At 62.1% G+C, this 56,594-nt stretch carries 52 protein-coding genes and 2 tRNA genes (1 of these 54 running past the window's edge); 38 read left to right on the plus strand and 16 right to left on the minus strand.

Features of this window, described 5'->3' with window-relative positions; translation table 11 throughout:
• The first annotated feature begins 146 nt into the window (after positions 1-146).
• The 13 genes from glyA (at position 147) to BN1132_RS16360 (ending at position 14,093) form a co-directional block, all read left to right on the plus strand.
• Positions 147-1,400 carry a serine hydroxymethyltransferase gene (glyA, locus tag BN1132_RS16300; RefSeq protein ID WP_042078846.1) on the plus strand — a complete coding sequence of 418 codons (1,254 nt, stop codon included), beginning with the start codon at positions 147-149 and terminating at the stop codon, positions 1,398-1,400.
• Between the two features lie 152 nt (positions 1,401-1,552).
• On the plus strand, positions 1,553-2,002 hold the full coding sequence (nrdR, locus tag BN1132_RS16305; RefSeq protein ID WP_005338880.1) for a transcriptional regulator NrdR: 450 nt from the start codon (positions 1,553-1,555) through the stop codon (positions 2,000-2,002).
• Between the two features lie 90 nt (positions 2,003-2,092).
• Positions 2,093-3,205, plus strand: a complete 1,113-nt coding sequence (gene ribD, locus BN1132_RS16310) for a bifunctional diaminohydroxyphosphoribosylaminopyrimidine deaminase/5-amino-6-(5-phosphoribosylamino)uracil reductase RibD (protein ID WP_042078848.1) — start codon at positions 2,093-2,095, stop codon at positions 3,203-3,205.
• Positions 3,206-3,260: 55 nt separating this feature from the next.
• Positions 3,261-3,914 carry a riboflavin synthase gene (locus tag BN1132_RS16315; protein WP_042078994.1) on the plus strand — a complete coding sequence of 218 codons (654 nt, stop codon included), beginning with the start codon at positions 3,261-3,263 and terminating at the stop codon, positions 3,912-3,914.
• Positions 3,915-4,052: 138 nt separating this feature from the next.
• Positions 4,053-5,162 carry a bifunctional 3,4-dihydroxy-2-butanone-4-phosphate synthase/GTP cyclohydrolase II gene (ribBA, locus tag BN1132_RS16320; RefSeq protein ID WP_042078849.1) on the plus strand — a complete coding sequence of 370 codons (1,110 nt, stop codon included), beginning with the start codon at positions 4,053-4,055 and terminating at the stop codon, positions 5,160-5,162.
• A 251-nt stretch (positions 5,163-5,413) separates the two neighbouring features.
• Complete coding sequence (ribH, locus tag BN1132_RS16325) at positions 5,414-5,884, plus strand: 6,7-dimethyl-8-ribityllumazine synthase (protein WP_042078850.1); 471 nt, start codon at positions 5,414-5,416, stop codon at positions 5,882-5,884.
• Positions 5,885-5,898: 14 nt separating this feature from the next.
• A complete protein-coding gene (nusB, locus tag BN1132_RS16330; RefSeq protein WP_010675390.1) occupies positions 5,899-6,312 on the plus strand; it encodes a transcription antitermination factor NusB in 414 nt (137 codons plus the stop codon).
• Positions 6,313-6,369: 57 nt separating this feature from the next.
• The gene (gene thiL / locus BN1132_RS16335; protein WP_042078851.1) at positions 6,370-7,329 is read left to right on the plus strand and encodes a thiamine-phosphate kinase; all 960 of its coding nucleotides are present in this window, start codon (positions 6,370-6,372) and stop codon (positions 7,327-7,329) included.
• A complete protein-coding gene (locus BN1132_RS16340; protein WP_042078852.1) occupies positions 7,326-7,805 on the plus strand; it encodes a phosphatidylglycerophosphatase A family protein in 480 nt (159 codons plus the stop codon). Before thiL ends, BN1132_RS16340 begins: the two co-directional genes overlap by 4 nt.
• A 774-nt stretch (positions 7,806-8,579) precedes the next feature.
• Positions 8,580-10,304: a dipeptide ABC transporter ATP-binding protein gene (locus tag BN1132_RS16345; RefSeq protein WP_042078853.1), complete on the plus strand. Its 1,725-nt coding sequence runs from the start codon at positions 8,580-8,582 to the stop codon at positions 10,302-10,304.
• A gap of 70 nt (positions 10,305-10,374) precedes the next feature.
• Complete coding sequence (locus BN1132_RS16350; RefSeq protein ID WP_042078854.1) at positions 10,375-11,931, plus strand: ABC transporter substrate-binding protein; 1,557 nt, start codon at positions 10,375-10,377, stop codon at positions 11,929-11,931.
• Positions 11,932-12,172: 241 nt separating this feature from the next.
• Positions 12,173-13,147 carry an ABC transporter permease gene (locus tag BN1132_RS16355; RefSeq protein ID WP_042078855.1) on the plus strand — a complete coding sequence of 325 codons (975 nt, stop codon included), beginning with the start codon at positions 12,173-12,175 and terminating at the stop codon, positions 13,145-13,147.
• 4 nt (positions 13,148-13,151) lie between these two features.
• Positions 13,152-14,093 (plus strand): ABC transporter permease, encoded by a 942-nt coding sequence (locus tag BN1132_RS16360; protein ID WP_042078856.1) that lies wholly within the window; start codon positions 13,152-13,154, stop codon positions 14,091-14,093.
• Positions 14,094-14,173: 80 nt separating this feature from the next.
• Here BN1132_RS16360 and dxs read toward each other — a convergent pair whose 3' ends face one another.
• Genes dxs through xseB form a run of 3 tightly spaced genes read right to left on the minus strand, consistent with a single transcriptional unit; the run spans position 14,174 to position 17,203 of the window.
• The gene (gene dxs / locus BN1132_RS16365) at positions 14,174-16,039 is read right to left on the minus strand and encodes a 1-deoxy-D-xylulose-5-phosphate synthase (RefSeq protein WP_042078858.1); all 1,866 of its coding nucleotides are present in this window, start codon (positions 16,037-16,039) and stop codon (positions 14,174-14,176) included.
• 21 nt (positions 16,040-16,060) lie between these two features.
• Positions 16,061-16,951: a (2E,6E)-farnesyl diphosphate synthase gene (ispA, locus tag BN1132_RS16370; RefSeq protein ID WP_042078860.1), complete on the minus strand. Its 891-nt coding sequence runs from the start codon at positions 16,949-16,951 to the stop codon at positions 16,061-16,063.
• Positions 16,952-17,203 (minus strand): exodeoxyribonuclease VII small subunit, encoded by a 252-nt coding sequence (gene xseB / locus BN1132_RS16375; RefSeq protein WP_025326041.1) that lies wholly within the window; start codon positions 17,201-17,203, stop codon positions 16,952-16,954. It abuts the gene before it with no gap.
• A gap of 234 nt (positions 17,204-17,437) precedes the next feature.
• On the opposite strand from xseB, the gene pomA reads away from it, so the two are divergent.
• From pomA to greA, 3 genes are all read left to right on the plus strand, one after another.
• Positions 17,438-18,196, plus strand: coding sequence for a flagellar motor protein PomA (pomA, locus tag BN1132_RS16380; RefSeq protein WP_042078861.1), 759 nt, complete (start codon positions 17,438-17,440; stop codon positions 18,194-18,196).
• Positions 18,197-18,204: 8 nt separating this feature from the next.
• Positions 18,205-19,098, plus strand: a complete 894-nt coding sequence (locus tag BN1132_RS16385; protein ID WP_042078862.1) for a flagellar motor protein MotB — start codon at positions 18,205-18,207, stop codon at positions 19,096-19,098.
• 146 nt (positions 19,099-19,244) lie between these two features.
• Positions 19,245-19,721: a transcription elongation factor GreA gene (gene greA, locus BN1132_RS16390; RefSeq protein ID WP_042078863.1), complete on the plus strand. Its 477-nt coding sequence runs from the start codon at positions 19,245-19,247 to the stop codon at positions 19,719-19,721.
• 46 nt (positions 19,722-19,767) lie between these two features.
• Here the strand turns inward: greA and BN1132_RS16395 are convergent, their stop codons facing one another.
• Together BN1132_RS16395 and yhbY are read right to left on the minus strand one after the other, a co-directional pair.
• Positions 19,768-20,361 (minus strand): hypothetical protein, encoded by a 594-nt coding sequence (locus BN1132_RS16395; RefSeq protein WP_042078864.1) that lies wholly within the window; start codon positions 20,359-20,361, stop codon positions 19,768-19,770.
• A gap of 105 nt (positions 20,362-20,466) precedes the next feature.
• A complete protein-coding gene (yhbY, locus tag BN1132_RS16400) occupies positions 20,467-20,763 on the minus strand; it encodes a ribosome assembly RNA-binding protein YhbY (protein ID WP_042078865.1) in 297 nt (98 codons plus the stop codon).
• A 97-nt stretch (positions 20,764-20,860) separates the two neighbouring features.
• Between yhbY and rlmE the strand changes: the two genes are divergently transcribed.
• The 16 genes from rlmE (at position 20,861) to BN1132_RS16480 (ending at position 37,666) form a co-directional block, all read left to right on the plus strand.
• Positions 20,861-21,490 (plus strand): 23S rRNA (uridine(2552)-2'-O)-methyltransferase RlmE, encoded by a 630-nt coding sequence (rlmE, locus tag BN1132_RS16405; RefSeq protein WP_042078867.1) that lies wholly within the window; start codon positions 20,861-20,863, stop codon positions 21,488-21,490.
• Positions 21,491-21,535: 45 nt separating this feature from the next.
• Positions 21,536-23,488, plus strand: coding sequence for an ATP-dependent zinc metalloprotease FtsH (ftsH, locus tag BN1132_RS16410; RefSeq protein WP_042078868.1), 1,953 nt, complete (start codon positions 21,536-21,538; stop codon positions 23,486-23,488).
• 83 nt (positions 23,489-23,571) lie between these two features.
• Entirely contained in the window at positions 23,572-24,417 is an 846-nt protein-coding gene (gene folP / locus BN1132_RS16415) for a dihydropteroate synthase (protein WP_042078995.1), read from the plus strand.
• Positions 24,418-24,435: 18 nt separating this feature from the next.
• Positions 24,436-25,770, plus strand: coding sequence for a phosphoglucosamine mutase (gene glmM / locus BN1132_RS16420; protein ID WP_042078869.1), 1,335 nt, complete (start codon positions 24,436-24,438; stop codon positions 25,768-25,770).
• A 131-nt stretch (positions 25,771-25,901) separates the two neighbouring features.
• Positions 25,902-26,666, plus strand: coding sequence for a triose-phosphate isomerase (tpiA, locus tag BN1132_RS16425; RefSeq protein ID WP_042078870.1), 765 nt, complete (start codon positions 25,902-25,904; stop codon positions 26,664-26,666).
• Complete coding sequence (secG, locus tag BN1132_RS16430; protein ID WP_010633113.1) at positions 26,667-26,993, plus strand: preprotein translocase subunit SecG; 327 nt, start codon at positions 26,667-26,669, stop codon at positions 26,991-26,993.
• A 7-nt stretch (positions 26,994-27,000) separates the two neighbouring features.
• Positions 27,001-27,085: transfer RNA gene (locus BN1132_RS16435), tRNA-Leu, on the plus strand.
• 91 nt (positions 27,086-27,176) lie between these two features.
• Positions 27,177-27,253: transfer RNA gene (locus tag BN1132_RS16440), tRNA-Met, on the plus strand.
• Between the two features lie 166 nt (positions 27,254-27,419).
• The gene (gene rimP / locus BN1132_RS16445; protein ID WP_042078871.1) at positions 27,420-27,878 is read left to right on the plus strand and encodes a ribosome maturation factor RimP; all 459 of its coding nucleotides are present in this window, start codon (positions 27,420-27,422) and stop codon (positions 27,876-27,878) included.
• Positions 27,879-27,892: 14 nt separating this feature from the next.
• Positions 27,893-29,395 (plus strand): transcription termination factor NusA, encoded by a 1,503-nt coding sequence (nusA, locus tag BN1132_RS16450; RefSeq protein ID WP_042078872.1) that lies wholly within the window; start codon positions 27,893-27,895, stop codon positions 29,393-29,395.
• A gap of 20 nt (positions 29,396-29,415) precedes the next feature.
• Positions 29,416-32,118: a translation initiation factor IF-2 gene (infB, locus tag BN1132_RS16455; RefSeq protein WP_042078873.1), complete on the plus strand. Its 2,703-nt coding sequence runs from the start codon at positions 29,416-29,418 to the stop codon at positions 32,116-32,118.
• Positions 32,119-32,173: 55 nt separating this feature from the next.
• On the plus strand, positions 32,174-32,608 hold the full coding sequence (gene rbfA, locus BN1132_RS16460) for a 30S ribosome-binding factor RbfA (RefSeq protein ID WP_042078874.1): 435 nt from the start codon (positions 32,174-32,176) through the stop codon (positions 32,606-32,608).
• Between the two features lies 1 nt (position 32,609).
• Positions 32,610-33,569 carry a tRNA pseudouridine(55) synthase TruB gene (truB, locus tag BN1132_RS16465; protein WP_042078875.1) on the plus strand — a complete coding sequence of 320 codons (960 nt, stop codon included), beginning with the start codon at positions 32,610-32,612 and terminating at the stop codon, positions 33,567-33,569.
• A 144-nt stretch (positions 33,570-33,713) separates the two neighbouring features.
• Positions 33,714-33,983, plus strand: a complete 270-nt coding sequence (gene rpsO / locus BN1132_RS16470) for a 30S ribosomal protein S15 (RefSeq protein ID WP_042078876.1) — start codon at positions 33,714-33,716, stop codon at positions 33,981-33,983.
• A 180-nt stretch (positions 33,984-34,163) separates the two neighbouring features.
• Entirely contained in the window at positions 34,164-36,308 is a 2,145-nt protein-coding gene (gene pnp, locus BN1132_RS16475) for a polyribonucleotide nucleotidyltransferase (RefSeq protein WP_042078877.1), read from the plus strand.
• 146 nt (positions 36,309-36,454) lie between these two features.
• Positions 36,455-37,666, plus strand: coding sequence for an MDR family MFS transporter (locus BN1132_RS16480; protein WP_042078879.1), 1,212 nt, complete (start codon positions 36,455-36,457; stop codon positions 37,664-37,666).
• A gap of 3 nt (positions 37,667-37,669) precedes the next feature.
• On the opposite strand, the gene BN1132_RS16485 is transcribed toward BN1132_RS16480, so the two are convergent.
• Positions 37,670-38,023 (minus strand): DsrE/DsrF/TusD sulfur relay family protein, encoded by a 354-nt coding sequence (locus tag BN1132_RS16485; RefSeq protein WP_042078881.1) that lies wholly within the window; start codon positions 38,021-38,023, stop codon positions 37,670-37,672.
• A gap of 160 nt (positions 38,024-38,183) precedes the next feature.
• Between BN1132_RS16485 and BN1132_RS16490 the strand changes: the two genes are divergently transcribed.
• Positions 38,184-38,576, plus strand: coding sequence for a DUF1090 domain-containing protein (locus BN1132_RS16490; RefSeq protein WP_042078882.1), 393 nt, complete (start codon positions 38,184-38,186; stop codon positions 38,574-38,576).
• A gap of 189 nt (positions 38,577-38,765) precedes the next feature.
• On the opposite strand, the gene BN1132_RS16495 is transcribed toward BN1132_RS16490, so the two are convergent.
• Both BN1132_RS16495 and trhP read right to left on the minus strand, forming a co-directional pair.
• Positions 38,766-39,014 carry a YfhL family 4Fe-4S dicluster ferredoxin gene (locus BN1132_RS16495; protein WP_042078883.1) on the minus strand — a complete coding sequence of 83 codons (249 nt, stop codon included), beginning with the start codon at positions 39,012-39,014 and terminating at the stop codon, positions 38,766-38,768.
• A gap of 1 nt (position 39,015) precedes the next feature.
• Positions 39,016-40,380 carry a prephenate-dependent tRNA uridine(34) hydroxylase TrhP gene (gene trhP, locus BN1132_RS16500; RefSeq protein ID WP_042078884.1) on the minus strand — a complete coding sequence of 455 codons (1,365 nt, stop codon included), beginning with the start codon at positions 40,378-40,380 and terminating at the stop codon, positions 39,016-39,018.
• Between the two features lie 444 nt (positions 40,381-40,824).
• Here trhP and BN1132_RS16510 point away from each other — a divergent pair, with 444 nt between their 5' ends.
• The gene (locus BN1132_RS16510) at positions 40,825-41,751 is read left to right on the plus strand and encodes a L,D-transpeptidase family protein (protein WP_042078886.1); all 927 of its coding nucleotides are present in this window, start codon (positions 40,825-40,827) and stop codon (positions 41,749-41,751) included.
• Between the two features lie 68 nt (positions 41,752-41,819).
• Here BN1132_RS16510 and BN1132_RS16515 read toward each other — a convergent pair whose 3' ends face one another.
• The 5 genes from BN1132_RS16515 to fldB form a co-directional block, all read right to left on the minus strand.
• The gene (locus BN1132_RS16515; protein ID WP_042078887.1) at positions 41,820-42,197 is read right to left on the minus strand and encodes a VOC family protein; all 378 of its coding nucleotides are present in this window, start codon (positions 42,195-42,197) and stop codon (positions 41,820-41,822) included.
• 149 nt (positions 42,198-42,346) lie between these two features.
• Positions 42,347-43,687, minus strand: coding sequence for a TldD/PmbA family protein (locus tag BN1132_RS16520; protein ID WP_042078888.1), 1,341 nt, complete (start codon positions 43,685-43,687; stop codon positions 42,347-42,349).
• The gene (locus BN1132_RS16525; protein ID WP_042078889.1) at positions 43,687-45,087 is read right to left on the minus strand and encodes a TldD/PmbA family protein; all 1,401 of its coding nucleotides are present in this window, start codon (positions 45,085-45,087) and stop codon (positions 43,687-43,689) included. Before BN1132_RS16525 ends, BN1132_RS16520 begins: the two co-directional genes overlap by 1 nt.
• A 185-nt stretch (positions 45,088-45,272) precedes the next feature.
• Positions 45,273-45,416 carry an NADPH-dependent FMN reductase family protein gene (locus tag BN1132_RS20080; RefSeq protein WP_408855545.1) on the minus strand — a complete coding sequence of 48 codons (144 nt, stop codon included), beginning with the start codon at positions 45,414-45,416 and terminating at the stop codon, positions 45,273-45,275.
• A gap of 21 nt (positions 45,417-45,437) precedes the next feature.
• On the minus strand, positions 45,438-45,956 hold the full coding sequence (gene fldB / locus BN1132_RS16530; protein WP_042078890.1) for a flavodoxin FldB: 519 nt from the start codon (positions 45,954-45,956) through the stop codon (positions 45,438-45,440).
• Positions 45,957-46,144: 188 nt separating this feature from the next.
• On the opposite strand from fldB, the gene xerD reads away from it, so the two are divergent.
• The gene (gene xerD / locus BN1132_RS16535) at positions 46,145-47,044 is read left to right on the plus strand and encodes a site-specific tyrosine recombinase XerD (protein ID WP_042078891.1); all 900 of its coding nucleotides are present in this window, start codon (positions 46,145-46,147) and stop codon (positions 47,042-47,044) included.
• Positions 47,045-47,130: 86 nt separating this feature from the next.
• Here xerD and BN1132_RS16540 read toward each other — a convergent pair whose 3' ends face one another.
• The 3 genes from BN1132_RS16540 to BN1132_RS16550 all read right to left on the minus strand — a co-directional run bounded on the left by BN1132_RS16540 (position 47,131) and on the right by BN1132_RS16550 (position 52,633).
• Positions 47,131-49,482, minus strand: coding sequence for a hypothetical protein (locus BN1132_RS16540; RefSeq protein ID WP_052447041.1), 2,352 nt, complete (start codon positions 49,480-49,482; stop codon positions 47,131-47,133).
• Between the two features lie 709 nt (positions 49,483-50,191).
• Entirely contained in the window at positions 50,192-50,602 is a 411-nt protein-coding gene (mscL, locus tag BN1132_RS16545) for a large-conductance mechanosensitive channel protein MscL (RefSeq protein ID WP_042078892.1), read from the minus strand.
• A 330-nt stretch (positions 50,603-50,932) separates the two neighbouring features.
• Positions 50,933-52,633 (minus strand): hypothetical protein, encoded by a 1,701-nt coding sequence (locus tag BN1132_RS16550; protein ID WP_042078997.1) that lies wholly within the window; start codon positions 52,631-52,633, stop codon positions 50,933-50,935.
• Between the two features lie 452 nt (positions 52,634-53,085).
• On the opposite strand from BN1132_RS16550, the gene BN1132_RS16555 reads away from it, so the two are divergent.
• The 3 genes from BN1132_RS16555 to BN1132_RS16565 form a co-directional block, all read left to right on the plus strand.
• Positions 53,086-54,420, plus strand: a complete 1,335-nt coding sequence (locus BN1132_RS16555) for a sigma-54 dependent transcriptional regulator (RefSeq protein ID WP_244462959.1) — start codon at positions 53,086-53,088, stop codon at positions 54,418-54,420.
• Between the two features lie 96 nt (positions 54,421-54,516).
• Positions 54,517-56,247 (plus strand): single-stranded-DNA-specific exonuclease RecJ, encoded by a 1,731-nt coding sequence (recJ, locus tag BN1132_RS16560; RefSeq protein ID WP_042078893.1) that lies wholly within the window; start codon positions 54,517-54,519, stop codon positions 56,245-56,247.
• A 151-nt stretch (positions 56,248-56,398) separates the two neighbouring features.
• Positions 56,399-56,594, plus strand: the 5' portion of a protein-coding gene (locus BN1132_RS16565; RefSeq protein ID WP_042078894.1) for a MerR family transcriptional regulator. 986 nt of this gene lie beyond the right edge of the window; 196 of the gene's 1,182 nt are visible here — the first part of the coding sequence; the start codon lies at positions 56,399-56,401; its stop codon lies off the right edge, out of view.

Genomic DNA, 56,594 nt, shown 5'->3' on the forward strand with positions numbered 1-56,594 from the left:
GGAGGGGCGGGTTTCGAGAATTGCGACGTATTTTACATTTTATAAACATTTTTTTGGGTGGTTGGACTGTCTCTTTGATCCAGCTCACGTTACAATGCGCGGGCCCACTTCACCTATCGCGCAAACGATTTTCAGGAGATAAACGGATGTTGAAACGTGACATGACCATCGCCGGCTATGATCCAGAGCTGTGGCAGGCCATCACAGACGAGACCCGTCGTCAGGAAGAGCACATCGAGCTGATTGCGTCCGAGAACTACACCAGCCCCCGCGTCATGGAAGCCCAGGGCTCCCAGCTGACCAACAAGTACGCCGAAGGCTACCCGGCCAAGCGCTACTACGGTGGTTGCGAGTATGTGGATGTGGTTGAAACCCTGGCCATCGAGCGCGCCAAGGAGCTGTTCGGTGCCACCTACGCCAACGTGCAGCCGCACTCCGGCTCCCAGGCCAACAGCGCCGTCTACATGGCCCTGCTGCAGCCGGGCGACACCGTGCTGGGCATGAACCTGGCCCATGGCGGTCACCTCACCCACGGCTCCCCCGTCAACTTCTCCGGCAAGCTGTACAACATCATCCCCTACGGCATCGACGAGTCCGGCAAGATCGACTACGACGAGATGGAGCGTCTGGCCGTTGAGCACAAGCCGAAGATGATGATCGGCGGCTTCTCCGCCTACTCCGGCATCGTCGACTGGGCCCGCATGCGCGAGATCGCCGACAAGATCGGCGCCTACCTGTTCGTCGACATGGCCCACGTGGCCGGTCTGATTGCCGCCGGCGTCTACCCGAACCCGGTGCCCCACGCCCACGTGGTCACCTCCACCACCCACAAGACCCTGGCCGGTCCGCGCGGTGGTCTGATCCTCTCCGCCGCCGACGACGAAGATCTGTACAAGAAGCTGAACTCCGCCGTCTTCCCGGGCGGTCAGGGCGGCCCGCTGATGCACGTCATCGCCGGCAAGGCCGTTGCCTTCAAGGAGGCGCTGGAGCCCGAGTTCAAGACCTACCAGGCCCAGGTCGTCAAGAACGCCAAGGCGATGGCGGCCACCTTCATGGAGCGCGGCTACAAGATCGTCTCCGGCGGTACCGACAACCACCTGATGCTGGTGGATCTGATCGGTCGCGAGCTGACCGGCAAAGACGCCGACGCAGCCCTCGGCAAGGCCAACATCACCGTCAACAAGAACTCCGTACCGAACGACCCGCGCTCTCCGTTCGTGACCTCCGGCGTGCGTATCGGCACCCCGGCCATCACCCGCCGCGGCTTCAAGGAGGCCGAGTCCATCCAGTTGGCCAACTGGATCTGCGACGTGCTGGACAGCCACGACAACGAAGAAGTGCTGGCGACCGTGCGCGAGAAGGTGCTGGACATCTGCCGCCGCTTCCCGGTCTATGCCTGATAACGGCCTATGCCCGGTTTGAGACCAATGCCACCCAATGGGTGGCATTGTTTTTTCTGGGCTTTTACCGGTTTTCCATGGCCGTGTTACACTGACCGACCTAGCGCCAGCCCCCGGGGCCCGCGCCCTTTTTCATCCACGCCGGAGGTCCGATGCATTGCCCTTTCTGTAGTGCCGTTGATACCAAGGTGATCGATTCCCGTCTGGTGGCCGAGGGCCATCAGGTGCGCCGCCGTCGCGAATGCCTGCTCTGCCACGAGCGTTTCACCACCTTCGAGATGGCCGAACTGGTGATGCCCCGCGTCATCAAGTCCAACGGCTCGCGCGAGCCCTTCAACGAAGACAAGCTGCGTGCCGGCATACTGCGGGCGCTGGAGAAGCGACCGGTGAGCATGGAGGCCATCGAGAAGGCGGTCAACCACATCAAGTCCCGCCTGCGCGCCACCGGCGAGCGCGAGGTCGCCTCCGAGCTGGTGGGCAACCTGGTGATGGACGAGCTCAAGAGCCTGGACAAGGTGGCCTATATCCGGTTCGCCTCCGTCTACCGCAGCTTCGAGGACATCCGTGAATTCGGCGAAGAGATCGCCAAGCTGGAGAAGTGAGTTTTCCGTCCACCCAGACTGCGTTCGGCGGCGCGGCAACCGATGAGCCCGACGCCGGGAGAGGGGGGATGTTTTGTCAGAGGAGCCCAGATGTTTAGTCAAGACGATTACCAATGGATGAGCCGGGCCCTCGAACTGGCCCGCCGCGGCCGTTACACCACGGCCCCCAACCCCTGCGTCGGCGCCGTGCTGGTGAAGGCCGGCGTGGTGGTGGGAGAGGGCTGGCACCAGCGGGCCGGCGAGCCCCATGCCGAGGTCTATGCCCTGCACGCGGCAGGGGAAGAGGCCCGCGGTGCCACCGCCTATGTGACCCTGGAGCCCTGCTCCCATCACGGCCGCACGCCCCCCTGCGCCGAGGCGCTCATCAAGGCCGGGGTGACCCGGGTGGTGGCCGCCATGGTGGATCCCAATCCCCAGGTGGGCGGGCGCGGCCTGCGCATGCTCTCCGAGGCGGGCATCAAGACCGATTTCGGCCTGCTGGCCGCGGAAGCCGAGTCCCTTAACCCCGGTTTCTTCAAGCGGATGCGCACCGCCTTCCCGCAGGTGACGGTCAAGCTCGGCGCCAGCCTGGATGGTCGCACCGCCATGGCGAGCGGCGAGAGCCAGTGGATAACCTCCCCCGAGGCGCGCCGCGACGTGCAGCGGCTGCGGGCGCGCCACGATGCGGTGCTCTCCAGCGCCGAAACCGTGCTGGCGGACAACGCCTCCCTGACCGTGCGCTGGGACGAGCTGCCCCCCTCGGTCAAGGCGGTCTATCCCAAAGAGACCCTGCGCCAGCCGCTGCGGGTCATCGTCGACTCGCAAAACCGGCTCACTCCGGATCAGCCCCTGTTCCAGAGCGAGAGCCCTGTGTTGCTGGCCCGCCACAAGGCGGACGGCGACTGGCCCGCCTGGGTGCAGCAGCTGGAGGTGCCGCTCCTGGAGGGCAAGCTGGATCTGGTCAGCCTCTTCATGCTGCTGGCTAAGCAGCACAGCATCAACTCTGTGCTGATCGAGTCGGGGCCCCGGCTGTGCGGCGCCCTGCTGGAGAAGGGGCTGGTGGACGAGCTGGTGCTCTATCAGGCGCCCAAACTGATGGGGGATGAGGGGCGCGGCCTGTTCCACCTGCCGGGGCTGACCCGCCTGTTCCAGGCCCCCAAACTCAACCTCAAGGATGTGCGCATGCTTGGCCAGGATATTCGCATCACTGCAAAAATAGCCTGATTTTTCAATGTTCACGGGGGTATCCGTTGCCCCCGTCATCAGCAAGGTGATCTGCATGTTTACCGGAATTATCGAAGCGGTGGGAACCCTGGTAGAGCTGCGCCGCCAGGGGGAGGATATGGCCCTCACCGTCCATGCGCCGACCCTGGATTTTGGCGACGTCAAGCTGGGCGACTCCATCGCCACCAACGGTGTCTGCCTTACCGTGGTCGCCCTGGGCGACCAGCGCTATACCGCCGACGTCTCGCTGGAGACCCTGTCCCGCACCGGCTTTGCGGCGGCCAAGGTGGGGGATCCGGTCAACCTCGAGAAGGCGCTGATGCCCACCTCCCGTCTCGGGGGCCACTTGGTCTCCGGTCACGTGGACGGCATGGGCGAGGTGAAGAGCAAGTCCGCCAGCGGCCGCGCCATCGAATACTGGATAGAGGCGCCAGGCGAGCTCTCCCGCTACATCGCCGAGAAGGGGTCGATTGCGGTGGATGGCATCAGCCTCACGGTCAACGCCGTCCAGGGGGATCTCTTCCGGTTGACCATAGTGCCCCACACCGCCCAGGAGACCACCATAGCCCGCTGGAAACCCGGCTACCGGGTCAACCTCGAGGTGGATCAAATCGCCCGCTACTTGGAGCGCCTGATGACGGGCAAGCGCGAGGAGAGCAGCGCCTCCACCCTGACCCTGGAGAAGCTGGCCCAGTCCGGTTTCTTGTGAGCCGTTTTGCGGGAAAAACGCTTTTCTGTGATCCCGCTCCGATTGAAATGGGGCCGGCTGCCCCAATCTAGAGCGGAATGAACCCAGTTCGAACCGAGCCCGCGGGCTCATTTCCCAAGCACATTGATGGAGTAGCCCATGGCGCTGAGCACGACCCAGGAAATCATTGCCGATATCAAGGCTGGCAAGATGGTGATCCTGATGGATGACGAAGACAGGGAGAACGAAGGGGACCTCATCATGGCTGCCTCCTGTGTCCGCCCGGAAGACATCAACTTCATGGCGCGCTACGGTCGCGGCCTCATCTGCCTCACCCTGACCCGGGATCGCTGCAAACAGCTGGCGCTGCCGCTGATGGTGGACAGAAACAACGCCCAGTTCTCCACCGCCTTCACCGTGACCATAGAAGCGGCCGAGGGGGTGACCACCGGCATCTCCGCCGCCGATCGCGCCGTCACCGTGCAGGCGGCGGTCGCGCCCAATGCCAAGGCCTCGGATCTGGTGCAGCCCGGCCATATCTTCCCGCTGATGGCGCAGGATGGCGGCGTGCTGACCCGCGCCGGCCACACTGAGGCCGGCTGCGATCTGGCCCGGCTGGCTGGCTATGAGCCTGCGTCCGTCATCGTCGAGATCCTCAACGAAGATGGCTCCATGGCCCGGCGCCCGGATCTCGAGATCTTCGCCGAGCAGCACGGCATCAAGCTCGGCACCATCGCGGATCTTATCGAATACCGCAACCAGCACGAGACCACGGTAGAGAAAGTGGCCGAGTGCAAGCTGCCCACCGAATACGGCGAGTTCGACCTCGTCACCTTCCGTGACACCATCGACAACCAGGTACACTTCGCCCTCAAGAAAGGCGAGGTGAAGGCCGACCAGCCGACCCTGGTGCGGGTGCACCTGCACGACGTGCTGAGCGATCTGCTGCTCACCGACCGCCACAGCGCCCGCAGCTGGCCGCTGCCCAAGTCTATGGCCCGCATCGCCGATGAAGGGGGCGTGCTGGTGATCCTGGGGGCGGAGGCGCACGGTGCCGAGCTGCTGGCCAGGGTCAAGGGATTCGAGGCCGCCGACAAGGGGCTGGCGCCGGAAGGGGCCAAGTGGCAGGGCACCTCGCGCCGGGTCGGCGTGGGTTCCCAGATCCTCAAGGCGCTGGGGGTGGGCAAGATGCGCCTCTTGAGCTCGCCGAAGAAGTACCACGCCCTCGGCGGCTTCGGCCTGGAAGTGGTGGAATACGTCGGTGAGTAAGCGATCCCGTGGCGGGATGGAGAACGTTCGCCACTGGATGTTGCCGGAGAAGTACCATCTCCTGCCGGGCGGCTTCGGCCTGGAAGTGGTGGAGTACGTCGGCGAGTAAGCCTGCATACGGTTGAAATCATCACCATGGCCGCCCGTTGCGGCCATGGTTTTTTGTCGCGGCTCTGTTGTGCTAGAATGCGTGCACTTTTGGCCGCGGCCCCATTGATGGCCCTACTGATTGCACAGAGACAGGATTTCCAATGAAGATTATCGAAGGAAATATCGCCGCTCCCGAGGCGCGTGTTGCTATTGTCGTTGCCCGTTTCAACAGCTTCATCAATGACAGCCTGGTGAACGGTGCGCTGGACGTGCTGAAGCGTCAAGGCCAGATCCAGGAGAGCAACCTGACCCTGGTGCGCGTGCCGGGCGCCGTCGAGATCCCCCTGGCGGCCAAGAAGCTGGCCAAGAGCGGTCAATACGACGCCATCGTCGCGCTGGGCACCGTCATCCGTGGCGGTACCTACCACTTCGAATTGGTGGCGAGCGAGAACGGCAAGGGGCTGGCCCAGGTGATGATGGAGTATGAGATTCCCGTTGCCTTCGGCGTGCTGACCACCGAAAACATCGAACAAGCCATCGAGCGCGCCGGTACCAAGGCGGGTAACAAGGGTGCAGAGGCTGCACTGAGCGCGCTCGAAATGATCAACGTCCTGAAACAACTGGACGTGTAACGAGGAGAAATGCATTGAAACCGTCCGAGCGCCGTAAGGCCCGTCATTGCGCCACCCAGGCCATCTACCAGTGGCAGATGACCCAGGCCAACGTGGGCGACATCGAAGAGCAGTTCAAGATCGATCAGGACACCAAGGGTGTGGACCTGAACTATTTCCGCGATCTGCTGTTCGGGGTTGCGGTCCACTGCAACGAGCTGGACAAGGTGTTCGCACCTTTCCTCTCCCGTCCGCTGGAAGAAGTGGACATGGTGGACAAGGCGATCCTGCGTCTGGCGACCTACGAGCTGACCCGTCGTGAAGATGTGCCGCCGCGCGTGGTGATCAACGAAGCGATCGAGCTGGCCAAAGCCTTCGCCGCCGATGACAGCCACAAGTTTGTCAACGGCGTACTGGACAAGGTGATCAAGACGCTGCCCAAGCGTTGATCCCGCCGTCCGTCAGCATTTAAGAGAGGAGCCAGCTTATTGCTGGCTTTTTACTGTATGGGTGAATTTGAGCTGATTGAGAAGTACTTCAAGGCCCCCCACGCCCGCAAGGACGTGGTGATGGGACCTGGGGATGACTGTGCCCTGCTGACCCTGCCCCCCGACGTCCAGTTGGCGGTGAGCACGGATACCCTGGTAAGCGGTGTGCACTTCTTTCCCGACATGGATCCGGTGGATCTCGGCTACAAGGCGCTGGCGGTCAACCTGTCCGATCTCGCCGCCATGGGGGCGGAGCCGCGCTGGGTCTCTCTGGCCCTGACCCTGCCCGCCGTCAACGAGAGCTGGGTCGCCGGTTTCGCCGAGGGCTTCCTCGAGCTTGCCGAATACTACAACGTGGCCCTGGTGGGCGGTGACATGACCCGGGGTCCGCTCTCCATCACCGTTTCGGTGAAGGGATCGGTGCCTGCCGGCCGCGCCCTGCTGCGCAGCGGTGCCAAGGCGGGGGACGGCATCTATGTGACCGGCACCCTGGGGGATGCGGCCCTGGCCCTCTCCCACCTGCTGGGCAAGCGCACCCTCAACGAGAACCAGCTGGCGGCCGCGCTGCCCAGGCTCGACCATCCCCATCCCCGCATCCTGGCGGGCCAGGCCCTGCGCGGGCTGGCCAGCAGCGCCCTGGATCTCTCCGACGGCCTGGCCTCGGATCTCGGCCACATCCTCAAGGCCTCCGGGGTACGGGCCCAGATCGATCTCAACCTGCTGCCCCTCTCTCCCGTGTTGCAGGATGCAGTGCCCGTCACGGATGCCTGGCAACTGGCGCTGGCCGGTGGCGATGACTACGAGCTCTGCTTCACCGTACCCCAGGAACATCACGGTGCCCTGGACACGGCACTGGCCAATTGCGGCGTCAAGTTCACCCGCATCGGCCGCATCCTGGCCGGGGAACCCGGCATCGACTATATGCAGGATGAGCAGCCGGTCGAGCTCCATCTCAAGGGGTGGGATCATTTCGCATGAAGATCAAACCTGAGCTCAAGCAACTTAACCTGAGGAACCCGCTCCACCTGCTGGCGGTGGGGTTTGGCTCCGGTCTCTCCCCCAGGGCGCCGGGCACCATGGGGACGCTTGCCGCCATCCCGCTCTACCTGCTGGTGAGCGGCCTCTCTACCCCCTGGTTCATCGCTCTGCTGGTGGTCGGCTTCGTGGCGGGGGTGCGCATCTGCCAGAGCGCCACCGACGCCATCGGCATGCCGGATCACGGGGCCATCGTCTGGGACGAGGTGATAGGCTTCGGCGTCACCATGATAGCGGCGCCCGCCGGCTGGGAGTGGGTGCTGGCCGGCTTCGTGCTGTTTCGCCTGTTCGACGTGCTCAAGCCCTGGCCCATCTCCTGGTTCGATCGCCGCATCCACGGCGGACTCGGCATCATGCTGGACGATCTCATCGCCGGTCTGTTCGCCCTGCTGTGCATGCAGCTGCTGGCCCGCTGGTAAGGGAGCCGGGCAGGTCCGCCTGTGCCGTCTCATCTGCCTGCCAGCCCGGGTGGCAGGCAGCCTCCGATCCTGCGGCTCCCACCCCTCTCATCCCTCGTCGTGAATGGCCTTGTCGACCAGCGAGGGCAGCCATCTCTGGCTGGTCCTCTCGCCGCCCGTTGCCGTCCCATGCCAATGCTCGCCGGGACGAGGCCAGGCGTCTGGGCAGGGGCTTCCCGGTCCTGGGCCGTTTTGTATGCAATCCCTCCCGATCTGCGCCGCCAACCGGCAAGGGTCTCTGGTTGAACATTCTGGATGGCCACTATTTATCTCTGCTTAGTTTTCCTTCTCCAAGATATGCTGTCGTCAAAAAAACATTTCACATAAATATTCACTACTCATTCGAGACTTGCTAGTTTATGTGGGGTGGTGGAAATGGTGGTTTGTTATCACTTTGTTGAAACATAAACGGCAAATCTGCTCGTAATGCCAATGCAATATCTGGTAATGTGACTTTTACCAACATTTTACGCCCATGGTTCCAGCTTTATCTGGGCAAAGTATTGCGAAATTGTATAACTGGATCATTTACACCCGCGGGCAAACCGACTAACTTACTCGCGGGTTATTCCAAAAAAATGCAAAAAACCCGCCCGGATCGCTGGTTTGGCTGCCTCATGGATTGAGCGTTTATTACACGACAAAGGCTCTCGAGCAGTACCCAAGGCACAACCAGCATCTGCGGCTGATTTACGGACGAATTATTTGGGACGGATGTCCCCCGCAGAGGTAACCATGTCCTTGCTTGAAGTAAAAAACTTGCGGATCGAGTACCCCTCCCGCTACGGGGTGCTGGCCGCGGTCAAGGATCTCTCTTTTTCTGTTGAAAAGGGCGAGATCGTCGGCGTCGTCGGTGAGTCCGGCGCCGGCAAGTCCACCATCGGCAACGCCGTCATCGATCTGTTGAGCCCGCCCGGTCGCATCGCCCGCGGCGATATCTACCTCAACGGCGAGCTCATCTCCGGCAAGAGCCAGAACGAGATGCGGGCCATTCGCGGCTCCCGCATCGGCTTCATCTTCCAGGATCCCATGACCTCCCTCAACCCGCTGTTCACCGTGGAGCAGCAGTTGGTGGAGACCATACTGGCGAACACCAGCCTCACCCGCGAGGCAGCCTTTGCCAAGGCCCTCGAGCTGATGGGCGCGGTGGGGATCCCGAACCCGGATGTGCGCATCAAGCAGTATCCCCACCAGTTCTCCGGCGGCATGCGCCAGCGGGTGGTGATCGCCATCGCCCTCTCCGGGGATCCCGAGCTCATCATCGCCGACGAACCCACCACGGCGCTGGACGTCTCCATCCAGGATCAGATCCTCCAGCTCATTCGCTCCCTGTGCAAGGAGCGCCAGGTAGGCTGCATGCTGGTGACCCACGACATGGGCGTGGTCTCCAACGTCACCGACAAGGTGGCGGTTATGTATCGCGGCGATCTGGTGGAGTTCGGCACCACCGAGCAGGTGCTGGGCCGCCCCAATCATCCCTATACCCGCAGCCTCATCTCGGCGGTGCCCCGCTCGGACGTCAAGCTGGTACGCTTCCCCCTGGTCTCCTATATCGAGGATGCCGGTGCACCGGATACCAGCATCGATCTGAAGACCCACTGGCTCGGCCAGAGTCAGGACGAGCGCGCCTATGAAGGAGCGCTGCTGCGGGTGGAGAACGTGGATCTGAAGTTCGTCACCAAGGATTCCCTGTTCCCGAGCCGCCGCCAGTACGTGCGGGCCTGCAACAACATCAGCTTCGAGATCTTCGAGGGGGAGACCTTCGGCCTGGTGGGAGAGTCCGGCTCCGGCAAGTCCACCATAGCCCGGGCCATCACCGGCCTCTATCCGCCCGATGCCGGCAAGATCATCTTCGAAGGGATCGACCTCACCGCCCTGAAAGGGGAGCACGAGCGTCGCCCCCTGCGCCGCCAGATGCAGATGGTGTTCCAGAACCCCTATTCGTCCATGAACCCGCGCATGAAGGTGCGCGACATCATCGCCGAGCCGATCCGCTTCCACCGCCTGGCCGAGAGCGAGCGGCAGATCGAGCAGATCGTGGGGGATCTCCTGGATCACGTCGGCCTGGGCAGCGGGGCAGGGGTCAAGTATCCCCACGAGTTCTCCGGCGGTCAGCGTCAGCGCATCTCCATCGCCCGTGCCCTGGCGACCCGGCCGCGCTTCCTCATCTGCGACGAGCCCACCTCGGCGCTTGATGTCTCGGTGCAGGCCCAGATCCTCAACCTGCTCAAAGACTTGCAGCAGGAGCTCGGGCTCACCATGCTGTTCATCAGCCACGATCTGCCGGTCATCCGCCAGATGTGCGATCGCATCGGCGTGATGCAGCACGGCAACCTGGTGGAGGTGGCCGAGACCGAGAAGCTCTTTACCAATGCCGCGCATGAGTACAGCCGCAAGCTGATCTCCCTCATGCCGGAGTTCAAGGGAATGTCCCGCGAGGGGCTGGAAATCGCAAGCTAGGAAAGAGCCGGCTCGCCGGTCTGCTTGTCAAAAAAAGTGTCAATAAAAAGCCAAAAGCATGGAGAAAGACATGAAGAAAGGATTATCCAAGATCGCCATGGCGCTGTTCGCCGCTGGTCTCGCGTTTAACGTCTCTGCCGCCGACATCAAGGTCGCCGTCGCTTCCGACGCCACCTCGCTGGACCCGCAGGAGCAGCTCTCCGGCCAGACGCTGGAGATGTCTCACCTGGTGTTCGATCCCCTGATGCGTTACACCCAGGATCTGCAGTTCGAGCCGCGCCTGGCTGAGAAGTATGAGCGCATCGACGACAAGACCGTCCGCTTCCACCTGCGCAAGGGCGTCAAGTTCCACTCCGGCAACGACTTCACCGCCGACGACGTGGTGTGGACCGTCAACCGTCTGAAGGCCTCCCCGGACTTCAAGGCGATCTTCGACCCCATCGCCGAAGCCAAGAAGGTAGATGATTTCACCGTGGATCTCGTCACCGCGAAGCCCTTCCCGCTGGTGCTGCAGACCGTGACCTACATCTTCCCGATGGACTCCAAGTTCTATACCGGCAAGACAGACGCCGGCAAGGACAAGTCCGAGATCGTCAAGAACGGCGACTCCTACGCCTCGACCAATGTCTCCGGTACCGGCCCGTTCACCGTCAAGTTCCGCGAGCAGGGCGTGAAGCTGGATTATGCCCGCAACGCCAACTACTGGGACAAGGCCTCCAAGGGCAATGTCGACAACCTGACCGTGGTGCCCATCAAGGAAGATGCCACCCGCGTGGCCGCCCTGCTGGGTGGGGACGTGGACATGATCTACCCGGTCGCCCCGAACGATCTGGAGCGCGTGAAGAACGGCAAGGATTCCCAGCTGGTCACCCTGTCCGGTACCCGCGCCATCATCATCGAGCTGAACCAGAACACCAACCCGGCGCTGAAAGACAAGCGCGTGCGTCAGGCGATCAACTACGCCATCAACCAAGTGGGCATCGTCGACAAGATCAACAAGGGTTTCGGCACCCCGGCCGGCCAGCTGAGCCCGAAAGGCTATGCCGGTCACAACGAGGCGCTCAAGCCCCAGTATGATCTGGCCAAGGCCAAGGAGCTGATGAAGGAAGCCGGTTACGAGAAGGGCTTCAAGATGACCTTCATCTCCCCGGCGGCCCGCTACGTCAACGACGTCAAGATCGCCCAGGCGGTCTCCGCCATGCTGTCCAAGATCAACATCAAGGTGGATCTGAAGACCATGCCGGTAGCCCAGTACTGGCCGGAGTTTGACAAGTGCGCCGCAGACATGCAGCTGATCGGCTGGCACTCCGACACCGAAGACAGTGCGAACTTCTTCGAGTTCCTGACCTTCACCAAGGATGCCAAAACCGGCATGGGCCAGTACAACTGCGGCGGTTATGCCAACGCAGAGGCTGACAAGATGGTGATGGAAGCGAACACCGAGACCGATCCGGCCAAGCGTGCCGCCATCCTGCAGAAGGTGGAAGCCATGCTGATCGACGACGCCGCCTATGTGCCGCTGCACTGGGAAGATCTGGCCTACGGTGCCAAGAAGAACGTCGACATCAAGCCGATCGTCAACGTGATGAACTTCCCTTATCTGGGTGACCTGGTGGTCAACAAGTAAGAACCTGCTCACGCTCTTACTGCGAAGCCGTGATCAAGGCTCATGTGCTGCTCGCTTATGTGGAACCAAGGGCTCATGTATTCACATACACTCCGGTTCCTGCGCTGCTCTTTACCTTGCTGACGGCCTCTCGTTACAGAGCGTGAACAGGTTATGAAGGAAGGACCCGGCGGGGCAACCATGTTTGCCCCGCCATTAACAGAAGCCTGTGCCAAGACACAGGCCACGTAGAAGGACAAGCATGTTTACATTCCTGCTGAAACGGTTCTATCAGGCCGTGATAGTGATGTTCGTCATCAGCCTGGTCGCCTTCTCCATCCAGGACAACCTGGGGGATCCGCTGCGCGAGCTGGTGGGACAATCCGTCTCCGAGTCCGTGCGCCAGGAGCTGCGCGACAAGATGGGCCTCAACGATCCCTTTTTGGTGAAATACAGCCGCTTCCTGCAGAACGCGGTGCAAGGGGATCTGGGCACCTCCTATTTCTTCAAGCGACCGGCCCTCGAGGTGATCCTCGACAAGCTGGTGGCAACCCTTGAACTGGTGTTTGCCGCCGCGATCATCATCGTCGTCGTCTCCATTCCGCTGGGGGTTTATTCGGCGATAAGACCGCGCAGCATTCTCACCAAGGTCATCATGGCGGTGAGCAGCATCGGCATCTCGATCCCGGTCTTCCTGACCGCCATCATGCTGATGTACCTCTTCTCCATCCAGCTCGGCTGGCTGCCGGCCTATGGCCGCGGCGAGACCTACAACCTGCTGGGCTGGGAGTCGGGCTTCTTCACCTGGGACGGCATACTGCACCTGATCCTGCCCGCGGTCTCCCTCTCCTCCATCATGCTGCCGCTGTTCATCCGGCTGGTGCGCTCCGAGATGCTGGAGCAGCTCTCCTCCGAGTACGTCAAGTTTGCCCGGGCCAAGGGGCTGGACAACAACAAGGTCTACTACCAGCACGCCCTGAAGAACACCATGCTGCCGGTCATCACAGTCGGTGGCGTGCAGATCGGCACCATGGTGGCCTACACCATACTGACCGAGAGCGTGTTCCAGTGGCCGGGGACCGGCTTCCTGTTCCTCGAGGCGATCCACCGGGTCGATACGCCCCTCATCACCGCCTACGTCATCTTCGTCGGCCTGATCTTCGTGGTGACCAATACCCTGGTCGACCTGCTCTACGGGTTGATCAACCCGACCGTCAATTTGACCGCCAAGGGGTGAGCACATGAGTAATGCAGTAACAGCGAGCCCGAGCCGTTGGGCACGTTTCAAGAATTCCGACATCGTCTACTACTTCCTGCGGGACAAGGTAGCCATGTTCAGCTTTGCGGTGTTCGTGGTCTTCGTGCTGGCGGCCCTGCTGGCCCCCTGGCTGGCCCCGCACAACGTCTATGACCAGACCAGCTTCGACCTGATGGATGCGGAGCTGCCCCCCTCCTGGCTGGAAGGGGGCGAGGAGCGCTTCTGGCTCGGTACCGACAACCAGGGCCGCGACATCTGGAGCACCATCCTGTATGGCGCCCGCATCTCGCTCACCATAGGCCTGTTTGCGGTGGGGTTGCAGCTGGTGCTCGGCATCGTCATCGGCCTCATCGCCGGTTACTTCGGCGGTCGCATCGACAACCTGCTGATGCGTTTCGCCGACGTGCAGCTGTCGTTCTCCACCATGATGGTGGCCATCATCATCTCCGCCATCTTCCAGGCGACCTTCGGCTCCGAGTTCTACTCGAAGTTTGCCATCGTGATGTTGGTGGTGATCATCGGCATCGCCGAATGGCCCCAGTATGCCCGGACCGTGCGCGCCTCCGTGCTGGCAGAGAAGAAGAAGGAGTACGTGGAAGCGGCCAAGGTGATGGGTTTCCGCGCCCCGCGCATCATGTTCCGCCACATACTGCCGAACTGCCTGTCGCCCATCCTGGTCATCTCCACTGTGCAGGTGGCGAACGCCATCATGAGCGAGGCGGCCCTCTCCTTCCTGGGGCTCGGCATGCCGGTGGATCAGCCGTCACTGGGCTCGCTCATCAGCGTGGGCTTCAACTACATCTTCTCCGGCTCCTGGTGGATCACCGCCTTCCCGGGCATCTGCCTGGTGGTGCTGGTGCTGGTCATCAACCTGTTGGGTGATTGGCTGCGGGATGTGTTCAACCCGAAGATCTACAAGGGCTGACTCGGGTCAGTTAAGGAAGAGAAACAAGAAGGGCGCCATATAGGCGCCCTTCTTTATCTGTGTTGCGTGCGATGAGCCTGTCAGGCCTGCAGCCAGGCCTCGATGCTGGCCTGAATGCCGGTGGCATCCAGCCCCAGCAGGGCGTAGATCTCCTCCTGGGTGCCCTGCTCGATGAAGCGATCCGGCAGGCCGAGATTCAGCACCGGCTTGCACAGCCTGGCGCCCATCAGCAGCTCGTTCACCGCGGAGCCGGCGCCGCCCATGATGGCGTTGTCCTCCAGGGTGACGAACTGATCGTGGGTCGCGGCAAGTTCAAGCACCAGCGCCTCGTCCATGGGCTTGACGAAGCGCATGTCCACCAGGGTGGCATCCAGCGCCTCGGCGGCGGCCCTGGCCTGGTGCAGCAGGGTGCCGAACGCCAGGATGGCGGTACCCTTGCCCTCACGCACGACGCGGCCCTTGCCGAGCGCCAGCGTCTGCATCTCGCTCTCTGCCTGGATGCCGGTGCCGCTGCCTCGGGGGTAGCGCACCGCCGCCGGCCCGTTGTGCTGGTAGCCGGTGTAGAGCATCTGACGGCACTCGTTCTCGTCGGACGGGGTCATCACCACCATGTTCGGCACTGTGCGCAGGAAGCTGATGTCGAAGGCCCCCTGGTGGGTGGGGCCGTCGGCCCCCACCAGACCGGCGCGGTCGATGGCGAACAGCACCGGCAGCTCTTGCAGCGCCACGTCGTGGATCAGCTGGTCATAGGCGCGCTGCAGGAAGCTGGAATAGATGGCCACCACCGGCTTCTGCCCGGCGATGGCGAGGCCGGCGGCGAAGGTGACCGCGTGCTGCTCGGCGATGGCCACATCGAAGTAGCGATCCGGATACTGCTGGCTGAACTTCACCAGCCCGGAGCCCTCGCGCATGGCGGGAGTGATGCCGACCACGCGCTCGTCCCTGGCGGCGATGTCGCACAGCCACTGACCGAAGATGGCGGAGAAGGTCGGCTTGCCACCGGCGCTCTTGGGCAGGGCGCACTCGTCCGGGTTGAACTTGGGGACGGCGTGATAACCGATGGGATCCTTCTCGGCAGGCTCGTAGCCCTTGCCCTTCTTGGTCTTGACGTGCAGTAGCTGGGGGCCCTTGAGGCTGCGCATGTTGCGCAGGGTCTCGACCAGGGCGTGGATGTCGTGGCCGTCGATGGGGCCGATGTAGTTGAAGCCGAACTCCTCGAACAGGGTGCCGGGCACCACCATGCCCTTGAGGTGTTCCTCGGCCCGCTTGGCCAGCTCCTTGACCGGCGGCAGACCGGCCAGCACCTTCTTGCCGCCTTCGCGGATAGTGGTGTAGAGCTTGCCTGACATCAGCCTGGCCAGGTGGTTGTTCAGGGCGCCGACATTTTCGGAGATGGACATCTCGTTGTCGTTCAGCACCACCAGCATGTCCTTGTGGACGTCGCCGGCGTGGTTGAGGGCCTCGAAGGCCATGCCGGCGGTGATGGCGCCGTCACCGATGACGGCCACCACCTTGCGGCCCAGTCCCTCGCGCTCGGCGGCGACCGCCATGCCGAGGGCCGCCCCGATGGAGGTACTGGAGTGACCGACGCTGAGGACGTCGTACTCGCTCTCCTCCCGCCAGGGGAAGGGGTGCAGGCCGTCTTTCTGACGGATGGTGTGGATGCGATCCCGCCGGCCGGTCAGGATCTTGTGGGGATAGGCCTGATGGCCCACGTCCCACACCAGGCGATCGAAGGGGGTGTTGTAGACGTAGTGCAGGGCGACCGTCAGCTCGACGGTGCCGAGGCCGGAGGCGAAGTGACCGCTGGAGCGGCTTACCGAGCGCAGCAGGTACTCGCGCAGCTCGTTGCACAGCACGGGCAGTCGCTCGAAGGGGAGGGATCGCAGCTCGACCGGCGTGTCCGCGAGGGCCAGGTTGGGGTAATCGCTTATATCAACGCTCATATTGTTACTGTTATCCAGCGTTTAGTGGGTTCGCTCGATGATGTAATCGGCAAACGCTTCCAGAATGTTGGTATTGTAGGGCAAGGCTTGCAGGGCTGTTAAGGCCTTGTCATGCAGTTCGCGAGCCAGCTCACGGGCATTGTCGAGTCCGAGCAGGGCCGGGTAGGTGCTCTTCTCCTGCGCCAGATCCGAGCCTTGCGGCTTGCCCAGGGTGGCGGTGTCGCCCGTGATGTCGAGAATGTCGTCCTGTACCTGGAAGGCGAGCCCGATGGCGGCGGCATAGGTCTGCAGGGCGGCCAGTGTCGCGGGTTCCACGTCGGCCTTGCACAGGGCCCCCAGGGTGACGGCGCACTCGATGAGCGCCCCCGTCTTGTGGCGGTGCACCTGCTCCAGCTCGGCCAGGGTGATCCGGCGGCCCTCGGCCTCCAGATCCAGCGCCTGGCCGCCGCACATGCCGAGATAGCCCGACGCGCGGGCCAGGGCGCTCAGCATCTTGACCCGGTTGGCCATCAATTCGGCCGGCATGGGGTGATCGGCCAGGATGGAGAAGGCCAGGGTCTGCAGGGCATCGCCGGCCAGGATGGCGGTGCCTTCGTCGAACGCCTTGTGCACCGTGGGCTGGCCACGACGAAGGTCGTCGTCGTCCATGGCGGGCAGGTCGTCGTGCAGCAGGGAGTAGGCGTGGATGCACTCCACCGCGGCGGCCGGGCCGTCCAGCAGCTCGCTCTTGACGCCCAGCATCTCGCCCACGGCGTAGACCAGGAAGGGACGCACCCGTTTTCCACCCAGCAGCAGGCCGTATTTCATGGCGTCCCGCAGGCGCGGCGCCATGGGGGGCAGGGCCTCAAGCTGTGCCGAGAGGCAGCCGTCGATGCGCTGGCGGTGCAGGCGGGAGAAATCGTCGAGAGTCACTCACTCCTCTCCTTGCTCTGAGCGAAAGGGGACCGCCTGCTCGCTGCCATCGGCCTGGGTCAGGAGGATCTGGATCTTCTGCTCGGCCTGCTCCAGCTTCTGCTGGCCGGCGCGCACCAGATGGATGCCCTGTTCGAATTGCTTGAGTGCCTCCTCGAGGGGGAGCGAACCCTGTTCGAGCTGATGCACTATGGTTTCCAGCTCTTCCAGGGTGGCATCAAAACTCAGACGGTCGATTTTTTTACTGGCCATGTCCATCCTCGGGGATTGAAAAAAACGGCTCATCTTAACATCGACCGGCCACAGGGGGGAGGCAGAAAAGTGCGCTGCCCTCAAACTATCCCGTCCCCGGCCGATAAGAACTGGCTGATATCCCCGCATCTCCGCGCGCCAATAGGGGGGGAACCGGGCTTGCTGCCAGGGGCGTAATAGCAGAAAATTCAGCGCAGTATAAATAGACGCAAGTTTGGTGACAGGAGCAAGGATGTGGATTTAGGCAGTCTGATAGGCATAGTGCTGGGGTTCGGGGTCGTGGTGTACGGCATGCTGCTGGGTGGCCCCATGAGCATGTATGTGGATATGCCCTCGGTCTACATCACCATCTTGGGTTCTCTGTTCATCTGCATGATGAAGTTCAACCTCGGCCAGTTTCTGATGGCGTTCAAGGTGGCCGGCAAGGCATTCATGTACAAGGGCGACAAGCTCGATGATCTGATTGCCAAGGCGGTGGAGCTGGCGGACGCGGCCCGCAAGGGGGGCTTCCTGGCCCTGGAGGCGGCGGAGATCCCCAATACCTTCATGAAGAAGGGCATCGACATGCTGGTGGACGGCCATGACGCCGACGTGGTGCGATCCGTGATGGAGAAGGACATCGAGTTGACCTCGGAGCGCCACGTCATCGCCGTCAAGGTGTTCCGCTCCCTGGGGGATCTCGGCCCCGCCATGGGCATGATAGGTACCCTGGTGGGCCTGGTGGCCATGCTGGCGAACATGAGCGATCCCAAGTCCATCGGCCCTGCCATGGCGGTGGCCCTGTTGACCACCCTCTACGGGGCGATCGAGGCCAACATGATCGCCATCCCCATCGCCGACAAGCTGGAGCTGCGCAGCGGTGAGGAGCAGCTGAGCCGTACCCTGATCCTCGACGCCATCATGGGGATCCAGGACGGCCAGAACCCGAGAGTGATCCAGGCCATGTTGCAGAACTACCTGAATCAGTCCAAACGCAACAACGGGACCGAATAGGAGCGCGCATGGCAAAGTGCAAGTGCCCGCCTCCCGGTCTGCCCGGCTACATGGGGACCTTCGCCGACCTCATGTCCCTGCTGATGTGCTTCTTCGTGCTGTTGCTCTCGTTTGCCGAGATGGACGTGCAGAAGTTCAAGCAGATCGCCGGCTCCATGGAGAAGGCGTTCGGGGTGCAGAACATCCTGGAGGTCAAAGACATTCCCAAGGGGACCTCGGTCATCGCCCAGGAGTTTCGCCCTGGCCGTCCCGAACCGACCCCCATCGACACCATCATGCAGCAGACCATCGACATGACCCAGACCGAGCTGGACTTCCAGCCCGGAGATGCTGACAAGGCCGGGGGGCATGACAAGACCGAGGGACAGCAGAGTGGGGGTGACACCGCCCAGCAGGCCCAGAAGGCGCAGGAGCAGTCCAATACCCTGGCCAAGGCGCTGGCGGAGCAGATGCAGGCCCAGATCCAGGACGGGGCCATCGAGATAGAGGCGCTGGGTCAGCAGGTCATCATCCGGATTCGCGAGAAGGCGGCCTTCCCGGCAGGGTCTGCCTTCCTGCAGCCCCAGTTCTGGCCTGTGATCCGCAAGGTGGCGACCCTGCTCAAGGATGTGCCGGGTGAGATCACCGTCTCCGGCCACTCCGACGATGTCGCCACCGAAGACGAGCTGTTCCAGTCCAACTGGGAGCTCTCATCCCAGCGAGCGGTGGCGGTGGCTCATCAGATGATCAAGGTGCCCGGCTTTGACGGCAACCGGCTGGTGGTGCAGGGTATGGCGGACTCCCAGCCGCTGGTGCCCAACAACAGCCCGGAAAACCGGCGCATGAACCGGCGGGTGGAGATCGCCATCATGCAGGGCAAGCCGACGGTCTCGGCGCCCATCGGGGTTGCGGATCCCAAGTAGCTTTCGCCGGAAAGCGCGATCCCCCTTGCAGGGGCTGACATGGATTTTGTGGCGGCTTCATATTAAGATGCCCCATCCGAACCGACAGCTGCGGCTCTCTTTTGATTGCCGCAGCTTCTCTTTATAAAGCAACCCAGGTTTCGACTATGAATCATACTCCGATGACTGTTCGCGGCGCCGAAAAGCTGCGCCAGGAGCTCGACTATCTCAAGACCGAGCTGCGTCCCCAGATTATCGAAGCGATTGCTGATGCCCGTGAACACGGCGATCTGAAAGAAAATGCCGAATACCATGCCGCCCGCGAGCAGCAGGGGTTTTGTGAAGGCCGCATTCAGGAAATCGAAGGCAAGCTCTCCAACGCTCAGGTGATCGATGTCACCAAGATTGCCAACAATGGCCGCGTCATCTTCGGCGCCACCGTGACCCTGCTCAAGAGCGAGACGGAAGAGGAAGTGGTGTACCGCATCGTGGGTGACGACGAGGCGGACATCAAACAGAACATGATCTCCGTGAACTCGCCCATTGCCCGCGCCCTGATCGGCAAGGAAGTGGACGATGTCGCCATCGTCAAGACCCCTGGTGGTGACGTGGAGTACGAGATCCTGGAAGTCGCCTACCTCTGAGTCTGAGGGGCGGAAGAGACAGGGGAGCCGGGCTCCCCTGTTGCATTTACTCCCCCTGATAGGCCTGGACGAAGGCGTCCTGATGACGCTGGAAGAGCCAGTCCCGCAGCTGTTCCTGATCGTCCTTGTCCAGTCGAAATTGCACGGCCCAGTCATGCTGGCTCTGGTTGGTATCCACATGCCTGATCAGGCTGCCCGTCATCGCCAGGGGGGAGAGCCCCTCGATGCAGAGGGTGCCGTTCAGGGGATCGCCCCTGACCATGGATGCGGGCAGGCCCGCCACTATGAGGCCGCCGAGGGAGAGGCTGTGCACCTCATACTCGGTATCCCCGCTGCGCAGCACAGCGTGCTCTTCGAGGCGCCAGGCGCGCAGATGAGGCGAGCCAAGCTCGGTGATGGTGGGGGCGGCGATGCGCAGTTCGGCGTGGCCTTCCGCGGCCTGGGTGCAGTGCAGCGGAAAACGCAGCTGGTGGCCGGCGATGCGGGCCTCGAGTGTCAGAGGGGTGGCGCGTTGCAGCAGGCTCTGCAGGGGAAGGGGCAGATTGCCTCGCAGGAACTGGCCGGCAGCCTGGTCCTCGCTCTTGCCCAGGTCCCGCAGCATGGCCAGTTCTTCATCGGTGAGAAGCTGATGCTTGTCCATAGTGGATGTCCGCGACTATTCATCGCAGGTTAAGGGCCTGACGGCTATTTTGGCAAGCGACTTGGGAAGAAGGGAAATGAAGGAAAGAGCGAATGCTCTTTCCTGTTACTTGCGCGGCAACTGGATTTTGGGTTCTTTGGCCTGACGATAGATGGTCAGTACATGGCCCATGCTCTGTACCTTGATAGCGCCGGTCTCACGGACGATGGCATCCATTACCAGCTGCTTCATCTCACGATCTTCAGACGACACCTTGACCTTGATCAGCTCGTGGTGGTTCAGCGCCAGATCGATCTCGGCCAGCACCCCTTCGGTCAGACCGTGCTGTCCCAGCAGGACGACCGGCTTCAGGCTGTGGGCAAGGCCCTTGAGGTACTGTTTCTGTTTATTGTTGAGAATCATGGCAATTTCTTCATAAGTCAGGGTTGAAAGGGGCGTATTCTACCCCCACTTAGCCCTTAATACTAATAACCCTTGTGGTTTTTTAAAGTCGACAATCATGACCCAGAAAAAACGTTCCCCCAGTTCAACCCGCTGGTTAAAAGAACATTTCGACGACCAATACGTCAAAAAAGCCCAGAAGCTGGGGTTGCGTTCCCGTGCCGTTTTCAAGATCGACGAGATCCAGGGCAAGGACAGATTGCTCAAGCCTGGCATGACGGTGGTGGACCTGGGGGCGGCCCCCGGTGGCTGGTCCCAATTTGCCATCGACCAGGTGGGCGACAAGGGGCGGGTGATCGCCTGCGACATCTTGCCGATGGATTCCATTGCCGGTGTCGATTTCCTGCAAGGGGACTTTCGGGAGGAAACTGTCCTCGGCGCCCTGCTTGAACGCGTCGGCCCGGACAAGGTGGATGTGGTCATGTCTGACATGGCACCCAACATGAGCGGTACCCAGCAGGTGGATCAGGCCCGTGCCATGTATCTAGTCGAGCTGGCGCTGGACATGTGCAATCAGGTCCTGAGCAGTAACGGCAGCTTCGTGGTCAAGGTGTTCCAGGGGGAGGGGTTTGATACCTATCTCAATGAAATACGTAGACTTTTCTCTGTCGTCAAGATTCGTAAACCCGACTCGTCCCGTGCCCGTTCACGAGAAGTCTACATTGTGGCTACCGGTTTTAAACTGTAGTACCCTAACCCTCATCGTTAACTGTCAGTCTGCGAGGTCATTGATTTGAGTGACATGGCGAAAAACCTAATCCTGTGGCTGGTCATCGCCGTCGTGCTGATGTCGGTGTTCAATAGCTTCAGCCCCAGCGATACCACCAGTCGCCAGCTGGACTATTCCAGCTTCGTGAAAGAAGTGACCCAAGAGCAGATCCGTGAAGTGCGGATGGATGGCAAGGTCATCAATGGCGTCAAGCGCACCGGTGAACGTTTCACTACCATCATCCCTGCGCCGGATCCCCAGCTGCTCAACGACATGCTCAACCACAACGTCAAGGTGATGGGTGAGAAGCCGGAAGAGCCGTCTCTGATCACCTCCATCTTCATCTCCTGGTTCCCGATGCTGCTGCTGATCGGTGTCTGGGTCTTCTTCATGCGTCAGATGCAGGGCGGCGGTGGCAAGGGTGCCATGTCGTTTGGCAAGAGCAAGGCTCGCCTGATGAGTGAAGATCAGATCAAGACCACCTTCGCCGACGTCGCCGGCTGTGACGAGGCCAAGGAAGAGGTCAAGGAGCTGGTCGACTATCTGCGCGACCCGAGCAAATTCCAGAAACTGGGCGGCAAGATCCCGACCGGCGTGCTGCTGGTAGGTCCGCCCGGTACCGGTAAGACCCTGCTGGCCAAGGCCATTGCAGGCGAGGCCAAGGTGCCCTTCTTCACCATCTCGGGTTCCGACTTCGTCGAGATGTTCGTGGGTGTGGGCGCCTCCCGTGTCCGCGACATGTTCGAGCAGGCCAAGAAGTCCTCCCCCTGCATCATCTTCATCGACGAGATCGACGCGGTCGGTCGCCAGCGTGGCGCCGGTCTGGGCGGTGGTCACGACGAGCGCGAGCAGACCCTGAACCAGATGCTGGTCGAAATGGATGGCTTTGAAGGCAACGAGGGCATCATCGTCATCGCCGCCACCAACCGTCCCGACGTACTGGACCCCGCTCTGCTGCGTCCTGGCCGCTTCGACCGTCAGGTGGTGGTCGGACTGCCGGATGTGCGCGGTCGCGAGCAGATCCTGAAGGTACACATGCGCAAGGTGCCGCTGGCGGATGACGTCAACCCGGCTCTGATCGCCCGCGGTACTCCCGGTTTCTCCGGTGCGGATTTGGCCAACCTGGTCAACGAGGCTGCCCTGTTCTCTGCACGCGAGAGCCGCCGCGTGGTTTCCATGCTGGAGTTCGAGAAGGCGAAGGACAAGATCATGATGGGGGCGGAACGCCGCTCCATGGTGATGAAGGAATCCGAGAAGGAGATGACGGCCTATCACGAGGCGGGTCACGCCATCATCGGTCGTGTGGTACCGGATCACGATCCCGTCTACAAGGTGTCCATCATTCCGCGCGGCCGTGCCCTGGGTGTGACCATGTACCTGCCGGAGCAGGATCGCTGGAGCCACTCCAAGCAGCACCTGGAGTCCATGATCTCCAGTCTGTACGGCGGTCGTCTGGCGGAAGAGCTGATCTACGGTGCCGAGAAGGTATCGACCGGTGCCTCCAACGACATCGAACGCGCCACCGAGATTGCCCGCAAGATGGTCACCCAGTGGGGCATGTCCGAGCGCCTCGGTCCCATGCTCTACGCGGAAGAGGACGGTGAAGTCTTCCTCGGTCGCAGCATGGCCAAGGCCAAGCACATGTCCGACGACACCGCTCGCATCATCGATGCCGAGGTCAAGCAGGTCATCGATCGCAACTACGATCGTGCCAAGCAGATACTGCTGGACAACATGGATGTGCTGCACACCATGAAAGATGCGCTGATGAAGTACGAGACCATCGATGCCAAGCAGATCGACGATCTGATGGCTCGCCGCGAGGTCCGCGCCCCCAGCAACTGGCACGATGAACACGGTGACACCCCGCAAGGTGGCGCCACTGTGGGCAACGGGTCCGAAGTCAAGGCTCCGGCCGATGACAGTAAGGCGCCACTGAGCGACGTCGACAAGGCGAACGATGTCCCGGCCAAATAAATTGTCATGATCCAAACCCCGGGCTCGCCCGGGGTTTTTCTTTGTGCGGATAGTCAGATGTTCTGATGCAGGTGGATGAAAAGATGCAACTAGACAGCAAGGGGCGCAGCCTCTCTCTGGATCGCCCCCATGTGATGGGCATTCTCAATGTGACGCCGGACTCCTTCTCCGATGGCGGTCGCTTCAAGCGGATCGATCTGGCGCTGGGCCATGCCAGCGAGATGGTGGCCGATGGGGCGACCCTTATCGATATCGGTGGCGAATCGACCCGCCCCGGTGCCCCCGACGTGAGCGAGCAGGAAGAGCTGGACAGGGTCATCCCCGTCGTCGAGCGGATGGTGAAGGAGCTCGATGTGATGGTCTCCCTCGATACCTCCAAGGCGGCCGTGATGGTGGCGGGCTGTGCCGCCGGCGCCCACCTGATCAACGATGTGCGCGCCTTGCAGGAACCGGGAGCGCTCGACGCCGCGGCAGAGGCGGGTGTGCCGGTGTGCCTGATGCATATGAAGGGGCAGCCCAGAACCATGCAGGCAGAGCCCCATTACGACGATCTGGTGGGAGAGGTGAGGGCCTTCTTTGACGAGCGGATCGCAGCCTGCCTGGCGGCCGGGATCCCGCGCGAGCGGTTGTTGCTGGACCCGGGTTACGGCTTTGGCAAGACCCTGGCCCACAACTATCGGCTGCTGGCCGAGCAGCACAAGTTGCTTGATTACGGTTTGCCGCTCTTGGTGGGCATGTCGCGAAAGTCTATGATAGGCAACCTGCTCGGCTGCCCTGTCGATGAACGGCTGGCCGGCAGTCTGGCCTGTGCCCTGATCGGGTTGCAACAAGGGGCCAGGATCATCCGGGTGCACGACGTGCGCGCCACCATGGATGCGCTGCGTGTCGGCTGGATGACCATGACGGGACAAGATTTCGTATCCAAATAGAAAAACGAGAAACAGACAATGACCAGAAAGTATTTCGGCACCGACGGTGTGCGCGGCAAGGTGGGCGAATACCCAATCACCCCGGATTTCGTGATGAAGCTCGGCTGGGCTGCCGGCAAGGTGCTCTCCAAGAAGGGCACCCGCAAGGTGCTGATCGGCAAGGACACCCGCATCTCCGGCTACATGCTGGAGTCGGCGCTGGAGGCAGGCCTCTCCGCCGCCGGTCTCAAAGCCATTCTGATGGGGCCCATGCCCACTCCGGCCGTCGCCTACCTGACCCGCACCTTCCGTGCCGAGGCCGGCATCGTCATCAGCGCATCCCACAACCCCTATTACGACAACGGCATCAAGTTCTTCTCCGCCGACGGCACCAAGCTGCCTGACGACGTCGAGCTGGCCATCGAGGCCGAACTGGATCACGAGCTCAAGTGCGTGGAGTCCGCCGAACTCGGCAAGGCGCAGCGCATCGACGATGCGGCCGGCCGCTACATCGAGTTCTGCAAGAGTACCTTCCCCTCCAACCTGAGCCTGGAAGGGCTGAAGATGGTGGTGGACTGCGGCCACGGTGCAACTTATCACATCGCCCCTTCCGTCTTCCGCGAGCTGGGAGCCGAAGTGATCGCCATCGGTTGCAGCCCTGATGGCCTCAACATCAACGATGGCGTAGGTTCCACCGCACCGGAGGCGCTGGCCGCCAAGGTGCTGGAGTGCAAGGCCGATCTCGGTGTCGCCTTCGACGGTGACGGCGATCGTCTGGTGATGGTGGATGGTACTGGCTACATCATCGACGGGGACGAGATCCTCTATATCATCGCCCGGGATGCGCTGCGCAACGGTCGTCTCAAGGGCGGCGTGGTGGGTACCCTGATGGCCAACATGGGGCTGGAGCTGGCGCTGCAGACCCTCGGCATTCCGTTTGCCCGCGCCAAGGTGGGTGACCGCTACGTGCTGGAGATGATGAACGAGAAGGGCTGGCGCATCGGCGGTGAGAACTCGGGTCACATCATCTGCCTGGATCAGACCACCACGGGGGATGGCATCGTCGCCGCCCTGCAGGTGTTGACTGCGATGCGCACCGCCGAGATGCCGCTGGCCAAGCTGCGCTCCGGCATGAGCAAATTCCCCCAGGTGCTGGTGAATGTGCGCTTCGCCGAAGGCAAGGATCCGCTGGCATCGGACGCCGTTCAGCAGGAAGTAGCCGCGGTGGAGCAGGAGCTGGCCGGACGTGGTCGCGTGCTGCTGCGCAAATCCGGGACAGAGCCGCTGATCCGGGTCATGGTGGAAGGGGAACACGAGCAACAGGTGCGTGACATGGCCGCACGCATCGCACAACGGGTCGAGTCGGCGTTTTAATGAACAACCAAGGCGGCTTTTTAGTCGCCTTGGTTGTATCTTGTTCAAACGATTCGAAAATTTGAAAATAGCACTTGTCAGCTGAGCATCCTCTGGATATTATCAGCCCCGCTTTCGCAAGGGAGTTGCCGATGGGACATCGCAAGCCGTTTGTAGCAGCCAACTGGAAGTTACACGGTAGTAGGTCGCAGTTAGAGCAGTTTACTGGTCAGTGCCTAGAGTGCATTGATGAACGAGTAGACGTGGTCTTGTGTCCATCCCATGTGCATCTCGACTTCACGGCCGCTCTGCTCAATGGGCAGAGGGTGATGAAGTTGGGGGCTCAGAACGTGAGCCAGCACAGACAGGGCGCTTACACGGGGGAAGTCTCGTGTGAGATGCTGGTCGAGGCAGGGTGCCAATACGTACTGGTTGGCCACTCCGAGCGCAGGCGTCTCTTTGGTGAGACCAGCTTCATCGTCGCGGAGAAGTTCGCGGCAGTCAGAGCGGCTGGCCTGATACCCATACTCTGTCTGGGTGAGTCAGGGGCCGCGAGGCAGGCAAGAAGAACCTTCGAGGTGATTGCCGAAGAGCTGGACATCGTCATAGAGAAAAATGGCGCGATGGCTTTCGATAATGCTATCATCGCCTACGAGCCGATTTGGGCTGTAGGTACAGGTAAATGCGCCACACCCGAGCAGGCACAAGAGGTTCATTCCTTTATACGCGGTCGCTTGGCGGAGGATACTCCGGTAATAGGTGAGAAAGTCAGAATCATCTATGGTGGGAGCGTGACGCCGGCCAATGCACAGGATTTGTTTGCCCAGCCCGACATAGATGGCGGTCTGATTGGTGGAGCAAGTCTCGATGACAAGGCGTTTTTAGGAATCGTTGAAGCGGCAAAGGGTGCAAGTTAAATGTACGAGATTCTTTTGGTCGTTTATCTGCTGGTATCGCTGGCTCTGATTGGTCTGGTGATGATTCAGCAAGGTAAAGGGGCTGATATGGGCGCCTCCTTCGGCGCAGGGGCATCGAATACCGTATTCGGCTCCGGTGGTTCAGGTAGCTTCCTGACCCGCACAACAGCGATTTTGGCTACTCTGTTCTTCTTGATTAGCCTGGTGCTCGGATCCATGTCGAGCAACAAGGTAAAACAGGGTAGTGAATGGGAAAATCTGCAACAGACCCAACAGGTTGAGCAGAGCAAAGCGCCAGTGAAGAAAGACACTGACGTTCCCGAGTAAGAGTTTTGCCGTGGTGGTGGAATTGGTAGACACGCTATCTTGAGGGGGTAGTGCTCTAGGGTGTGCGGGTTCGAGTCCCGCCCACGGCACCAATTAAGCAGTGAACCCGGGTGACCGGGGTGTTATAGCCAGTCAGTCTTGTGTGATGAGAGTGAAGTGGCTATAATCTCGCACGATTTCGGACGCGGGGTGGAGCAGCATGGTAGCTCGTCGGGCTCATAACCCGAAGGTCGTCGGTTCAAATCCGGCCCCCGCAACCAAATTTCACGCATTTCCTACGCTCAGGAAGGCGGTCGCTGCGAGGCGACAATCAGGGTAAAGCGCCAAGCCCCGATTTGACATCGGGGCTTTTTGTTATGTGCGATTTATTCTGACTCTATTTCTATCTGGGCTATATGCCCTTTTTTTGTTTTTCGGAGGGTGACTTTGGCTACGTTGGAACAACGTTTGACCGATCTGCTCGAGGCTCCTGTCGTTGCCTTGGGTTTTGAACTGTGGGGTATCGAATTTGTCCGTGCGGGCAAACACTCGACCCTGCGCGTTTTCATCGACGCGGAGCAAGGTGTGACGGTGGAAGACTGCGCCGAGGTGAGCCGCCAGGTCGGCGCCATCATGGACGTCGAAGACCCCATCACCGAGGAGTACTACCTTGAAGTCTCCTCCCCGGGTCTGGATCGTCCGCTGTTCAAGGTCGCCCAGTTCGAAAAATACGTTGGCCAGGAGGCGGCGGTTTCGCTTCGGATGGCAACAAACAACCGCCGCAAGTTCAAAGGCGTAATCAAAGCCGTGCAGGGGGACATGATCACCCTGACGGTAGATGGTAAGGACGAGGTGTTGGCTTTCACCAATATCCAAAAAGCGAACATAGTGCCGAACTTTGGTTAACGAGGCTATCGGATATGAATAAAGAGATTTTGCTGGTCGTTGACGCAGTGTCCAACGAGAAGGCTGTCCCCCGCGAGAAGATCTTCCAGGCTCTGGAGACTGCGCTGGCGACTGCGACCAAGAAAAAATACGAAGGCGAGATTGAAGTGCGGGTCGAGATCGATCGCAAGACCGGCGACTACGATACCTATCGCCGCTGGGTCGTCATCGCGGATCAGGCTGCGATGGAAAACCCCTACGCCGAGATCACCCTGGAAGCGGCTCAGATCGAGCAGCCGGATATCCAGATTGGCGACTACGTGGAAGATCAGATCGACTCCGTGACCTTCGACCGTATCACCACCCAGACCGCCAAGCAGGTCATCGTGCAGAAAGTGCGCGAGGCCGAGCGCTCCCAGGTCGTCGACCAGTTCAAGGACAAGGAAGGCACCATCATCAGCGGCGTGGTCAAGAAGAGCAACCGCGACAACGTGATCCTGGACTTGGGCAGCAATGCCGAGGCCGTGATCTTCCGCGACGACATGCTGCCGCGCGAGACCTTCCGCCCGGGCGACCGCATCCGCGGCCTGCTGTACGCCGTGCGTCCGGAAGCCCGTGGTTCCCAGCTGTTCGTCAGCCGCTCCAGCCCGGACTTCCTGAAAGAGCTGTTCCGCATCGAAGTGCCGGAGATCGGCGAAGAGATGATCGAAATCATGGGTGCCGCCCGTGACCCGGGTTCCCGCGCCAAGATCGCGGTGAAGACCAACGATCGTCGCATCGACCCGATCGGTGCCTGTATCGGCATGCGCGGTGCCCGCGTTCAGGCGGTTTCCGCCGAGCTGAGCGGCGAGCGCGCCGACATCGTGCTGTACGATGACAACCCGGCCCAGTACGTGATCAACGCCATGGCGCCGGCCGATGTGGCCTCCATCATCGTCGATGAAGACAACCACACCATGGACATCGCCGTGGAAGCCGCCAACTTGGCCCAGGCCATCGGTCGCAACGGTCAGAACGTGCGTCTGGCCTCCCAGCTGACCGGTTGGGAGCTGAACGTGATGACCGTCGAGGACATGCGTGCCAAGCACCAGGCCGAGAACGACCGCATCATGACCCTGTTCACCAGCACCCTGGACATCGACGACGATTTCGCCGGCCTGCTGATGGAAGAGGGCTTCTCCACTCTGGAGGAGATCGCCTTCGTGCCGGTCAATGAGCTGCTGGCCATCGACGGTCTGGACGAAGACATGGTCGAAGAGCTGCGCAAGCGCGCCAAGGATGCCCTGACCACCAAGGCCCTGGCCAAAGAAGAATCCTTTGAAGGTGTTGAACCTTCCGAAGAACTGCTCAATCTGAACGGCCTCGGCCGTGACATGGCGTACGCCCTGGCCGCGCGCGGCATCGGCACCCTGGAAGATTTGGCAGAGCAAGGCATTGATGACCTTGCCGACATCGAAGGGCTGACCGCCGAGAAGGCAGGTGAGCTGATTATGGCTGCTCGCAATATCTGTTGGTTCGGAGAAGAGCAGTCTAGTTAAGATCAAACGGAGGAAAATGAATGGCAGAAGTATCAGTCAAACAACTTGCCACTGACATCGACACACCGGTTGATCGTCTTCTCCAGCAGTTTGTCGATGCCGGTATCAGCAAGAGCAAGGCCGACGACCTGGTCAGCGAGTCCGAGAAGCAGACTCTGCTGGCCCATCTGAAGAAACAGCATGGAGGTGACGAGGTTGCCGCCCCTGCCCGCATGACCTTGCAGCGCAAGACCAAGAGCACCCTGAGTGTTCAAGGTACTGGCGGCAAGAACAAGGAAGTGCAGGTAGAAGTGCGCAAGTCTCGCACCTATGTAAGACGCTCGGCGCTGGAAGATGAACAGCGTCAGGCGGAAGCCGAGGAAAAAGCGCGTTTGGAAGCAGAAGAAAAAGCTCGTCGCGAGGCCGAAGAGAAGGCCCGCCTCGACGCTGAAGAGAAGGCTCGCCGTGAGGCTGAGCAGGCTCGTCGTGAAGCTGAGGAAAAGGCGCGGATCGAGGCACAACAAAAGGCTCGACAGGCTCAACAGCCCGCCAAAGCAGCCAGTAGCACAGCTCAGCAAGAGGCAGAAAAGATGGCCAAGCGCGAAGCAGAAGAACTGAAGCGCCAACAGGAACAGACAGCTTTGCAAAAAGCTGAAGAACTCGCCGCGAAGAAAGCCGAAGAGGCTCGTCTCATGGCGGAACAGAATGCGGCCCGCTGGGCCGAGGAAGAGGCGGCTCGTGCCAAAGAGAGCAGCGATTACCATCTGACCACCAACAAGCACGCGCAAGCGGCGGAAGATGAGCTGGATCGCAAGGAAGAGACCAGCCGTCGCACGGCTGCCGCTGCCAAGGCGCCGAAGAAGGTCGGCCGTCGCGAAGATGACCGCAACGACCGCAACTCCCGCGATCCGCGTGCTCGCAAGGGCAAGCGTGGCAAGATGGCCATGCCGAACGCCATGAAGCACGGCTTCAACAAGCCGGCGGCCGTGGTCAACCGCGACGTCGTCATCGGCGAGACCATCACAGTGGCGGAACTCGCCAACAAGATGGCCGTCAAGGGTGTCGAAGTCATCAAGGTGATGATGAAGATGGGCGCCATGGCCACCATCAACCAGGTGATCGACCAGGAGACCGCCCAGCTGGTCGCCGAGGAGATGGGTCACAAGGTGGTGCTGCGCCGCGAGAACGAGCTGGAAGAGGCGGTACTTAGCGATCGTGACGAGACCTCCGAAGCCAAGCCGCGCGCCCCTGTCGTGACCATCATGGGTCACGTCGACCACGGCAAGACCTCCCTGCTGGACTACATCCGCAAGGCCAAGGTTGCCGCGGGCGAAGCCGGCGGCATCACCCAGCACATTGGTGCCTACCACGTCGAAACCGACAGTGGCATGATCACCTTCCTGGATACCCCGGGTCACGCGGCGTTCACCTCCATGCGTGCCCGTGGTGCCAAGGCCACCGACATCGTGGTACTGGTGGTGGCTGCCGATGACGGCGTCATGCCGCAGACCATCGAAGCGATCCAGCACGCCAAGGCCGCAGAAGTGCCCCTGGTCGTTGCGGTCAACAAGATCGACAAGCCGGAAGCGGATCCCGATCGCGTCAAGACCGAGCTGGCCCGTTACAACGTCATGTCGGAAGACTGGGGTGGCGACTGCCAGTTCGTGCACGTCTCCGCCAAATCCGGTCAGGGCATCGACGACCTGCTGGAGGCCATCCTGATCCAGGCCGAAGTGCTGGAGCTGAAGGCCGTGGTCGACGGCATGGCCAGCGGCGTCGTGATCGAGTCCTTCCTTGACAAGGGCCGTGGCCCGGTTGCCACCGTGCTGGTGCAGGAAGGTACTCTGCGTCAGGGCGACATCGTGCTGTGCGGTCTGGAATACGGCCGTGTGCGCGCCATGCGTGACGAACTGGGTCGCGAGATCAAGGAAGCGGGTCCGTCCCTGCCGGTCGAGATCCTCGGCCTGTCCGGTGTGCCCTCTGCCGGTGACGAAGCCACCGTCGTGCGTGACGAGAAGAAGGCCCGCGAAGTGGCACTCTATCGTCAGGGCAAGTTCCGCGAAGTCAAGCTGGCTCGCCAGCAGAAGGCCAAGCTGGAGAACATGTTCGCCAACATGACCGAGGGCGAAGTGTCCGAAGTGAACGTGGTGATCAAGGCCGACGTACAGGGTTCCGTGGAAGCGATCTGCGACGCCCTGGTCAAGCTCTCCACCGAAGAGGTGAAGGTGAAGATCGTCGGTTCCGGCGTGGGTGGCATCACCGAGACCGACGCCACCCTGGCTGCCGCGTCCAGCGCTATCCTGGTGGGCTTCAACGTCCGTGCCGACGCTTCTGCCCGCAAGGTCATCGAGGCCGAGAGCCTGGATCTGCGCTACTACTCCGTCATCTATGACCTGCTGGACGAAGTGAAGCAGGCCATGAGCGGCATGCTGGCACCGGAATATCGTCAGGAGATCATCGGTCTGGCGGAAGTGCGCAGCGTCTTCAAGTCGCCGAAGTTTGGCGCCGTGGCCGGCTGTATGGTCACCGAAGGTGTGGTCAAGCGTTCCAACCGCATTCGCGTTCTGCGCGACAACGTGGTTATCTACGAAGGCGAGCTGGAATCCCTGCGTCGCTTCAAGGATGACGTCAACGAAGTCAAGAACGGCTACGAGTGCGGCATCGCGGTCAAGAACTACAACGACGTGCGCGAAGGCGACCAGATCGAAGTTTACGAGACCGTTGAAATCCAGCGGACTCTGTAAGCCGAGCGTTATACAAAATAGGGGGCCGCGGCCCCCTTTTATCGCAGGATAGAATATGGCCAGAGAATTCAGCCGGACCCGTCGGGTCGGGCAGCAGATCCAGCGTGAAATCGCGCTGATCCTGCAGCGCGAGGTGAAAGACCCGCGCATCGGCATGGTGACGGTTTCCGATGTGGAAGTGTCCAAGGATCTGAACTATGCCAAGATTTACGTCACCTTCTTGCAGCTGGAGAACGATGCCGAGCGAATCGCGGAAGGGCTCAAGGGCCTGACCGAAGCCGCCGGCTACATCCGCAGCCTGCTTGGCAGCGCCATGCGCCTGCGGGTGGTGCCGGAGCTGCGTTTCTACTATGACCAGACCCTGGTCGAGGGGATGCGCCTCTCCAACCTGGTGACCAACACTGTGCGGGAAGACAAGCGCCGCATGACCGAAGCCGGTCGTGACGAGAGCGATGCCGCACCGGATGACACTACTGAGGACAAAGCCTGAGATGTCTCGAAGACGTCGTTTCAAGGGCCGTGACGTGCACGGCATCCTGCTGTTGGACAAACCCACCGGCCTGACCTCCAACGATGTGTTGCAGAAGGTCAAGCGGATCTACAACGCCGCCAAGGCCGGCCACACCGGCGCCCTGGATCCCCTGGCGACCGGCATGTTGCCGATCTGCCTGGGGGAAGCCACCAAGTTCTCCCAGTACCTGCTGGAAGCGGACAAGCGCTACGAGGTGACCGCCAAGCTCGGCGAGCGTACCAACACCAGCGACTCCGACGGGGAGGTGGTCTCCACCCGGCCGGTGAACGTGGCGGTGGGCACCCTGATCGAGGCGCTGGACCAGTTCCGCGGCCCCATCATGCAGGTGCCGTCCATGTACTCCGCCCTCAAGCACAACGGCCGTCCGCTCTACGAGTACGCCCGCGAGGGCATCGAGATCGAGCGGGAAGCCCGTCCCATCACCATCTTCGAGCTCAAACTGCTGAGCTTCGAGGGGGATGAGGTGCGCCTCGAGGTGCACTGCAGCAAGGGCACCTACATCCGCTCCCTGGTGGACGATCTCGGCGAGGTGCTGGGCTGTGGCGCTCACGTCACCCAGCTGCGCCGTACCCAGGTGGCCAGCTACCCATACGAGCGGATGCTGACCCTGGAGCAGCTCGAGTGCATCTTCGAGCAGGCCAAGGCGGAGAGCATCCCGCCGCGGGAGCAGCTGGATCCCCTGCTGCTGCCGATGGATACCGCCGTGGCCTCCCTGCCAGAGGTGAACATGCAGGTGGCGGTGGCCGCCTACGTGAATCAGGGTCAGGCCGTTCAGGTGGCGGGTGCGCCGCAGAGCGGCCAGGTCCGCATGACGGTCGGCCCGGAACGCGAGTTCATCGGGGTGGGCGAGATCGACGACGAGGGGCGCGTGGCGCCCAAGCGTCTGGTGCGCTATCACGACGAACACGACGAGGAGTGATCCTCAGGCGGTATCGAGGCGTGTTGGCCGTTGTGCCTCTTTCCCGTTGCGAAAAGTGACGGGGACGATTATGATACCGCCCTCATTTCACGGCTGAATTAGAGATTGGCTGTGGACCTTTAAACACTCTACTGGAGTAACATCATGTCTCTAAATGCTGAGATCAAAGCGCAAATCGTTGCCGACAACGCTCGTGGCGCCAACGACACCGGTTCCCCCGAAGTGCAGGTTGCCCTGCTGACTGCCCAGATCAACCATCTGCAAGGTCACTTCAAGGAGCACGCCAAGGATCACCACGGTCGTCGTGGTCTGCTGCGCATGGTTTCCCAGCGTCGCAAGCTGCTGGACTACCTGAAGCGTAAAGATTCCGAGCGTTATGCCGCTCTGATCGCCAAGCTGGGTCTGCGTCGTTAATCGACCATCAGATTTCGCGAAAAAGGGGAACCGTGAGGTTCCCCTTTTTTATGGCCCGTTTCAAACGGGATGCAGGCCGTTGCCTGCCTCACAGAATTAACGTCCGCGCTTACCTTTTGATGCGAATCAAGTATACTTGCACGCGAATTTAAAGCGCCAAATTGTTAAAAGGAAATTCACGTGAATCCTATTGTAAAGTCATTCCAGTACGGTCAACACACCGTCACACTGGAAACCGGTGTGATGGCCCGTCAAGCCACTGCGGCCGTCATGGTCAGCATGGACGATACCTGTGTCTTCGTGACCGTCGTAGGCAAGAAAGAGGCCGATCACGGCCGTGATTTCTTCCCGCTGACCGTCAACTATCAGGAGCGTACCTATGCTGCTGGTCGTATCCCGGGTGGTTTCTTCCGTCGTGAAGGCCGTCCGAGCGAGGGTGAAACCCTCATCTCCCGTCTGATCGACCGTCCCATCCGTCCGCTGTTCCCGGAAGGCTTCCTCAATGAGGTTCAGGTGGTTGCCACCGTCATGTCCGTGAACCCGGCCGTTTCCCCCGACATCGTTGCCATGATCGGTGCCTCCGCGGCGCTGGCCATCTCCGGCATCCCGTTCGGCGGCCCGATCGGTGCAGCCCGCGTGGGTTACATGAACGGTCAGTACGTGCTGAACCCGACCACCACCGAACTGCCCCAGAGCGATCTGGACCTGGTGGTTGCCGGTACCGCCAACGCCGTGCTGATGGTGGAATCCGAAGCGGCCATCCTCTCCGAAGAGGTGATGCTGGGCGCCGTGGTCTACGGTCACGAGCAGATGCAGGCCGTGATCAACGCCATCAACGAATTCGCTGTCGACGTCGGCACCAAGCCGTGGGACTGGACACCGCCTGCCGTCAACGAAGCGCTGAAGGCCAAGGTGGCCGAGCTGGCAACAGCTGAACTGGGTGAAGCCTATCGCATCACCGAGAAGGCCGTGCGTTATGAAACCATCGCCGCCATCAAGGGCCGCGTGGTCGAGCAGGTCATCGCCTCTGGCGTGGAAGAAGATGCCAAGAAGATCGGCGAAGAGTTCCACAGCCTGGAAAGCCGCATCGTCCGTGGTCGTGTCGTACGTGGCGAGCCGCGCATCGATGGTCGCGATCCGGAGATGATCCGCGCCCTGTCCGTCGCCACCGGCGTACTGCCGCGTGCCCACGGCTCCGCCCTGTTCACCCGTGGTGAAACCCAGGCCATGGTCGTTGCCACCCTGGGCACCGAGCGTGACGCCCAGAATATCGACGAGCTGACCGGCAACCGCGCCGATCGCTTCATGCTGCACTACAACTTCCCGCCATACTGCGTCGGTGAGACCGGCATGATGGGTAGCCCGAAGCGCCGTGAAATCGGTCACGGTCGTCTGGCCAAGCGTGGCGTTGCTGCCGTGATGCCGAGCGCCGACGAGTTCCCGTACGTGGTACGCGTGGTCTCTGAAATCACCGAATCCAACGGCTCCTCCTCCATGGCCTCCGTCTGTGGTTCCTCCCTGGCGCTGATGGACGCAGGTGTGCCGATCAAGGCCTCCGTTGCCGGTATCGCCATGGGTCTGGTGAAGGAAGAAGAAGGTTTCGTCGTGCTGTCCGACATCCTGGGTGACGAAGATCACCTGGGCGACATGGACTTCAAGGTTGCCGGTACCACCGAAGGTGTGACCGCCCTGCAGATGGACATCAAGATCGAAGGCATCACCAAGGAGATCATGGAGATTGCCCTGAAGCAAGCTCGTGGTGCTCGCCTGCACATCCTGAAAGTGATGGACGAAGCCATCCAGGCTCCGCGTGCCGAGATCTCCGATTTCGCCCCGCGCATCCACACCATCAAGATCAACCCGGAGAAGATCAAGGACGTCATCGGCAAGGGTGGCTCCGTGATCCGCGCGCTGACCGAAGAGACCGGCACCAACATCGAGCTGGATGACGACGGTACCGTCCGCATCGCCGCCGTCGACGGTGAAGCCGCCAAGGAAGCGATCCGCCGTATCGAGGCCATCACTGCCGAGATCGAAGTGAACCGCATCTACGAAGGCAAGGTTGTCCGTCTGGCCGACTTCGGTGCCTTCGTCAACATCCTGCCGGGCAAGGACGGTCTGGTGCACATCTCCCAGATCACCGATGCGCGCGTGCAGAACGTGGCCGACTATCTGAAGATTGGTGACGTGGTGAAGGTGAAGGTACTGGAAGTGGACCGTCAGGGCCGCGTGCGTCTCTCCATCAAGGAAGCGAACGCCCCGACCGAAGCCGCTGCCGCTCCGGCCGCCGCCGCCGTTGCCGTGGAAGAGCCGGCTGCCGAATAAGCCGCCGCCTGCTGAAAAAGCCGACCTCAGGGTCGGCTTTTTGTTGTCTGGCATCCGGCGATCCCGTCGGTGAGATGCCTTGTTCCTTTTGGCGCCACTTGCTATAAGGGGCGACCCGCCTCTCGGTTGTCAAAAGGAAGTGCAACATGTCATGGGCCTCTCTCAGGCAGTTTACCCCCCTGGTCTGGATCGTCATCCTGGGCACCTTCATGGTGCGTACCACCTTCTTCATGGTCTGGCCCTTTCTCTCCATCCTGCTCTACCGTGACTACGGCCTGTCGGCGACCCTGATAGGGGCCATCCTGGGGGCGACGGCGGCCCTCTCCACCCTGGTGAGCTTCTACGGTGGCTGGTTGTCGGACAAGTGGGGGAGGCGCAACATCCTGCTGTTTGGCTGCCTGATATCGGCCTCGAGCGTGGCCCTGCTCGGCCTCTCCCACCAGGTGGTCTGGCTGGCGGTCGGGGTGATCGGCAGCGGCCTCTCCTACGGGCTCATCGACTCCCCCGGCAAGGCGCTGATGGCCGACAGCCTGGCCGAGCCCAAGGCCCGCGAACTGGCGCTGCACCTGCGCTACTTTCTGCTGAACCTGGGAGCGGCCATCGGTCCCCTGCTCGGGGTCACCTATGGTCTGAGTGCGCGGCAGGAGACCTTCCTGCTGCTCAGCGCCAGCTACCTGCTGCTCGGCGCCATCTTCGTCACCGGCTTTCGGCTGGCCGGTTGTCAGGCAAGCCAGGCGGCCGGTCCCGGCATGCGCACCGTGTTGCGGGTGCTCTGGCAGGACAGGGGCTTCCTGCTGCTGACCCTGGCGAACCTGCTGCTGATGCTGGTCTATGCCCAGTTCGAATCCCCCCTCATCCAGTACCTGACCCGTTCGGGCACACCCGAGGTGGAGCGGCTCATCGGCTGGCTGGTCACCGCCAATGCGTTGACCATAGTGATACTGCAGTTCCCCCTGCTGCACCTGACCGCGGGTTGGCCCACCCGGCGCAGGCTGCAACTCGGGGTGGCGCTGTTTCTCGGCGCCCAGTTGCTGTTTGCGCTGGGGGATACCGCCATCTGGTGGCACTGGATAGTGGCCGTGGTCCTCTTGAGCGTCGGGGAGTGCATCCTGTTCCCCTTGCTCAACGTGCTGATCGATCAGATGGCGCCGAGCCACCTGAAGGGCAGCTACTTCGGGGCGGCCTCCATGTCCGGGCTCGGGGTCGCCATGGGGGCCCTGCTGGGGGGCTGGATACTGGCCCACTGGGGAGGCGCCACCCTCTACGCCCTGATGGCGCTGCTCTGCCTGATGATCCTGATGCTCTATGGCCTGAGCACCCGGATCCCGCGACCCACGCTGGCCCGGGCCGGTACCTGATGGCTAGAAGGTCAGCACCTTGTCGGCGGCCAGGGTCCACTGGGCCAGCAGGGGCAGGGTGCCTATCTCGATGCCCTCGATGAGGGGCAGAGGGGTGATGCCACGGGCGTCGGTGCAGCTCTGGCACAGCCGGATCTGGGTGCCCTGTGCCAGCAGGATCTCCAGCATCTGGCGCAGGTTGTAGCCCTCGGCCGGGCTCTGCCCTGCCAGGGCGGCGCCGACCGCATCCGACATCAGGAAGAGTTTCAGGTCTGTCTTCTTCTGCTCCTGGAGGGCAATCCCGAGGCGAAGGGCATTGAACAGGGACTCGCTGCCATAGGGGGCGCCGTTGGCGACGATGAGGATCTGCGGTTTCATGGGACTCTCCTGGGTTAAAGGGGCATTGTAGCGCCACCCGGATGACACTGGCTTGATGCAGTGCAAACTCTGTCGTAGCCCGGGTTCCCGCGTCTTGACCTCGCGGGATGAGTCAGGTCTCATGGGCGGCCATCCAGTATGACAGAGCAAAGAGGTCGTTATGTGGAAGATCGCCGGAATAGGCTTGTTGCTGTTGGCCGGGCAGGCCTATGGCAGTGAAAACGTCGGCTGCAAGGCCAGACATCAGGCGGTGACCGAGCAGCTCGCGTTCGCCAGGGCGCACGACAACGCAGAGCGGGTTGCCGGGTTGGAGCAGGCCCTGCGCAACATCGAGACCCACTGTACCGATGCCGGGCTCCTTGAGGATCAGCAGCAGAAAGTGGTCAAGCAGAAGGCCGAGGTGGAAGAGCGGCTGGCGGATCTGCAGAGTGCGCGGGTGGCGGGCAAGCCGGACAAGATCGCCAAGAAGCAGGCAAAGCTGGAAGCGTCCCAGGCCGAGCTGCTGGAGGCCCAACGGGAACTCGAGGCGCTGCAGAAACTGGTCAAGCCCTGAGGGGAGGGCAGCGCAATAGAAAAAGCCGGGCATGCCCGGCTTTTTCTATGGTGAGTGGGAGCCCTTGTGGGGCTGCTGTCGCTACTGCCTGTGCATCCGCACGAACTTATCCAGCAACTGATCCTCGGTTTCCACGTGGGCGGGAGCCCGGAGGATGCAGTCCAAAAGGCGCAGACGCTGATGCCGGTGTTACTGCCTGTGCATCCTGACGAATTTGTCCAGTAACTGCTCTTCGGTCTCCACGTGGGCGGGATCCCAGATGATGCAGTCGATGGGGCAGACGCTGATGCAGGTGGGCTTCTCATAGTGGCCGACGCACTCGGTGCAGCGATCCGGGTCGATCTCGTAGATCTTGGTCCCCAGGCTGATGGCCTGGTTCGGACACTCCGGATCGCACATGTCGCAGTTGATGCACTTGTCGGTGATGAGCAGCGCCATCTCAGGCCGCCGAGTGGGGCTGACGGGTATCCTCGCGCTCGCCGAGGTTGCGCAGCAGGATGCCGTAGTTCACGTCCACTTCCTTCGGTACCGGCACATAGACCACGTGGCCGTTGCCCGGCGCGGTGTCGATGAGCTCGCCCTTGCGGTTCTGCATCTGCTCCAGGTTGAAGCTGAGGTTGCCTTGTGGGGTCATCAGCTCCAGGCTGTTGCCCAGCAGGAACTTGTTCTTCACCTCGACCTCGACCATGTCACCGTTGCGACCGGTGATCTCGCCGACGAACTGCTGGGTGTCGGAGACGGAGTAGCCGTAGTCGTAGTTCTGGTACTCGCTGTGGTTGTGGCGGCGCAGGAAGCCCTCGGTGTAGCCGCGGTGGGCCAGGTTCTCGAGGGTGCCCATCAGGGTGGGATCGAACGGCCGGCCGGCCACCGCATCGTCGATGGCCTTGCGATAGACCTGGGCGGTGCGGGCGCAGTAGTAGAAGGACTTGGTACGGCCTTCGATCTTGAGGGAATGGACGCCCATCCTGGTCAGGCGCTCCACGTGCTCGACGGCGCGCAGGTCCTTGGAGTTCATGATGTAGGTGCCGTGTTCGTCCTCGAAGGCGGTCATGAACTCGCCGGGACGGTTGGACTCCTCCAGCAGCACCAGGGCGTCGCTCGGCTTGCCGGCCCCCAGGGTCGGATCCACCTTTTGCACGGCGATGGGCTCCTGGCGGTGGACGATCTGGCCCACGTCATCTTCCTTGCCCTCGTGGACCTTGTACTCCCAGCGGCAGGAGTTGGTGCAGGTGCCCTGGTTGGGGTCGCGCTTGTTGATGTAGCCGGAGAGCAGGCAGCGGCCCGAGTAGGCCATGCACAGGGCGCCGTGGACGAAGACTTCCAGCTCCATCTCCGGCACCTGCATGCGGATCTCCTCGATCTCGTCCAGCGACAGCTCGCGGGAGAGAATGACCCGGGTCAGGCCCATCTGATGCCAGAACTTCACCGTGGCCCAGTTGACCGCGTTGGCCTGCACCGACAGGTGGATCGGCATCTCGGGGAAGGCTTCGCGCATCATCATGATGAGACCGGGGTCGGACATGATCAGTGCGTCCGGTTTCATCTCCACCACGGGGCGCATGTCGCGGATGAAGGTCTTGAGCTTGGAGTTGTGGGGCTGGATGTTGGCCACCACATAGAACTGCTTGCCCAGGGCATGGGCCTCGTTGATGCCGAGCTGCAGATTCTTGTGATCAAATTCGTTGTTGCGTACCCGCAGGCTGTAGCGGGGCTGACCCGCGTAGACGGCGTCGGCGCCATAGGCATAGGCGTAACGCATGTTCTTGAGGGTCCCGGCGGGGGAGAGCAATTCTGGTCTGAACATGTTGGACTCTTTGTCTGATTGCAAATCAGGACGGCGCCACCTGATGGCGTCGTATGGATTAATCGGCATGGCGCGACCGTACTCGACGCACCGCCTCCGATCGGACTACACCAGGGAACGAGATGGTTCGATACTCCTGATACAGAGGGTGCGAGATTGTACTCGTGACCGGCCCTTCATGCAATTTGGGGAGGGGCTGCCAGGCCGCCGACCTGTTCATTTTATGCTCATAAGAGCGATGTTAGGGTGTCAGCAAGCCGGGAGGGGCGGTCGCTGGGGAGGGAATGGATCTTTTCCGCGAAAAAGCCCATCTCCAAGTTGAAATTTTGCCCTACTCGGGAAAGAATGCGCGCTCGGTTATTGGTCTCGGGTGACGCGTCACAGAACAAGCCGAGGATGAGCAGGCCAAAGGCCCACAGGTACAGGAAACCATACAGGAATTTTATGAATCCCCTTCGCATTGCCGCTTCGGCCCTTTTTTGCACTCTGACCCTGGTCAGCCAGCAGGCTGCCGCCGTTGAATACGTGCTGCCCGCCGCGAACAGCCGCCTGATCGGCGAGAATCAGGAGTACGTGGTCCCCGCGGACAACCGTCCGCTGGAGCAGATTGCCGCTGACTTCCAGCTGGGTCTGACCAACATCATGGAAGCGAACCCGGGCGTCGACCCCTACCTGCCGACGCCGGGCAGCAAGCTGGTCATTCCCCATCAGCTGATCCTGCCGAATGCGCCGCGCGAGGGGATCGTCATCAACGTGGCCGAGATGCGCCTCTACTACTACCCCAAGGGCAAGAACGTGGTGCAGGTGCTGCCCATCGGGATCGGCCAGCTGGGGGTCAACACCCCGGAGAACTGGATCACCAAGGTGGAGCGCAAGCGCGCGAACCCGACCTGGACCCCGACCGAGAACATCCGTCGCCGCTACGCCGCCCAGGGCAAGACCCTGCCCGCAGTCTGGCCGGCCGGTCCTGACAACCCCATGGGTCTGCACGCCCTCTACATCGGCAACCTCTACGCCATCCACGGTACCAACGCCACCTTCGGCATCGGTCTGCGGGTGAGCAGCGGCTGCGTGCGCCTGCGCGCCGACGACATCAAGTACCTGTTCGACAACGTGCCGGTCGGCACCCGCGTCCAGTTCGTGAACCAGCCGGTCAAGACCACGGTCGAACCGGATGGCGGTCGCTACATGGAAGTGCACGAGCCGCTGTCGCGCACCGAGGAGGAGTTCAACTCCACCGCCGCCGTGCCGCTGCCCATGACCCCGGCCACCACCCGTTTCATCGCCCACGCCGAGAGCGACTCCAACGTGGTCAAGCAGGTGCTGGAACAGCGCACCGGCATGCCGACCCGTCTCAATCCAGAGGCCTGATGGCCAGCAGGATCCGCTGAAAGAACAACGGCGACCCCAGGGTCGCCGTTGTCGTGTCTGCCCGCCCGTCAGGCGGCTGGCGGGGCATAGAGGGCCAGCCAGTTCCCTTCGGTATCTTCGATGATGACCCGGGAGCCATGGCCGCTGCCGATGCTGTGCAGGGGTTCGAGCACCCGCCCGCCGAGCCGGGGCACCAGCTGCTCCGCCTCCTGCAGCCTGTCACCGAGGGAGAGATAGATGAGGGGGCCGGCGCCGCCGGGCTGGTGGTATTTGTCCATGGGGCCGAGGCAGGCCGCCGCGTTGTTGCCGTCGTAGCGCAACATGGCATAGCGCATCTCCTCCTCCTGGATGGGGGTGACCTGCACATCGAGCAGGGCCGAGTAGAAGTCCATGGCGCGATCCAGATCCCGTGTCGGAATGTCGGCCCAGACCAGGGTGTTGTCCATCGTCGTATTCTCCAGAGATTCCCGGCCAATGCGGCCGGTGGCTCTTTGAGGTTAGGAGTGGCCAATACGCGGTGCCAGAGGCAAAAAAACGGCGCCATCAGGCGCCGTTTTCAGTTGCAGGAAACCAGGGGGTTCTCCATGTCATTCAGCTATTTACCTGCGATGCTCAAGCCGCCGAAGCGGATCTGCGGGGCATAGAACTCCTTGCCATCGTCGTGGTGCAGCAGGTTGCCGACCGCCTCCAGCTCACTCAGCAGGCGATAGAAGTTGCCCGCCACCGTGATGCCGCGCACCGGCGTCACCCGTTCCCCGTCCCGGCACAGGAAGCCGGAGGCGCCGAACGAGAAGTCGCCGCTCACCGCGTCGGCCCCGGAGTGCAGGCCGTCGAGCTTGACCAGCTCCAGGTACTCGCCGCTTTGTACCTCGGCCTCGCCGTGGGGGCCGAGCCCGAACACCAGGTGGCGCGGGCTCACGTCCAGGGCACTGCGGGCACTGCGGGCGGCTGCACCGTTGCTCGTCACGCCGAAGTGGCGGGCGGTGGCGCTGTTGTGCAGCAGGGTCTTGAGCTCCCCCTCGCCGATGAGCAGCAGATCCGAGGTGGCGGCCCCTTCGCCGTCAAACGCCTTGATCTTCATGCCCCCCGGCATATGGACCCGGCTCTCCAGGGTGAGCCAGCGGGAGGCTACGCTCTGGCCCACCTTGCTGCGCCAGGGGTTGATCCCCTGCTGGGCCCACTTGCCCGACAGCGCCGACTGAAAGCAGCCAAACAGGCTGGCCAGGCAGTTGGGGCTGAAGATGACGCTGTAGCGACCGCTCGGCACCGCCTCACCCATCAGCAGGCCATCGGCCACGGCATGGATCTGCGCGATGAGGGGCACCGGGTCCAGCTCGTCGAAGCGGCGGCCGTACAGCCCCTGGTAGTGCATGGACTGGCGGCCGCCCCGCTCGATCAGGGCCGAGCTGTGGCAGCCGACGCTGAATTCCTGGTGCTGGCAGAACGAGCCCTGGCTGTTGGCGAGCCACAGCCGGCTCTCCCCCTCGAAGAAGCCGTTGTAGGGGGCACCGGTCACGTCCGGCAGGGCCAGCATGTCGGACTCGAGGCGCAGGGCCAGGGCGATCTTCTCTTCCACCGCCGTGGTGTCGGGCTGGTGGATCTCGGCGCAGTCGGTGGCGAGCCTGCTCTGCTGCACTGTGATGCGCTGGTCCGGGTCCACCTTGGCGAAGCGGCTGGCATCGAGCGCATCCTGCACCATGGCATCCAGGGCGGCCTCATCGAGGGCCTCCGAGTAGGCGATGCCGACCCGGCCTTCCTTGATCAGCCGAATGCCGATCTGCTGGCTGCTGGTGACCTTGTATTCACTGAGCTCGCCCTTGTCGGCCTTGAGGGAGAAGGCCCTGTCCTGGTTGGCGATGACGTCCGCCTCGGCACCGAGAGCGGCGACCTTGTCCAGCAGGCGGGCAAGCAGTTGGTTCATGTCGAGCTGGCTCATCAGGCGTTCCCTCCCACCAGGATGTTGTCCACCTTGAGTGGCGGCTGCCCGACCGAAGCCGGGATGGAGCCGGAGACAGATCCGCACATGCCGGCGGAGAGGGCCAGATCGCGCCCCACCATGGAGATCTCCTTGAGCACCTGGGGGCCCGTGCCGATCAGGGTCGCCGATTTCAGCGGTCTGGTTATTTTGCCTCCCTCGATAAGGTAGGCCTCCTGCACGTTGAAGTTGAACTCGCCGGTGCCGGGCTGCACCGAGCCGCCCCCCATCCGCTTGGCATAGATGCCGTGCTCCACGGTCGCCAGCATCTCGTCCAGGCTGTGGTTGCCCGGCTCGATGTAGGTGTTGCGCATGCGCGAGGCCGGGGCGAACTTGTAGGATTCGCGCCGTCCGGAACCGGTGCGGGCGTAGCCGGTGCGAAGGGCTCCCATCCTGTCCACCAGGAAGCCGGTCAGCACCCCCTCCTTGATGAGCTGGGTGTGCTGGGTCGCCATCCCCTCATCGTCGACGTTGATGGAGCCCCAGGCGTTGCCCTGCAAGCCCTCGTCCACCGCGCTGACCGCGGGGTTGGCGATGAGCTGGCCCATCTTGTCGTGGAACACGGACGCCTTCTTGGCCACCGAGGTGGTCTCCAGCAGGTGGCCGCACGCCTCGTGGAAGATGACGCCGCCAAAGCCGCTCTCCATGATGACCGGCAGGGTGCCGCTCGGGCAGGGGGCGGCACCCAGCTTCACCAGCGCCTGGCGGGTGGCGGTGAGGGCCAGCTCGCGGGGATCCACGCCGGCGGCGTGCTCCCACCCCTTCATGGCGCCGGGGGCCTCATAGCCCACGCTCTGCTCGCCTCCGTCCAGGGCGATGGTCTGGGCCATGATGCGGTTGTAGTGGCGGCGATCGGCCACCTGTACCCCTTCGCTGTTGAAGATCTCCACCTCCTGCTCCCAGCCCAGCACATTGCCGGAGAACTGGCTCACCTTGTCGCTCTCGGCGCGGGCCGCGGCGTCCATGGCGTGCAGGTAGGCGATCTTCTGCTCCAGCAGCTTGTCGGCCGACAGGGGCAGGGCGATCGGGTTGCGATCGGTCAGGCGGGTGAAATCGAAGGCGATGGCGGTCACCACGGGGTCACGCCTGTCTTTGGCCGCCAGCAGGGTGACGATGCGCAGGAGCTCGTTGCGATCGGCCAGGTTGGTGTAGCCGTAGAGCACCTTGTGGCCGTAGCACAGGCGCACGCCTATGCCGAAGTCGAGGCCGCCGCTGATGTTCTCTATCTGGCTGGAGAGCAGGCTGAGCTGGCTGCGGCGCTTGCGCTCCACAAACAGTTCGGCGAAGTCGGCACCCAGTGCCAGGGCGTGATCGAGCACGTCGCGGGCGATGGCGGGGGCCAACAGGGAGAATGAAGTCATAGAATATCCTTTTCTGGTCTGTCCGTTTGCTTCCGACACCCGGCTTTAGGTTGTTATAGGGTGTCGAACCCATTGTTGCAGACCAGAGGCCAAAAGTCGCTATAGCGTCAGGCGATGATACCAAACGAGAAAATCGGTGCGATTTATGCGCCCGGTGACCCGAAATCGGGCCACCGGCAGTGGGATCAGAGCCGTTCGTGGATCTCGCCGAGGATCTGGTCGACCCACTGCTCGATGCGGGATGCGATCTGGTCGTACTGGTTGGCATCGTCGAGGGTCAGGCCGACGACAAGATGATGGCCATCGTCGATCCGTATCCAAGGGGTCATCGAGCATGCAAGCTACCTGGATCAGAGCAGCTCGTGGATCTCGCTTAATATCTGGTCGACCCACTGCTCGATGCGGGATTCGGTCTGGTCGTACTGGTTGGCATCGTCGAGGGCCAGGCCGACGAAGTGGCGGCCATCGTCGATCAGCGCCTTGGAGGCGTCGAACTCGTACCCCTCGTTGGGCCAGTAGCCCACCAGCTTGACGCCCTTGGGCACCAGCTGATCGTGCAAGAGGCCGAGGGCATCCTGGTACCACTCGCCATATCCCAGCTGATCGCCCAGGCCGAACAGGGCGATGATGCGGCCCTCCAGATGCACATCCCTGATGTCTTCCCAGCGGGATTCCCAATCTTCCTGCAGCTCGCCGAAGTCCCAGGTGGAGATGCCCAGGATCAGGATGTCGTACTCCTGCATGCGGACGAGGGGGACATCCTTGATGTTGTGGAGATCGACCAGCTCGGGGCCGATGAGGGCGCGGATCTTCTCGGCGGCCATCTCGGTGTAGCAGGTGGTGGAGCCGTAAAACAAACCTATCTTCATCGCTCTTCTCTTGATCGCAGTAGGCCAGGGGGGCGGGCAACCGGCAGGGTGGCGCCCGGGGGAGGGCGCCAGTCTAGCAGATTGCCCGGCGCGCTTCACCGCCTGGCGGACGATGGAGAAGCCTGCCTTGCGGCCCGGGTGGGTCGACGCGCTACAATGGCCCCCTGTTTCCCTGAGCGCGGCGTACCATGAGCAAAGCTGAATCCCATCCCCTTATCGAGCCGTTTCTCGACGCCCTCTGGCTGGAGCGGGGGCTGTCTGACAACACGGTCGGCGCCTATCGCACGGATCTGGAAAAATTCGCCCTCTGGCTCGATGAGCAGGGGAGCTCCCTGCTGCTGGCCGGGCTGGACGACATCCAGCACTACCTCGCCTGGCGGGTGGACCATCAGTTCGCTGCGAGCAGCACGGCCCGCTTCCTGTCGGCCCTGCGCCGCTTCTATCAGTACCTCAACCGGGAGAAGCTGCGCAGCGACGATCCCACCGTGCTGCTGGAGGGGCCCAAGCTCCCCAAGAAGCTCCCCGCCGATTTGAGCGAGGCCGAGGTGGAGGCGCTGCTCATGGCGCCCCTGGTGGATGACCCGCTGGAGCTGCGCGACAAGGCGATGCTCGAGCTGCTCTATGCCACCGGGCTGCGGGTCTCCGAGCTGGTGGGGCTCACCGCCGAGCACGTCAGCCTGCGCCAGGGGCTGGTGCGGGTGGTGGGCAAGGGCAACAAGGAGCGGCTGGTGCCCATGGGGGAGGAGGCGGTGCACTGGCTGGAGCGCTACTACCGGGAGGCACGTACCCTGCTGCTCGGGGGCACCAGCTCGGACGTGGTGTTCCCTTCCAAGCAGGCGCGCATGATGACCCGCCAGACCTTCTGGCACCGCATCAAACTCTATACCCAGCGCGCCGGTATCCAGGGCGAGCTCTCCCCCCACACCCTGCGCCACGCCTTCGCCACCCATCTGCTCAACCACGGCGCCGACCTGCGGGTAGTGCAGATGCTGCTGGGGCACGCGGATCTCTCCACCACCCAGATCTACACCCACGTGGCGAACGAGCGGCTCAAGGCGCTGCACGGCCAGCACCATCCCCGCGCCTAGGCTCCCGTGCCCGGACAAAGAAAGGGGGCGACGGTTCAGCCGTCGCCCCCTCAATAGCCAGTTTCCCGGCCTGTTTCACTGCATCATCATTCCAGGGTCTGGATGGTGACCTCCACTTCGGCCTTGACCTCGTTGAGTTCGTCATCCTTCAGGGTGACCACCAGAGGTTCCGGGTTGATCGCCTTCAGATCGATGTTGCCGAGATCGGCGAGCCCGGGTTCGAGCTCCAGCACGAAGGCGCAGTCATAGTGGCCGCCGGGCAGTATGGCCCCCCCAGTGGTGCAGAAGGCGAAGGGCCCGAAGCCGGCTTCATGGGTACTCACCCCCGGCTCATCGTAGAGGGTGAAGCTGCCCGGAATCCCGTTCCCATCGGCCACATCGACCCCCTTGAAGGTCAGGGCGGTGACGGTCAGGGTGTCCACTCCGTTGTTGCTGATGCGGACAAAGCCAGCGGCCTTGAGGGCAAAGAGCTTGGTGATGTCGGGGGGGACATCGGTGAACTCCACAGTGGCATCATCGCTGTCGGTCACGGTCTGATTGTCCTCATCCTTGCCGCTGATGGTTGCCGTGTTGGTATGGCTCTCATCAGCATTGCCCTGCAGATCCTTGGAGAGGGTGCAACTGGCCGACTCGCCCGGGCTCAGGACGAAGCCGGCCAGCGCCACGGCGGGCAAGAGCGGGGCACCGTTCTTCCTGTTGACCTGGCACTGGCTGGTCAGATTGCCGAACACGTCATCATCCAGGTCATTGAAGGTGACCTTGTCCACGCCATTGGCATCGACGGAGAAGGTGAAGGTATAGGCCACCGAACGTTTCTCATCGGAGTCGCCCGTCTCGGGCACACTGACGGGGACGGCATCCTTTTGCAGCGTGATGGTCGATGCCACGTCATTGATGTTGACGGTGGCGCTGTCCTCTCCCGTTGCCTCATCCCCTTCGTTGTCCAGGGCCTTGGCGGTCACCTTGTTGGTGTGCACATCGCCGGCGTTGCCACCGACAAACTCGGTGACGCTGCACTGGAAGGGGGTGCCCTTGTACAGGGCCACGCCGCTGCCGAGATCGCAGGTGCCCTGCCCGTCCAGATCGCCGAACTTGTCGTCCACCAGGCTGGTCAGGGTGAGCGGATCGTCGTGATCGCCCGCGGTATTGGTGACCTTGATGGTGTAGGTCACATTGGCCCCCGGCTCCAGCACCTCGTCGGTGGAGGGGGTCTTCTCAACCGCTATGGTGGGCGGGACATTGGTGATCTCGACCAGCTTGGCGCCGCTGCAGTTGTTGCCGGCGGTCTGGAAGCCGGTCGGGCAGGTGCTGCCGTCGCCGACCGTGCCGCCGTTCTTGTCCTTGAACAGGGCCACTATGTTGTCGACGTACTTCTCGGGGCTCTGATCGTTGGGCAGATCGCGATCCTTGATATGCAGGGTGAACTGACAGCTGTAGGTGGCGTTGGGCAGCACCTCCTTCGTCGTCGAGCCCGCGGCGGGTTTCGCACAGGTGCTGCTGAGCAGATAGATGCCGTCCGCCGTCCCGACGCTCTCGGTAGCGCCCCAGAGGTCCACGCTCTTGTCGTAGGAGCCATCTCCGCCCACGTCTATCTCATCCTTCAGGCTGGCGATATACAAGGAGGCGACGCTCGAGTTGGTGAAGCTCAGGTTGTAGGTGAACACGCCACCCGGCTCGGGCAGGCTGGTCGGCTCGACCGTCTTGGTAATGGCAGGCGGCTCGGGTCTGATAAACACGTTGATGGCGAAGCTGTCACAGTTGCACTTGGACTTGGTGGCGGGCACGGCGCCGGGAGGAACCGTGCTCTCGCTGCAACTGAGGCTCTTCTGGATGTCCCAGGCCGCGCAGTAGGTGAAGAGGGCCTTGTTGGGATCCGTGGGGCTGGGTTGGCAGAGCATGGTGATGGGCTGGTTGAAGAGCGTGTATTGATCGGTGCCGTTGGCCTTGGTGATATCGCCGCAGGTGTCCAGGAAGTCGGTCGCCTTCAGCTTCGGTTCCAGATTCACATAGGCGACCTGGCCATTCTCCCCGGCGTCGCTCGCCTTGGGCAGCACGAGGCTGCAGTTTCTTGCTCCTCCCTGCACCACCTGCGGGCTCTGGGACGTTCTCGGCAGGTAGAAGGTGGTGTCATAACGCTCACTGGCGTTGGTCTTGATGGTCACGTCTGCGTTGAAGGTGAACACCTGGCCGTTGGTACACTCCTGGTTCGGATTCACCGGTACCACTTTGGAGACCTCGATGTCCTTGGCCGTGCAGTTGAGGCTGCCGCCCGAGAGTGAACCCCCCTTGGCAATATAGGCGTCTGCCATGCAGGCCTCTTGTTGCAGGCCCGGAAAGATGCCGGCCCAGGCCGGGGTGAGGTGGAGTCCCCCCAGCATGACGACCCCGAGGGGGAGCGTCAGGGATCTGAGCAGGCGATTGCGCTGACTTGATTTCATAGCATTTCCCTCTTCCTATCCTGTGGTTTTTTGTTCCATGTCACCCGGCTGCGACTGCCTGGGCCGGGTGATGTCCCAGGCCTGAACGTGACCACAAGGAGGCCCTGTCCCTTGCGAGTAACGCAGGGGGGCGGGCGCGGCCCTGTGGGGTGGGCATCGATAGACAGCACCCCTACAGCAAGGAATGCACCAAGCACATAAATATTTGAAAAATAAGAAATTAGCTCGGGTTTTGGTCGCGTAAACGGGGTGATGTCCGCGAAGTTGTAACGACGGCATGGGGGCGACGGCGAAGTCTTGAGCATAATTAATTGATAAATAATGCTTTTTTAAATATCTCCCCTGTTACAGCGATGGAACAGGGGCGCTCCGGGGTGGTCCCGTCAGCAGACGTGATGGCGGGGAGCTTGCGCCAGCGTGCAGAGGGGAGGCGGGGTGCCAGGCGGTGCTGGTGACTGCTGGCAGGGGGGCAGATAGTTCGGGCATCCCCTGTATCAAGGCTGAGACAACCCCATCGCCCGGCATGCTTGGCGCCCGCCCCGGCATCGCGCCCCGGGGAGGGGACTTGGCACAGATCCGTGTCGGGATGACCGGCTGCGAGGGGAGACGGGAAGTCTTCGCCAACGAGAGAGGGAGGCCACAGGGCCTCCCTCTTGCTATGGGGTGGTGCCAGGCATGCGTATTGGCGATGCCGGTGACACCGGGCTGCTTACTTCCCCTGTTGGGACTTGAGCAGGTCGCGGATTTCGGTCAGCAGCTCCTGATCCTTGGTGGGGCCGGCCGGTGCGGCGGCTTCCTCTTCCTGCTTCTTCTTCAGGGTATTGATGGCCTTGAGCCCCATGAAGATGGCGAAGGAGATGATCAGGAAGTCGATACAGGTCTGGATGAACTTGCCGTAGGCGATGACCACGGCCGGGGCTTCCCCCTCGGCTGCCTTCAGGGTCACGGCGAGATCGCTGAAGTCCACCCCGCCCAGGATCAGGCCGATGGGCGGCATGATGACGTCTCCCACGAAGGAGGAGACTATCTTGCCAAAGGCGGCGCCTATGATGATACCGACCGCCATGTCGATCACGTTGCCTCTGGATGCAAAGGCCTTGAATTCTTGAATCAGACTCATTTTTCCCCCTAAAAATGGACGGCGTGTGGCGTGACCACATCTGGTTTTGAACAATAAAACATCTGTAAAACAGAGGGATGGCTATGATGCCTCCCGTCGTCACGTTTAGCTTGCGGGGCTCAAGCCCGATTGGCAACCTCAATGCCCGAGAAATTTATGCCTCTGCCGCTATTAACGCTTTGCTCACTGCGGGGCGTGGTGGCCTCTGTGCCCGTCGGCGTTCGTGAGGGGGGCGATGGGGGGAGCAGACTCCCAGCCTTGATGCCATGAAGAAGGGCCATGGTCTGCACCATGGCCCTGTGGTTCATGCGTGACTAAAACCTGTCATGCCTAAGGAGTGGGGCAATCCGGGCAAGTCGGGCAGAGCGGGCAGGTGGCGGTCGCCGTGTCGGTGTCGCTGCCAAAACCGAGAGGAGCCGTCCCCGTGGCCGTGACGGTATCGCTGAAGGAGATGGCGCCGGGCTCTTCCGAACCTGCACTGCTGGGCGTGTAGGATCCTGAATAGTCCTTGCAGTCTGCCGCATTCAGCGTGCCTATGTTATGCACGTTGCCGCTGGGGTCGTCGGTCACGGTGACACCGCTCAGGTTCAGAGGAGGCTTGTAATCAGGGGAGTTGGGGTCACCCACCCCTGTGGTATTGCAGACCTCACCACTGTAGTCGACTCTGAGCACGAGCTGGCTGCCGGCGTCGATGACTTTGGTGCTGCAAGCCTTGGTGACGCTGATCCCGGGCTCTCGCTGGACGACGGGGCAGGTTGCCGCAGCGGATGCGGTGATGGACAGTGTGCCACCGTCGCTGGAGGCGGCCTTGACACTGACGCCGTTGGTCGGTCCGTTACCGGCGGAGCCGAAGCTGCCGCTGTAGTCTTCTGATCCCCCCTTGGCTATGGAATCGAAGGTCGCGACGACAAAGTCATCGCTGGTGTCGGCCGGGGTGCCGTTGTCGTCGGTGACGACGACGTCATAGATGGTGCCGAAGCCTGCATTGGTGACGGTGCCTTCGAAGCTGTAGGTGAAGCCCGTATCGTCGCCGTTTATATCGCCGCCGGTACAGACCTTGGTGATCTCGACCTTGCACAGTTCGAAGTTGTCCAGCACGAAGTCCTTCAAGGCTGCCGTGAAGGAGCTGGAGGAGCGGGTCTCGGCCATGAAGCTGCTGAAGCAGCCGTCACTGCCGCCGACGATCTGGCTGAGGTTGATCCCGCCCTCGAAGAAGCTCTCGAAGGGGAAGGTGCCCTGGGTGCCGCTCTTGGGGGTGTAATCGCTCCACAGGCCGCTGACACCGTTTGCCAGCGTGTTGGCGGGCACGGGCACATTACCCGTGTTGGTCAGGGCGCAGGCCAGGTTGGCACCGCCCTGATTGGCGCAGACGACGTCGTTGGCCCCCGAGCCCTGCAGTTTGAGCCTCAGGTTGGCGGCGGCGCATTGACCCGGCTGCGGGTTGTTGTTGGTCGCCTTGCTGCAGGTCGGATCCCAGGTCACCACGGCCAGATAGGGAACCGCGTTGCTCGCCTGCGGGAAGTTGATGAGCACCAGGGTGTCCCCCACTGTGTGTTTGCCGCTGAAGCCGCCATTGGGCAGGGCGGTGACCTTCTGCTTGAAGAACCAGAACCCCATGAAGGCGTCGCCCACATTGGAGATCCTGTCGGCACCGAAGTAGAGCAACAGGTCGTTATCCTCGTTGTAGGCGGCGGCATAGGCGTGGGTCAGGTCATCCTTGTCGGGCACGGAGCCATCCTTCCAGCTCCATTTGTCTATATCCAGTATGTCCTTGTTGCCCCCCTCGAAGATGGTCCTGGGGGCGGTGTCCTGAATGATGCCGGTGAACTTGGTTGCCGCTCCGCTGTCGGGGGGGGTGGCCCAGTCATCGCTGTTGAGGGCTGGATTGTCATCCTGCGGGTTGGCATCCAGCTCGAAGGGGGACTCCGCCGTGGCGGCCAGTGCCGGAGCACAGAGCGCCAACAGCAAGGCCAGGGCGAGGAGGCCGTGCTGCCAACAGCGTAGCCAGAGATGTATTGCTCGGGTATCCATGTTGCATTCCTTCTGCTTGTTGTTGTCCATGTCGTCCGGTGCTGTGTGCACAGCCGGGGGCGCAGCTGGAATGCAGGCTTTGTTCCACAAGGCCAATATGCTGAAAAACAAAGAAAAAGAAGGGTTTCAATACGCATCTGAAGAGGCGTTGTTAATGACATGATGCACTCCGGGACGCGCGCCTAGCGCACACGCCGATGGGACAACGAAGGGGGCTTTTTGATGCTGTCTCCAAGGTGGAACATGGTGAGGGGGATGATTGTCTTGCGAGCGATCGGATTTAATTGGCAAATATTTCAAATTTATTGTTTTTAATGGGTTTTTGTTGGTTTTGGGTCTCGTTTGAGAGAGTTTTCATCCCTGTTTCATCAGTGGCACAAGTCGACCTTCTATCCAATACTTTGCACATTGTTTGTGCCGCCATGCGGTGGGGGGCATTGATGGAAATTCGTATGCTGCTGTGTGTCAACACGAGCGAGGTGTGGCGTCCTCCGTCCAATGCATCCTCTCTTGGGTGGCGGGTCTGTTCGGCCTCGTCGCCGCAGGAGGCCTTCAGCCACTACGTACAGAAGGCTCCCAGAGTGGGAGTGGTGCTGCTAAGTGAGGGGGAGGCCGAGGCCGTGGAGACGCTCTTTCGCCAGACCTGCGGCACCATGGTCTGGGTTGCCCTCGCTCCCCCTCATCTGCTCGCGCTACCCAGAATGCAGGAGCAGCTTCTGAACTACTGCTTCGATTATCACAGCCTGCCGGTGGAGGATGATCGTCTGCTGGCCATACTGGGCCATGCGTTTGGCATCGCCTGCCTGAGGGGAGAGGGGCATCGCCCCTGCGGGCATGGCAAGGATGAGGGGGGGCTGATCGGTGCCAGCCCCGTCATGAAGCAGCTCATGCATCGGGTGGAGCGACTGGCCAAGGCGGACTCGTCTGTCGTGTTGCAGGGGGAGAGCGGTACGGGCAAGGAGCTGGTGGCTCGCCTCATCCATCGGCATTCCCAGCGGGCGAATGGTCCCTTCGTCGCCATCAACTGCGGTGCCATTCCACCCACCCTGATCCAGTCGGAGTTGTTTGGCCACGAGAAGGGGGCCTTCACCGATGCCTGGCGGCGCCATATCGGTTGTGCGGAGAGGGCGCACAAGGGGATCCTGTTCCTCGACGAGATAGGGGAGCTGCCGGTGCAGATGCAAGTCAACCTGCTGAGGTTCTTGCAGGAGCGCACCATAGTGAGGGTGGGGGGCACCGAGCCCATCGAGGTGGACATCCGCGTGATTGCCGCGACGAACAGGATGCTGGACAAAGAGATGGCACAGGGGAACTTCCGGTCAGATCTCTTCTACCGCCTCTGCGTGCTGGATCTGGAGCTGCCACCCCTGCGTGAGCGGGGGGAGGATATCATGCTGCTGGCCCACCATTTCCTGAACAAGATGGGTAGTCTGAATCCCAAGGTGCACGGTTTTACGGTCAGCGCCATTCACCAGATGATGAAATATCACTGGCCTGGCAATGTGCGGGAGCTCAAGAACCGGCTGGAGCGAGCCTTGGTCCTGTGCGAGGGGTGTCGCATCGATCACCAGGATCTGGGTCTGGCTCTGCCGCTGGCAGAGGGGGGCATTCGCCCGCTGAACCTGGTGAGGGCCGAGGCGGAGTGCGAGGCCGTGCGCCGGGCCCTGATACTGTGCGGCAACAATGTGACCGAGGCTGCCCGCCATCTCGGGATCTCCAGGCTGACCCTCTACCGGGTGCTGGAACGCTCAGCCCCCCCTGTGCCTCCTGAAGTCCAGACCTCCTAGAGTCTGGTCCCGCAAACTCCCCCCTCGCCGATCCGCTCAAGGCGTGTATCATACGGCCTGCCATAGCTCATAGCCTCAGAAGACAGGATCGAATTCATGCCCCTGCACATCCGTCGTCGTCCGCGAGTCGATGATTCCCATCTGCCCGCCACCCTGCACCCCCTGCTTCGCCAGATCTTCGCGAGCCGCGGGGTGGAGGATCCCGCCCTGCTGGAGCGCAGCGCCAGCCAGCTGCTGCCGCCCCAGCGCCTGTTCGGCATGGAGCAGGCGGTGCCACTGCTGGCTGACGCCTTGGCGGCCCAGAAACGGATCCTCATCGTCGGTGACTTCGACTGCGACGGCGCCACCAGCTCGGCCCTGTGCGTGCTGGCCCTGCGCGCCATGGGCGGTCGCCACATCGATTTTCTGGTGCCCAACCGCTTCGAGTTCGGTTATGGCCTCACCCCGGAGATCGTCGAGCTGGCGGTGGCCCGCGGCGCCGAGTTCCTGATCACGGTGGACAACGGCATCTCCAGCATCGCCGGGGTGGCGGCGGCCAAGGCGGCCGGCATGCAGGTACTGGTTACCGATCACCATTTGCCGGGTCAGGAGCTGCCTGACGCCGATGCCATCGTGAACCCCAACCAGCATGGCTGCGACTTTCCCTCCAAGTCGCTGGCCGGGGTCGGGGTCGCCTTCTATCTGATGGCCGCCCTCAACACCCATCTGCGCCAGAGCAGCTGGTATGAGCGCCAGGGTCTGCGCGCCCCCAACGTGGCGGATTACCTCGATCTGGTGGCCCTCGGTACGGTCGCTGACGTGGTGGCGCTGGATGGCAACAACCGCATCCTGGTTCATCAGGGTTTGCAGCGGATCCGGGCCGGCCGTTGTCGCCCCGGCATCCAGGCGCTGGTGGACGTGTCGGGCCGCGACGGTCGTCGCCTGTGCGCCGCCGATCTCGGCTTTGCGTTGGGGCCGCGCCTCAACGCGGTGGGCCGGCTCGATGACATGTCCCTCGGGGTCGCCTGTCTGCTCTGTGACGACATCAACCTGGCGCGCCAGTTCGCATCCGAAATGGACAGCCTCAACCAGGAGCGCAAGGAGATCGAGCAGGGGATGCAGCAGGAGGCGCTCGCCACTTTGGAGCAGATCCGTTTTCGTGACGGCGAGGTGCCCTCCGGCATAGTGTTGCACCGGGACGAGTGGCATCAGGGGGTGGTGGGGCTGGTGGCCTCCAAGGTAAAGGAGAAGTACTACCGCCCGGTCATCGCGTTTGCGCAGAGCAGCGAGACCGAGCTCAAGGGCTCCGGGCGCTCCATCCCCGGTGTGCATCTGCGCGATGCGCTGGAACTGCTCGACACCCGCCATCCCGGCCTGATGGGCAAGTTTGGCGGTCACGCCATGGCGGCCGGGCTGACCCTGCCCAAGGCCAATATCGAGGCCTTCGGTCGGGCTTTCGAGGCGGTCATCGGCGAGCTGGTGACGCCTGAGCTGTTGACCGGGGTGCTGCTCACCGATGGCGAGCTGCTGCCCGATGAGCTGAGTCTGGAGCTGGCGGAGCTGATCCGCGCCTCCGGCCCCTGGGGTCAGGCCTTCCCCGAGCCGCTGTTCGATGGCGAATTCGTGCTGGTGCAGCAGCGGCTGGTGGGGGAGAAGCACCTCAAGATGATGCTGACCACGGATTCCGGCCACGCGGTGGATGCCATCGCCTTTGGCGTCGACTTGCAGCGCTGGCCCGACGCCTCGGTGAAGCGGGTGCGGCTGGTCTACCGGCTCGACGTCAACGAGTGGCGCGGCAACCGCAGCGTGCAGCTGCTGGTGGAGCATCTGGAGGCCGCCGGCCTCTGATTCCCGCGAGTCTCTCTTGCTGCCGATGACGGTCACCCCAGGGTGGCCGTTTTTTTATGGTGTGAACCCGGATTTTGCCGTTGACCCGTCTATTGCTTCACAGTTTAAGCTTCCCTGCATCGGGTCACAGACCCCATTGCGAGTCGCTGTCATGAAAATATCCGAACTGGCCCGGCGCTGCGGCCTGGCCCGCTCCACCCTGCTCTATTACGAGAAGCTGGGGGTGATTGCGGGAACGAGGGCCGCCAACGGCTATCGCCACTACGACGATGAAGATCTGCAGCGGCTGCGGATGGTACAGGCCCTGCAGGCCGGCGGGCTCAGCCTCAAGCAGTGTCTCGCCTGTC

Source organism: Aeromonas sanarellii, assembly GCF_000820085.1.
GTDB classification, from domain to species: domain Bacteria; phylum Pseudomonadota; class Gammaproteobacteria; order Enterobacterales; family Aeromonadaceae; genus Aeromonas; species Aeromonas sanarellii.

Excerpts from the sequence above, each read along its gene's own strand:
- glyA (WP_042078846.1), top strand. The coding sequence starts at position 147 with ATGTTGAAACGTGACATGACCATCGCCGGCTATGATCCAGAGCTGTGG.
- nrdR (WP_005338880.1), top strand. The coding sequence starts at position 1,553 with ATGCATTGCCCTTTCTGTAGTGCCGTTGATACCAAGGTGATCGATTCC.
- ribD (WP_042078848.1), top strand. The coding sequence starts at position 2,093 with ATGTTTAGTCAAGACGATTACCAATGGATGAGCCGGGCCCTCGAACTG.
- BN1132_RS16315 (WP_042078994.1), top strand. The coding sequence starts at position 3,261 with ATGTTTACCGGAATTATCGAAGCGGTGGGAACCCTGGTAGAGCTGCGC.
- ribBA (WP_042078849.1), top strand. The coding sequence starts at position 4,053 with ATGGCGCTGAGCACGACCCAGGAAATCATTGCCGATATCAAGGCTGGC.
- ribH (WP_042078850.1), top strand. The coding sequence starts at position 5,414 with ATGAAGATTATCGAAGGAAATATCGCCGCTCCCGAGGCGCGTGTTGCT.
- thiL (WP_042078851.1), top strand. The coding sequence starts at position 6,370 with ATGGGTGAATTTGAGCTGATTGAGAAGTACTTCAAGGCCCCCCACGCC.
- BN1132_RS16340 (WP_042078852.1), top strand. The coding sequence starts at position 7,326 with ATGAAGATCAAACCTGAGCTCAAGCAACTTAACCTGAGGAACCCGCTC.
- BN1132_RS16345 (WP_042078853.1), top strand. The coding sequence starts at position 8,580 with ATGTCCTTGCTTGAAGTAAAAAACTTGCGGATCGAGTACCCCTCCCGC.
- BN1132_RS16350 (WP_042078854.1), top strand. The coding sequence starts at position 10,375 with ATGAAGAAAGGATTATCCAAGATCGCCATGGCGCTGTTCGCCGCTGGT.
- BN1132_RS16355 (WP_042078855.1), top strand. The coding sequence starts at position 12,173 with ATGTTTACATTCCTGCTGAAACGGTTCTATCAGGCCGTGATAGTGATG.
- BN1132_RS16360 (WP_042078856.1), top strand. The coding sequence starts at position 13,152 with ATGAGTAATGCAGTAACAGCGAGCCCGAGCCGTTGGGCACGTTTCAAG.
- dxs (WP_042078858.1), bottom strand. The coding sequence starts at position 16,039 with ATGAGCGTTGATATAAGCGATTACCCCAACCTGGCCCTCGCGGACACG.
- xseB (WP_025326041.1), bottom strand. The coding sequence starts at position 17,203 with ATGGCCAGTAAAAAAATCGACCGTCTGAGTTTTGATGCCACCCTGGAA.
- BN1132_RS16385 (WP_042078862.1), top strand. The coding sequence starts at position 18,205 with ATGGCAAAGTGCAAGTGCCCGCCTCCCGGTCTGCCCGGCTACATGGGG.
- greA (WP_042078863.1), top strand. The coding sequence starts at position 19,245 with ATGAATCATACTCCGATGACTGTTCGCGGCGCCGAAAAGCTGCGCCAG.
- BN1132_RS16395 (WP_042078864.1), bottom strand. The coding sequence starts at position 20,361 with ATGGACAAGCATCAGCTTCTCACCGATGAAGAACTGGCCATGCTGCGG.
- yhbY (WP_042078865.1), bottom strand. The coding sequence starts at position 20,763 with ATGATTCTCAACAATAAACAGAAACAGTACCTCAAGGGCCTTGCCCAC.
- rlmE (WP_042078867.1), top strand. The coding sequence starts at position 20,861 with ATGACCCAGAAAAAACGTTCCCCCAGTTCAACCCGCTGGTTAAAAGAA.
- folP (WP_042078995.1), top strand. The coding sequence starts at position 23,572 with ATGCAACTAGACAGCAAGGGGCGCAGCCTCTCTCTGGATCGCCCCCAT.
- glmM (WP_042078869.1), top strand. The coding sequence starts at position 24,436 with ATGACCAGAAAGTATTTCGGCACCGACGGTGTGCGCGGCAAGGTGGGC.
- tpiA (WP_042078870.1), top strand. The coding sequence starts at position 25,902 with ATGGGACATCGCAAGCCGTTTGTAGCAGCCAACTGGAAGTTACACGGT.
- secG (WP_010633113.1), top strand. The coding sequence starts at position 26,667 with ATGTACGAGATTCTTTTGGTCGTTTATCTGCTGGTATCGCTGGCTCTG.
- nusA (WP_042078872.1), top strand. The coding sequence starts at position 27,893 with ATGAATAAAGAGATTTTGCTGGTCGTTGACGCAGTGTCCAACGAGAAG.
- infB (WP_042078873.1), top strand. The coding sequence starts at position 29,416 with ATGGCAGAAGTATCAGTCAAACAACTTGCCACTGACATCGACACACCG.
- rbfA (WP_042078874.1), top strand. The coding sequence starts at position 32,174 with ATGGCCAGAGAATTCAGCCGGACCCGTCGGGTCGGGCAGCAGATCCAG.
- truB (WP_042078875.1), top strand. The coding sequence starts at position 32,610 with ATGTCTCGAAGACGTCGTTTCAAGGGCCGTGACGTGCACGGCATCCTG.
- rpsO (WP_042078876.1), top strand. The coding sequence starts at position 33,714 with ATGTCTCTAAATGCTGAGATCAAAGCGCAAATCGTTGCCGACAACGCT.
- BN1132_RS16480 (WP_042078879.1), top strand. The coding sequence starts at position 36,455 with ATGTCATGGGCCTCTCTCAGGCAGTTTACCCCCCTGGTCTGGATCGTC.
- BN1132_RS16485 (WP_042078881.1), bottom strand. The coding sequence starts at position 38,023 with ATGAAACCGCAGATCCTCATCGTCGCCAACGGCGCCCCCTATGGCAGC.
- BN1132_RS16490 (WP_042078882.1), top strand. The coding sequence starts at position 38,184 with ATGTGGAAGATCGCCGGAATAGGCTTGTTGCTGTTGGCCGGGCAGGCC.
- BN1132_RS16495 (WP_042078883.1), bottom strand. The coding sequence starts at position 39,014 with ATGGCGCTGCTCATCACCGACAAGTGCATCAACTGCGACATGTGCGAT.
- trhP (WP_042078884.1), bottom strand. The coding sequence starts at position 40,380 with ATGTTCAGACCAGAATTGCTCTCCCCCGCCGGGACCCTCAAGAACATG.
- BN1132_RS16510 (WP_042078886.1), top strand. The coding sequence starts at position 40,825 with ATGAATCCCCTTCGCATTGCCGCTTCGGCCCTTTTTTGCACTCTGACC.
- BN1132_RS16515 (WP_042078887.1), bottom strand. The coding sequence starts at position 42,197 with ATGGACAACACCCTGGTCTGGGCCGACATTCCGACACGGGATCTGGAT.
- BN1132_RS16520 (WP_042078888.1), bottom strand. The coding sequence starts at position 43,687 with ATGAGCCAGCTCGACATGAACCAACTGCTTGCCCGCCTGCTGGACAAG.
- BN1132_RS16525 (WP_042078889.1), bottom strand. The coding sequence starts at position 45,087 with ATGACTTCATTCTCCCTGTTGGCCCCCGCCATCGCCCGCGACGTGCTC.
- BN1132_RS20080 (WP_408855545.1), bottom strand. The coding sequence starts at position 45,416 with ATGACCCCTTGGATACGGATCGACGATGGCCATCATCTTGTCGTCGGC.
- fldB (WP_042078890.1), bottom strand. The coding sequence starts at position 45,956 with ATGAAGATAGGTTTGTTTTACGGCTCCACCACCTGCTACACCGAGATG.
- xerD (WP_042078891.1), top strand. The coding sequence starts at position 46,145 with ATGAGCAAAGCTGAATCCCATCCCCTTATCGAGCCGTTTCTCGACGCC.
- BN1132_RS16540 (WP_052447041.1), bottom strand. The coding sequence starts at position 49,482 with ATGAAATCAAGTCAGCGCAATCGCCTGCTCAGATCCCTGACGCTCCCC.
- mscL (WP_042078892.1), bottom strand. The coding sequence starts at position 50,602 with ATGAGTCTGATTCAAGAATTCAAGGCCTTTGCATCCAGAGGCAACGTG.
- BN1132_RS16550 (WP_042078997.1), bottom strand. The coding sequence starts at position 52,633 with ATGGATACCCGAGCAATACATCTCTGGCTACGCTGTTGGCAGCACGGC.
- BN1132_RS16555 (WP_244462959.1), top strand. The coding sequence starts at position 53,086 with ATGCTGCTGTGTGTCAACACGAGCGAGGTGTGGCGTCCTCCGTCCAAT.
- recJ (WP_042078893.1), top strand. The coding sequence starts at position 54,517 with ATGCCCCTGCACATCCGTCGTCGTCCGCGAGTCGATGATTCCCATCTG.